This window comes from Chelatococcus sambhunathii (genome assembly GCF_001418005.1).
Taxonomy (GTDB): domain Bacteria; phylum Pseudomonadota; class Alphaproteobacteria; order Rhizobiales; family Beijerinckiaceae; genus Chelatococcus_A; species Chelatococcus_A sambhunathii.
In genome coordinates this window covers 1-52,708 of the sequence record NZ_LIOL01000001.1, presented here as the reverse complement: position 1 = coordinate 52,708, position 52,708 = coordinate 1, and the positions used below count along the sequence as shown (strand labels likewise).

The window sequence follows — 52,708 nt, the reverse complement described above, 5'->3', positions numbered from 1 at the left end:
CGCCGCGGGTGGCCGCCGTGGCGCCGAGCTGGCAGGGGCAGCCGGGCAATCCGGTGCTGCTCGCGCGCCGGCTCTTCGCCGACGTGATGCAGCTCGTGGGCGATGAGGGCGCGCGCCGGCTGTTCGCCGGCCGCAGCGATGTCATGAATGTGGCGATGGATGATCCCGCCGTCGCCATCGACATCGACACGCCCGAGGCGCTGGCCGGATTGGCGGCCAACGAGGGCAGATAGCCGGACCTGTCACGCGAGTGTCATCGAAAAGAAGTGCATTGCGGTGCCTTACACCCGAGCGCTTCAATCGAGGACAACATGCGCCGACAGATGTTTCTCACGGCTCTCGCCGCCGCCCTGATGGCCGGCACGAGCGCGGCTGCCCTGGCCGAGCAGAGCTTCAACCGCATCGCCACCTTCCCGGTCGTCGCCAACCTGCCGGCGGATCGGGATGCGCAGAAGAAGAAGACGGTGGCCGAGATCATCGCCGCTTCCGAGGACGGCAACCTGCTCGTCTATACCGACTCGCCGCAGAACGCCGTCGGCTTCGTCGACATCACCGATCCGCGCCAGCCCAAGGCGGCCGGCTTCCTGCCCGTGGGCGGCGAGCCCACCTCGGTGACGGTCATCGGCGGCAAGGCCTTCGTCGCCGTCAACACGTCGAAGTCCTACAAGGAGCCGGACGGTGTCCTCGCCGTCGTCGACCTCGCTGCGAAAAACATCGAGGCGACCTGCGCCCTTGGCGGCCAGCCGGATTCGATCGCGGCGAGCCCGGACAAGGCCTTCCTCGCCATCGCCATCGAGAACGAGCGCGACGAAGAGTTGAACAAGAGCAAGCTGCCCCAGCTGCCGGCAGGCAACCTCACCATCCTGCCGGTGAAGGGTGGAGCGGTCGACTGCGCGGGCAAGAAGACGGTCGACCTCACCGGCCTTGCCGGGGTGGCGCCGGAGGATCCGGAGCCCGAGTTCGTCGCCGTCAACGGCCGCAATGAGGTGGTCGTCACCCTGCAGGAGAACAACCACATCGCCGTCGTCGATCTCGCCACGGCGAAGGTCGTCGGGCATTTGCCGGCCGGCACCGTGACTCTGGAGGCGATCGACACCAGGCGCGACAAGATCATATCCGCCACCGGCCGCCTCGAGAACGTGAAGCGCGAGCCCGACGCGGTGAAGTGGCTCGACGACGAGCGCTTCGTCACCGCCAACGAGGGCGATTACGAAGGCGGCTCGCGCGGCTTCACCATCTTCCGCAAGGACGGCACGGTGGAATACGACAGCGGCAACGCGCTCGAGCATCTCGCCATGCGCATCGGCCACTTCCCCGAGAAGCGCGCCGACAAGAAGGGCATCGAGCCCGAGGGCATCGAGGTCGCGCGCTACGGCGACGAGACGCTGATCTTCGTCGGCACGGAGCGGTCGTCCTTCGTCGCGGTCTATCGCGACGCCGGGCCGGGGCAGGCGCCGCAGTTCCTGCAGGTGCTGCCGTCGGGCATCGGCCCCGAAGGGCTGCTCGCCATCCCGCAGCGCAACCTCTTCGTCACGGCGAACGAGACCGACCTCGTCGAGGACGGCGGTCCGCGGGCGACGGTCATGATCTACGAGCGTAGCGAGGGGGCGCCGGTCTATCCGATGATCGCCTCCGCCGACGACGCGAAAGGCCTGCCCATCGCCTGGGGCGCGCTGTCGGGCCTCGCGGCGGACGGCGCGCAGCCGGGCAGACTCTTCGCCGTGACAGACAGCGCCTATGCCGAGGCGCGCATCCTCGAGATCGATGCTGCGAAGAAGCCGGCGGTGATAACGCGCGCCATCACGGTGACGCGCGACGGGGCGCCGGCCAAGGGGCTAGACATCGAGGGGATCGCCTGGCGTCCGGCCGGCGGCTTCTGGCTCGCGTCCGAAGGCAACCCGGAGAAGAAGGACGTTCCCACGCACAGCAGCCTGGTGCGCGTCGATGCCGAGGGTGCGGTCGTCGAGGAGGTGGCGCTGCCCGAGACGCTCGCCGCGGCAGCGACGCGGTTCGGCTTCGAGGGCGTCGCGGTCGTCGGCGAAGGCGCCGACGAGACGGTCTATGTCGCCGTGCAGCGCGAGTGGAAGGACGATCCCAAGGGCTTCGTGAAGATCCTCACCTACAAGCCGGCGACGAAGGCGTGGGGCGTCCTGCGCTACCCGCTCGACGCCGCGCCGAAGGGCTGGATGGGCCTGTCGGAGCTCACCTATGTCGGCAACGACACCTTCGCCGTCATCGAGCGCGACAACCAGTTCGGCGACAAGGCCGTCAAGACGCTGCAGGCCTTCTCCGTCAAGGGGCTGACGCCGGTGGAGGTCGGCGAGAAGGACGCGCCCGTGGTCGAGAAGCGCGTGTTGCGCGATCTGATGCCGGACCTCGCTTCGCCCAAGGGCTACGTGCTGGACAAGGTCGAAAGCTTCGCGGTCGATGCGGCGGGTGATGCCTTCATCATCACCGACAACGACGGGGTGGACGACGCCTCGGGCGAGACGGTGTTCCTCAATCTCGGCCGCTTCACGGTCAACTGATCAGGCGTGCCGGAAACAGGAAAGGCGCGGGATATGTCCCGCGCCTTTTTGCATGCGCGTATTTGCGGTCAGGCGGCGCGGCCGTCGACCGAGATGCGGCCGGCGCCGGCCGAGGCGATGGCAAGCAGACCGCCGGTGATCGCGACGTTCTTCCAGAAGTTGATCATCTGCTCGGGATCGACCCAGAACTGGTGGAAGAGAAGGGCGGAGAGCGCCGTGAACCCGGCCAGCGCGAGCGCGACGAGGCGCGTGTGCCAGCCGACGAGCAGCAGAAGGCCGCCGCCCAGTTCGACGAGGATGACGAGTGGGAGAAGAATGCCCGGCACGCCGGCCGATTCCATGTATCCCGCGGTGCCGGCGTAACCGGTGATCTTGTTGAACCCCGCCGGTATGAAGAGGACGGCAATCAGCACGCGTGCCAAAAGCAGTCCGAGCGCGTTCAACGATCCCATGTGCGGTTCCTTTCCGTTCGTCCGATTCTGTCGGAAAACGCGACGCCGACGGGAGCGACAATAGCTCATCTTGCGGGCGCTGAGCAGAATGACCGGTGCAAGCCGCGGCTTGCGACGATGCAAGAGTGGACGGAGGCGTGCGGGCAAGGAAAAGGCGCGGGAGCCGAAGCCCCGCGCCTTCCCGAAGCACGTCTCGCAATCTGGGCGGATGGACTTCCTCAGAAGTCCATGCCGCCACTTCGGCCGATCCAGTCGGCCGAAGCACTTGCCTCAGCTTGGGCGGATGGACTTCCTCAGAAGTCCATGCCGCCCATGCCACCGCCCGGCATGGCGGGCGCGGCCGCTTCCTTCTTCGGCTTCTCGGCGACCATGGCTTCGGTCGTGATCAGCAGGGCGGCGACGGAGGCGGCATCCTGCAGGGCCGTGCGCACGACCTTGGCGGGGTCGATGATGCCCTTCTTGAACATGTCGCCGTATTCGCCAGCCTGGGCGTCGAAGCCGAAGGCGTAGTCGCCCTTCTCCAGCACCTTGCCGACAATGAGCGAGCCGTCCTCGCCGGCATTGATGGCGATCTGGCGGGCGGGGGCCTGGATGGCGCGGCGTACGATCTCGATGCCGGTGCGCTGGTCGTCGTTCGCCGGGGTCAGGCCGTCGAGCGCCTTGACGGAGCGCAGCAGCGCGACGCCGCCGCCGGGCAGGACGCCTTCCTCGACCGCGGCCTTCGTGGCGTGCATGGCGTCGTCGACGCGATCCTTCTTCTCCTTCACTTCGACCTCGGTGGCGCCGCCGACGCGGATGACGGCCACGCCGCCCGCGAGCTTGGCAAGACGCTCCTGCAGCTTCTCACGGTCGTAGTCCGAGGTGGTCTCCTCGATCTGCGCCTTGATCTGCTGCACGCGGGCCTCGATGTCGGCCTTGGAGCCGGCACCGTCGACGATGGTGGTGTTCTCCTTCTCGATCACCACCTTCTTGGCCCGGCCGAGCATGTTGAGGGTGACGTTCTCGAGCTTGATGCCGAGATCTTCGGATATGGCCGTGCCGCCGGTCAGGATGGCGATGTCCTGCAGCATGGCCTTGCGGCGATCACCGAAGCCCGGCGCCTTCACCGCCGCGACCTTGAGGCCGCCGCGCAGCTTGTTGACGACGAGCGTGGCGAGCGCCTCGCCCTCGACGTCCTCGGCGACGATCAGGAGCGGCTTGGTGGACTGGACGACGGCCTCGAGGACCGGGAGCAGTTCGTTGAGCGAGGAGAGCTTCTTCTCGTGAATGAGGATGTAGGGATCCTCCAGCTCCGCGCGCATCTTCTCGGCGTTGGTGACGAAGTAGGGCGAGAGATAGCCGCGGTCGAACTGCATGCCCTCGACGACGTCGAGCTCGGTGGCAAGGCTCTTGGCCTCCTCGACCGTGATGACGCCCTCGTTGCCGACCTTCTGCATCGCCTCGGCAAGGAAGCGGCCAATCTCGGTGTCGCCGTTGGCCGAAATGGTGCCGACCTGGGCGATCTCGTCGTTGCTGGAGATCTTGCGAGCGTTCTTCTTGAGGTCGGCGACAATGGCCTCGACGGCCATGTCGATGCCGCGCTTGAGGTCCATCGGATTCATGCCGGCGGCGACCGACTTGGCGCCTTCCTTCACGATCGCCTGGGCGAGGACCGTGGCCGTCGTGGTGCCGTCACCGGCCAGATCGTTCGTCTTCGAGGCCACCTCGCGCACCATCTGCGCGCCCATGTTCTCGAACTTGTCCTCAAGCTCGATTTCCTTGGCGACCGTCACGCCGTCCTTCGTGATGCGCGGCGCGCCGAAAGACTTCTCGATCACCACGTTGCGGCCCTTCGGGCCCAGCGTCACTTTCACCGCATTGGCGAGAACGTCCACGCCGCGCAGCATCTTCTCGCGCGCGTCAGCCGAAAATTTTACGTCCTTGGCAGCCATAATCGTCACTCCCTGATAGACATGACTTCAGGCATCAGATGGGTTCATGCCAGAAGGGCCCCCTCAGGCGGCCTTCCTGCTCTGCGCGGTGCTCTCGATCACGCCCATGATGTCGCTCTCCTTCATGATGAGCAGATCCTGGCCGTCGATCTTCACCTCGGTGCCCGACCATTTGCCGAACAGCACGCGATCGCCGACCTTGACATCCGGGGCGACGATCTTGCCGTTGTCGTCACGCGCGCCGGGACCGACGGCGACGACCTCACCCTCCTGCGGCTTTTCCTTGGCCGTGTCGGGGATGATGATGCCGCCCTTGGTCTTCTCCTCGCTGTCGAGGCGACGGACGACCACGCGGTCGTGCAGCGGACGGAACTTCATCGCGAACCTCCTGAAATGGCTGATTCATTTTTCGATGTCGCCCGACGGCCCCGGATGGCAGCCGCCCGGCGCACCGGCGAGATAGGTGACGGGCGCGAAGCCCGCAAGGCCCTCGAAGCAAAATTTTGGCAGTCGCGCGCCGAGAGTGCCAGGGCATTGACGCCGGGGTTTGTCAGCAATCTGGCGTGACTGCTGCTAAGGCATTGGAAATAAACATATAATTCATAAATTATGCTTGAAAATGGATACCGCCATCGTTCACCATAGGCCCATTGCGACGAAGGAGGAGCCATGGTTTCGAGCGACTTCGTGAAGCAGGTGGCCGGCTACGGCCTGACCACCGCCACCATCCTCTACCGCATGCCGGATCATCCGCGCCTGCTGCAGACCTACATCTGGCAGGACTACGACATGGCGCCGCGCTTTCCGGAACTACACCGTTTCCTGGAATTCTGGCAGAGGAAGCTGGAGGGGCCGCTTCATTCGGTGACCGTTGCTCACAGCCGGCTTATCAAGCCGGCGGAGCTCAGGCTCGTGGACGGCATGGTGAGCCTGCACTGAGCGGCAAGGCGACTGCGCGGGCCGCATACCCGCTGGCCGTGCCCCCGTCCGGCGCCCCCTTGGCCGGGGGGCAGCAGTGAGATAGGAATGCGACCTCACAAACTGAGGCCCGGTCCTACCTCGTGTCGACGCTGCCCCGTACCTCCGCCGTCCTCCATGCACTCACGGTCGGCGAGGGCGAATACCTGACCGTCGACGAGATCCTGCAGACCTTGCGCCAGCAGGCCTTTGCCCTGCTCGTCGTGGTGCTGGGCCTGCCGAACTGCCTGCCGATGCCGCCGCCGATCCCGCTCATCTGCGGTTTCGTGCTCGCCTTCGTGGCGCTGCAGATGGCGCTTGGCCGGCAGGCGCCGTGGCTGCCGCGACAGCTGTTGCGCAAGTCCGTCGCGCGGGCCGACGTCTCGCGGGCCGTCGAACGGGCCATGCCCGTCCTGCGCCGGCTGGAGCGCATGTCGCGGCCGCGCCTGCAGTTCTTCGCCACGCAGCCCGGCATGCGGGCAATGGGCCTCGTCCTGCTCGTCGTGGCGCTGGGGCTGCTCGTCTCCGCGCCGTTCATCGGTCAGATACCGCTCGGCCTCGCGGCTTGCCTCATCGGTCTCGGCCTCGTGGAGCGCGACGGCATCGTTATCATTCTCGGCATGACCGCAGGCGCCTTCGGCATCGGCCTCAGCCTCGGCTTCATCGTCGCGATCGTCAGCGGCATCGCCGCACTCGTCGGCTACGCCTGACGTTCGGCAGGCGGGGGCGGCCGCGCTCTCAGGCGACGGCGCCGGTGCGGCCCTTGTCGGGCTCGATGCCGAGCAGCCGGTCGATCGCATCGGCCGGGACGGGTTTCGAGAACAGGTAGCCCTGCAGTTCGTGACAGCCGAGCGCCTGCAGGAAGCGGTGCTGCTCGCTTGTCTCCACGCCCTCTGCCGTCACGGTGAGGCCAAGCGCCCGGCCGAGATGGACGACGGAATGCACGAGGATGGCCGATTCCCCTGTCGTCTCCATGCTCTCGAGGAACGAGCGGTCGATCTTGATCTTGTCGAAGGCGAAGCGGCGTAGGTAGATCAAGCTCGAATAGCCGGTGCCGAAATCGTCGAGCGCGAGGCGCACGCCGCGGGCCCGCAGTTCCATCATGGCATCTTCGGCCGCGTCCGCATCGTCCATGACGACGCCTTCGGTGACCTCCAGCTCGACGCGCGTCGGATCGATGTCCGCCGTTTCGATGATGGTCATGACGCTGGAGACAAAGTCGCGCTGGCGGAACTGGATGGGCGAGACATTGACGGCGATGCGCAGGCCCGGCCAGCGCTTGGCGTCCTCGCAGGCCTTGCGCAGCACCCATTCGCCGAGCGGGATGATGAGGCCGCGCTCCTCCGCGATGGCGATGAACTGCTGCGGCGGGATCATGCCGTGCTGGGGATGCGGCCAGCGCACCAGCGCCTCGACCCCGACGATCTCCTCGCCGTTCGCCTTGTACTGGGGCTGGTAGTGCAGTTCGAGCTCGTCGGCGAGGATGGCCGCGCGCAGATCATCCTCCACCACCTTGCGCAGGCGCAGCGCCTCGTCCATCTGGCGCTCGAAGAAGCTGTAGCGGTTGCGGCCGCCGTTCTTGGCCTGGTAAAGCGCCGTGTCGGCGAGCCGCATCAGCGTCTCGCGTTCGGTCCCGTTGCGCGGACTCAACGCCACACCGATCGAGACGCCGATGGTGACGGAGCCACCGGGCACCTCGCAAGGCATGGTCAGGGCGTCGAGAATGCGCCGCGCCAGCGCTTCCGCGTCGCGCGGGTCCTTGACGTCCGTCTGGATGATGGCGAATTCGTCGCCGCCGAAGCGGGCAAGCGTGTCCGCGCCGCGCAGGAGGTTGGACAGGCGCCGCGCGACGATGCGGATGAGCATGTCTCCCGCCTCGTGGCCGTAGGTGTCGTTGACATCCTTGAACCGGTCGAGGTCAAGGAACATCACGGCGAGGCCCTCGTCGGAGCGCTTGATGCGGGCGAGTTCCTGGTCGAGACGCATGCCGAAGAGCAGACGGTTGGGCAGGCCGGAAAGGGAATCGTGGCCCGCCAGTCGCTGCACCTGCTCCTGACGCCGGTTGAGTTCGATCAACTGGCCGCGCACATGCAGCAGGATGCCGGCGGCAAAGGCGAGTGTCAGCAGCGCGATGGCGCCGATGGCGGTGAGCGCCTGGCTGTTGATGAGGGCGCTCGGCAGCGACGATTGCCAGACGAGGAAGGCGGGGCCACGGTCCGTGGCGTCGTCGACGGCGATGGCGCCTCCCCGGTGCGGCCCGTTGCTGGCCGTGAGGCGCAGTTCCTGCAGGCCGAGCGGACCGGCGATCTCCGCCAGGGCCCGCGCATCGAGCTCGCTGGCACCGACAACGATATGCGGACTTTCGTTGCTGATCGTCGTCGCGGCCACCACATAGGCGCTCCAGCCGTCGTGCACGATGCGGGTCGCGCCGCTCGTCACTGCGGTGCCGGCATGGAGTGGTAGTTCGCTGATCTCCTTCTGCCGCACGTCACGGGCGACGGCATCGAAGATCACTTGTCGCGCATCGAAGTCATGCTGGCCCGCCACCCGTCCGCCAACGCTGCCGAAGAGCACGGAATTGTCCGTGTCGAGCAGGAAGATCGCCCATTGCCGGGTGAGGCTCTTGTTCTCGGACGTGAGGATGGCCGCCGTGCCGACGGGATCGACCGGGGGGCGGCTCACCTTGGCCTCGGCCAGAGTCGTCGCGAAGGCGCGCAGGCGTTCGAGCGTGTGCTGGCGCAGATCGTTCAGCGCAAGGGTCACGCGAGCGCGTTCGTCCTGCATGGCCGCCTGGTCGAGCGTGCGGCTCATCCACCAGAACACGCTGCCCGAGAGCAGCAGGATCAAGAGGATCAGCGCCGCCATCGGCCACACGAGGCGCGTGGCGACGGTCGTGGGGGAAGGGAAGCCTTTCACGGGCAAGCGTGCGGATCCTCGCGCTCGAAGCGGGTGCCCCACCGTGCCGCACGTTCCTTTAAATCAAGTTTCCTTTTCTGTCGCCTGCGCGGTTTTCTCACTCCAGCAGCCCCAGCCCGCGAAAGCTCGCGTGGCCGTCGCGACCGACGATGATGTGATCGTGCACCATGACGCCGAGCGGCTCGGCAATCTCGCCGATGGTCCGCGTCATCTTGATGTCGGCGGACGAGGGCGTCGGATCGCCTGACGGGTGATTGTGCACGAGGATGATTGCCGTTGCCGAAAGTTCGAGCGCCCGCTTGACGACCTCGCGCGGATAGACCGGCGTATGGTCGACGGTGCCGGTCTGCTGCAGTTCGTCGGCGATCAGGCCGTTGCGCTTGTCGAGGAAGAGGACGCGGAAATGCTCCTTGTCCGCGAAGGCCATGGCCGTGCGGCAATAATCGATGACGGCGTTCCAAGAGGAGAGCAGGGGGCGCTTGGCAACGGCGCCGCGCGTGATGCGCCGGGCCGCGGCCTCGACGATCTTGAGGTCGGTGACGACGCTGTCGCCGATGCCTTCGACCTCGGCGAGGCGCGAGGGCGGCGCCGCGAGCACCTCGGCGAAGGACCCGAAGCGCCGGATCAGCTCCTTCGCCAGCGCCTTCACGTCCCGCCGCGGGATCGAGCGGAACAGCACGAGCTCGAGCAGTTCGTAGTCGGCGAGCGCGGCTTCTCCAGCCTCCCGGAAACGGCTGCGCAGCCGCTCGCGGTGGCCATGGTAGTGGGGCGTGTCCTCGGCGTCGCCGACGGTGGTCATGCAGGCGTCTTGTAGGGGGGCTGATGATAGCCCTTGGGGGAGAGCGTGAAGATCTCGACGCCGGTTTCGGTGACGCCGACGGTATGTTCGAACTGCGCCGAGAGCGAACGGTCGCGCGTGACCGCGGTCCACCCGTCGGACAGGACCTTCACGTGCGGACGACCGAGATTGATCATCGGCTCGATGGTGAAGATCATGCCCGGCTTCAGCGGCACGCCTTCGCCGCGCCGGCCGAAGTGCAGGATGCTCGGCTGCTCGTGGAAGGAGCGGCCGACGCCATGGCCGCAGAAGTCGCGCACCACGGAGCAGCGCTCGCCCTCGGCATATTCCTGGATGACCGCGCCGATGTCGCCCGTCGTCGCGCCGGGGCGCACGACGGCGATGCCGCGCATCATGGCCTCGTAGGTCACCTCCATGAGGCGCTGGGCGCGGCGAGGAACCTCGCCGACGGGGTACATGCGGCTCGAATCGCCGTACCACCCATCGACGATGAAGGTCACGTCGATGTTGACAATGTCGCCTTCGCGCAACGGCTTCTCGTCCGGCTGGCCGTGGCACACCACGTGGTTGATCGATGTGCAGCACGAATGGCGGTAGCCGCGATACATCAGCGTCGCCGACAGGGCGCCGTGGTCCATGGCGAACTGGAACACCATCCGGTCGATTTCGGCGGTCGTGACGCCGGGGGCCACGTGGTCGGCCAGCATGTCGAGGCACTCGGCAACGAGGCGGCCGGCCTTGCGCATGCCCTCGAAACCCTCGGGGCCATAATAGACGATATTGTTGGCGCGGCGCGGCGCAAGTTCGCTGTCGAGATCTACCATGTCGCTTGTCCGGGGCGCCCCCGCGCCCGATCACTGCCCCAATCTATTGATCAAAGCCGCCGACGCAAGGGATGGCGCGAAAGGCGCGGGTGATGTCGGCGCTGGCGCCGGCGGGCGGTGACGTGTATGGCAAGAGCAAGACGAAACGGGCGGCGCCCTTCCCGAACACGCCGCGATCCCAGGACGATGACGATCAGCTCCTTCAACGATACCGAACCCTTCGGCCGCTTCGCGCCCAGGTCGCTGGCCCGGACGATGATCGAGATGACGCGCAGCCTGCCGGAAAGCTGGCTGGGCAAGCGCGCCGCCTATGGCCTCAGGCGGCTCGTGATCAACCGTCTCGACGGCGCGCCGGTCGATGTCGAGACGCTGGGGGCGCGCATGCGCCTCTACCCCTACGACAACGTCTGCGAAAAGAAGATCCTGTTCACGCCGCAGTTCTTCGACCGGCAAGAGCGGGCGCTCCTTGCCGAGCGCATCGGCGACGGCTTCGTCTTCATGGACGTGGGGGCGAATGTCGGCGCCTATGCGCTCTTCGTGGCGGCGCTCGCGGGCCCGCGTGCACGCATTCTCGCCGTCGAGCCGCAGCCCGACATCTTCGAGCGCCTGGTCTTCAACATCAGCCTCAATCCTTTCGGGACTATCAAGGCGGTGGCTTGCGCCGTCGCGGACCGGGCGGGCGAACTGACGCTCTTTCTCGACCACGAGAACCGCGGCGAGTCGAGCGTCAAGATCGTCGGCTCCGGCACCGCCAAGTCGGTGCGCGTACCGGCGACGACGCTGGCCGACCTCGCGCGCGAGGAGGGGTTCGAGCGCATCGATGCCATCAAGCTCGACGTCGAGGGAGCGGAGGATCTGATCCTCGAGCCATTCCTGCAGCATGCGTCGCCGTCGCTCTTTCCGCGGCTCGTCATCCTGGAGGATGGCAGCGGGCGCTGGCAGATCGACCTGCCTGCGCTGTTGCGCGAGAAGGGTTACAAGCTCCTCGTCAAGACGCGGATGAATTTCGTCTTCGAGCGGTCGTGAGCCGTCATTTCTTACCGCGCGTTTCCTGATCGAGCTTGAGGCACTCGTAGAGCTCGACATAGCTCGGCAGGTCGGCGCCACGTGTCTCCGAGAGGCATTCGTCGCGCTGGACCGCGGGGAAGCTCGCCCATTCCTTCTCCAGCGTGGCGTGGGTGCCGTTCTCCTGCGCCATACAGCCGTCGAAGGCCGCCTGGTCGAACTGCCGGCTCTGGCCGAGCGCGTCGGCGGTGGCGGCGTCGCGGCAGCTGCGCTCGACGTCGAGAGCCGGTGGCCCGTCCGCCGCGAGGCTCTGCTGCAGGCCGAGGACAAGAAGCGGAACGGCGAGAAAAGCAAGATGGGCGGGCAGCATCGTTGACCCCCAGCATGACGGCCGTCGAGGCGAGGGCGACGGTCCGCGTGCCGCAGCATAGCGCAACAGAGGAACGGCCGTTAGTCCGGCGGATCAGACGAGGATGGGCAGCGGCGTCTCGGCGACGATGCCGGCCGGCGTCACGCGGCAGGCGAGCGCATAGGCCTCGACGCCGCGTGCGCGGGCCCGCGCAAAGGCGCGGGCATAGGCAGGGTCGAGATCGGCGGCGAGCGTGAAGGCCTCCGCCTCCATCTGGACGATGAACAGCATCGCGGCGCGCGCGCCGGTTTCCACCATGTCGCCGAGCTCCTCGAGATGCTTGGCGCCGCGGGCGGTGACGCAATCCGGGAATTCGGCGAGGCCGGGCCGGCGCATCAGATGGACGTTCTTGACTTCGACGTAGCAGGGCGGGCGCCCATCCGCCTCGAGCAGGATGTCGACGCGGCTCGTCCGGCCGTACCTGACCTCGCGCCGCAGGCGCTCGTAACCCGCGAGTCGCGGAATGAGCGCGGCCGCGATCGCCTCTGCGGCAAGGAGGTTGGGATGACCCGTGTTGATGCCGACGAGTTGCGGCCCGCGCCAGCCGAAGTCCACCTCGACCAGCTCCCAGGAGAGCGGCAGCTTGCGTGCCGGATTGGCCGAACGCGAGAGGGAGACGCGGCTCCCGGGTGTCAGGAGGCCGAGCATGGCGCCGGGATTGGCGCAATGGACGGTGACGATGTCGTCTTCGCGAAGTGCGATATCGGCGAGAAAGCGCTTGTAGCGGCGCAGGAGGCGCCCTTCGGCGAGGGGGCTGTCAAACTGCATCGACTCCTCCGGCTGGACGGCCGGCAGGTAGCAGCGCCATGCCTCCGCGACAAGCCGGCGGGCAGCTTTGCTCTTGATCTTGCCCCGCCATGCCGCGAAAACCCCTTCCGACGGCGGCGGGTGATGCCATAAAGCCGGGCGAGGGAGACATGCATGGCGGCAGCAGCACAGGGCCCGGTGACGGCGGCGGTTCTCGTCATCGGTGACGAGATCCTGTCCGGACGCACCAAGGACAAGAACATCGGCTATATCGCCGACTATCTCACCGCCATCGGCATCGACCTGCGCGAGGTGCGCATCGTGCCGGACGCGGAAGCGGAGATCGTCGCCGCGGTCAACGCGCTCAGGGCCCGCTACGACTATCTCTTCACCACCGGCGGCATTGGGCCGACGCATGACGACATCACGGCGGACAGCGTCGCCAAGGCCTTCGGCGTCGGCATCGGCGAGGACCCGCGCGCCATCGCGATGCTCCTCGAACGCATCAGGCCGGAGGACCTCAACGAAGCGCGCCGGCGCATGGCGCGCATCCCGCACGGGGCCGAGCTCATCGCCAATCCCGTTTCCAAGGCGCCGGGCTTCCGCATCGGCAACGTCATCGTCATGGCGGGCGTGCCCGCCATCATGCAGGCGATGCTCGACGAGGTGGCGCCGACGTTGAGCACCGGGCGGCGCATGCTCTCGGCCACCATCCGTGCCGACGCGAAGGAGGGCGACATCGCCGCGCCGCTGAAGGCGATCGCCGACGCCCATCCCGACGTCTCCATCGGCAGCTATCCCTTCTCCGAAGATGGCCGCTTCAATACCAACATCGTCGTGCGCAGTCGCGATGCGGCGCGCCTCGAAGCCGTCCGCGCCGCCGTGGCCGAGATGGTCGCGCGGCTCCACGCGGCGTCCTGACGTTCGATACCAGAGGCAAGACCCATGTCGCCCACCTCCGAAAAGGCCTTTCCCGTCTCCTGGGACCAGTTCCACCGCGATGCGCGCGCGCTCGCCTGGCGCTTGCACGGCGCCGGGCCCTTCGAGGCTATCGTCTGCATCACGCGCGGCGGCCTCGTGCCTGCGGCGGTCGTGGCACGCGAACTCGAGATCCGCCTCATCGAGACGGTCTGCATCGCGAGCTACCACGACTACCAGAACCAGGGCGAGCTGATTGTCCTCAAGGAGATCGATCCGAAGATCCGTGCGCTCGGCGATGGCAGCGGTGCAGGAGTGCTCGTCGTGGACGACCTCGTCGACACGGGCAAGACGGCGCGCATGGTGCGGCAGATGCTGCCCAAGGCGCATTTCGCCACCGTCTATGCCAAGCCGCAGGGCCGGCCGGTGGTCGATACCTTCGTCACCGAGGTGTCGCAGGACACCTGGATCTACTTCCCCTGGGACATGGGCCTCACCTTCCAGCCGCCGATCCGCAACGGCGCGTCCGGCTGAGCCTCAGGCGAGCACCAGCGCCGCAAGGGCGGCGAGGACGAGCCACTGCAGCATCGAGGCGCGCCGGAAGAGCGCGAGCGCGCGGCGGATGTCGGCGGCCGTCGCCTCGGCGCGGCCGTTTCCCATGAAGGCGTCCTCGACGCGCGTCGTGCCGTAGATGCGCGGGCCGGCGAGCCTGAGGCCGAGCGCGCCCGCCATGGCGGCTTCCGGCCAGCCGGCATTGGGCGAGCGATGGCGGCGGGCGTCGCGGCGCACGGCGGCGATCGCCGCACGCGCATCGGCGCCGCGCGTCAGCGCCGCCGCGAGCACGAGAAAGAGAGCTGTCAGGCGCGAGGCCGGCAGGTTGACGAGATCATCGAGGCGGGCCGCGGCCCAGCCGAAGGCGGCATGCCTCTCGGTCTTGTGGCCGATCATGCTGTCGGCCGTGTTGACGGCCTTGTAGGCCGCAGCCCCGGGCAAACCCGCCACGGCCAGCCAGAAGACCGGCGCGACGACGCCATCCGAAAAGTTCTCGGCGAGGCTTTCGATGGCGGCGCGGGCGACGCCCGCCTCGTCGAGCGTTTCGGGGTTGCGGCCGACGATCATGGCCACTGCCCGGCGCCCGCCGTGGAGCCCCTCCGTTTCCAGTCCGACGGCGACGGCCGCGACATGCTCGTGAAGGCTGCGCTGTGCAACGAGGCTCGATGCGACAGCGGCGACCGCGACGAGTGCCAGCGGACCCAGGAGGCCCAGCAATGCCTCCTGCAGGAGGAGGGCGGGGATTGCCGCAGCAGCGACGATGACGAGAAGGGCGATAACGCCCCCGGCGCGCCGCGTGGTAAATGATTCGTTCTGCCTGTTGAGATGCCGGTCGAGCCATGCGATGAGCAGTCCCAGCCAGGTCACGGGATGGCCGGCGACACGGAAGAGGGCGCGCGGATAACCGGCAATCGCCTCAAGAGCGACGGTGAGCGCGGCGAGGGGAAGGGCAAACGTGAGATCCATGACGGAGCATGCCGATAGCATGGCTCAGCCCGGCAGCCGAGACGGCATTGTGCACGGTGGGGACCTCGGCGTGGCGCGCCGGCTGTTCCCGGCCGCGCCGCAGCCGTGGCTCGACCTGTCGACGGGCATCAATCCGCATCCGTTTCCATTGCCGTCGCTCGCGGCGGACTGCTGGACCCGCCTGCCGGAGGAAGGGGAGCGGCGGCAGCTGGAGGCGAAGGCGGTCGCGGCCTATGGTGTTGCGCCGCAGGCCCGTTGCGTTGCGGCGCCGGGCACACAGGCGCTCATCCAGCTGCTGCCGCGCCTGCGTCCGCGCGGCCGCGTCGCGGTTCTCGGCCCGACCTACGGCGAACACGTCACGGCGTGGCAGGCGGCGGGGCATGACGTGCGCGTCACCGCGAGCGTGGATGATCTTGCCGCCTCGGACGTGGCGGTGATCGTCAATCCCAACAACCCGGATGGGCACACGTTGCCGCCGGCCGCGATCGTCGCCCTTGCCGGGCGCATGCGCCACTGGGACGGTCTCGTCATCGTCGACGAGGCTTTCGCCGATGTGATGCCGCAGGTGAGCTGTGCCGGGCTGCTCGACGCCGCCGCGCCGATCCTGCTGCTGCGCTCCTTCGGCAAGGCCTACGGCCTCGCCGGGGTGCGCCTCGGCTTTGCCATCACGGTCGACGAGGCGCTGGCCGGGCAGATCCGGCAGGAACTCGGCCCGTGGGCCGTTCCCGGCCCGACGCTGGCCGTCGGGCTTGCGGCGCTTGGCGACCGCGTCTGGATCGAGGCCATGCGGCACCGGCTCGCGAGCGATGCGGCTCGGCTCGACACGCTGCTGGCCGGCCCGGAGCTTGCGGTCGTCGGCGGCACGCCGCTCTTCCGGCTGGTCGAGACGAGCCGCGCCGGGGCGCTGTTCGAGCATCTGGGCGCACGCGGTATCTACGTCCGCCGCTTCGACCAGGCGCCGAACCGCCTACGCTTCGGCCTGCCGGGGGATGAAGCGGCCTGGACCCGCCTTGCCACCGCCCTTGCACAATTTCCGCAGCGAAGGGCCTCGAAGCGCGCGTGAGCCGGGTTGCGCCCGCTCCCGGCGGGCGGTAACCCTCGCCGCATGCGGACGTGGCGAAACTGGTAGACGCAAGGGACTTAAAATCCCTCGGGCTTGCCCGTGCGGGTTCGATCCCCGCCGTCCGCACCAGACTGACCGCGCCCTCACACGGGCGTGACATCGCGCCTTCGTGACAGCCGGTCCGTCCCCGCCGGCCTATCCTTGCGCCGCACGATCCGACAGCGGCCGCGTCCCGCCTCGTGGGGCCGGCCGGAACCTGGGTGGGACGATGATGAGCCGCAGGAACATTCTGGGGGGAGGCGCACTGGCCGCGGGAGCGGCTGCGGTCGGACGCCTCTTCGGCGCCCGCGAGGAAGCGAAGGCCGCGGGGCGCTTTCCCGTCGAGAAGAGTGACGAGGAGTGGCGGGCGCAGCTCACGCCGGCGCAATATGACGTCCTGCGCAAGCATGGCACCGAGCGAGCCGGGACGAGCCCGCTCAACGGCGAGAAGCGCGCCGGCATCTATCATTGCGCCGGCTGCGGGCAGGCCGTGTTCTCCTCCTCGACGAAGTTCGAGAGCGGCACGGGCTGGCCGAGCTTCTATGCACCCATTGCAGGAGCGGTCGGCACGTCGGAGGACCGCAGCTTCTTCATGACCCGCACCGAGGTGCATTGCAGCCGTTGCGGTGGCCATCTCGGCCATGTCTTCGACGACGGGCCGCCGCCGACGGGCCTGCGCTATTGCATGAACGGTGTCGCCATGACCTTCACGCCGTCGTAGGCTCGATCATTTCCGACCGGTGGTGGCGACATGCGCTCCTTTGCTCTCGGTCCCCTCTTTCTTAGCCTGGCCCTCGTTTTCGGCGCCCCGGCAGCGGCTGTTGCGCAAGACGGGGAGGGCGGCGCGAGCGCCATCTTCGCCGGCGGCTGCTTCTGGTGCATGGAGCCGCCCTTCGACGCCGTGCCGGGCGTGACGGCGACGATCTCCGGCTATATCGGCGGGCGAACGCCGAACCCGACCTATAACGAAGTCTCCTCGGGCCGGACCGGCCACAAGGAGGCGGTGAGGGTGGTGTACGACCCTTCGCGCGTCACCTACGAGCAATTGCTCGCCATCTTCTGGCGCAACATCGATCCCCATGACGCGCGGGGCCAGTTCTGTGACAGGGGCGACCAGTATACCTCGGCGATCTTTGTCGCCTCGCCCGAGCAGCGCCAGGCGGCCGAGGCCTCGCTCAGGGCGGTGAGCGCGCGGCTCAACGGGCGCGTCGTCACCGAGATCCTGCCGGCCGCGACCTTCCATCCGGCCGAGGATTACCACCAGAACTATTACCGCAAGAACGCGGCAAAATATAAGTATTACCGCTTCGCCTGCGGCCGCGACCGGCGGCTCGAGGAGGTGTGGGGCCCGGCCTCCTGATCCCTTCAGGCCGCGCTCAACCGGGCGTCGCGCCGCTGCGGTGGCTCCCATCCGTAAAGCCAGGCGTAGCGCGCCAGCATCGCCTCGCCGCTCAGGCGCGACATGACGAGGTTGCGCATGAGCGAGAGCGGGGCCGGCATGTGGTAGACGCGCCCGTTCTCGCGTGCCGCCTGCTGCACGCGCACGGCCCGCGCCTGTCGGGCGGTCTCGTAGGCGCGCAAGGCGGCTGGTACATCGTCCGGCTTGCTGGCGAGGGCATCGGCGAGAACGGCCGCATCCTCGATGGCGAGCGCGCCGCCCTGGGCGAGGAAGGGCAGCACCGGGTGGGCTGCATCGCCGAGGAGTGTGACCGGTCCTCGGCCCCAGGGGCGCGGCGGCGGCAGGTCGAAGAGGGACCACACGCGCCAGTCGAGCGGCCGGGCTGCGATGGCGCTGAGCGTGGGCACGGCGCGGCCGAGGTGCTGCGCCACATCGGCCTCATGGGCCTTGCTGTTCCACTCGTTCACCGAGCCATTCGCCCGTGCGACGAGGACGATATTGACCAGGCGGCCGCGGCTGACCGGATAGTGAACGAGGTGCATGCCGCGGCCGAGCCACAGCCCCGTGACGTTGCCGGCCATCTCCTCCGGCACTTCGCCGGCCGGGATGGTGGCGCGCCAGGCGGCATAGCCGCGATAGACGGGCTTGCGTTTGTCCCCGAGCGCCGCGCGCACCGATGACCAGATGCCGTCGGCGCCGACGGCGAGGCCGGCCTCACGCTCCTCGCTCGCGCCGCCGGCGGTCTCGACGGCGAGGCGCGCCTTGTTCCCATCGACCGTGACCGCGGTGACCTTGCGGCCGACGGCCATGCGGATATTCGGCTCGCCGCGCGCGGCGTCGAGCAGCAGGGTGTGCAGGTCGGCTCGGTGGATCACCCAATAGGGCGCGCCGAAGCGCGCGCGCATCGCCTCGCCAAGGGGCATCGTCGCAAGCCGGCGGCCGGACGACAGCGAGCGGACGACCAACTCATCGGGCGTCACCGCATGGCGTGCGAGCGCCGGGGCGAGGCCAAGCGCGACGAGCACGCGGCTGGCATTGGGCGAGAGCTGGATGCCCGCACCAGCCTCCTCGAGCGTGGTGCGCCGCTCGAGCAGCGTGACGGCTCGGCCCTGGCGGGCGAGAAGGAGTGCCGCGGTCAGGCCGCCGATGCCGGCGCCGACGACGACGGCCGGTGGCGTGCTCTCAGGCATGATCGGGCTCCGCGGGCCTCAGGCGGCCGTTGCGGCTTCCGCGTGCCACAGGCAGTCGGCCGGCTCGCTTTCCTCGGCCTTGAGCGTTGCCTTGTAGCGGTAGAGCGTCGAGCAATAGGGGCAGACGATCTCGTTGTCGTCGCCCATGTCGAGGAAGACGTGGGGATGGTCGAAGGGCGGCTTGGCCCCGATGCACATGAACTCGTGCACGCCGACGTGGATGACGGCGACGCCCGTATCATTGTGGAAGTGGGGGACGGATTTCGCGGCCATTGCCCTTGACCTCATCTTGGCGGATCAGCGATTTGCGGCGCACCATAGAGCATGGCGCGAAAAAGTGGAGACCGGTTTTTCGCCTGCGACCTGCGACAAATGAATAACCTGTCGCTTGCCCAGCGCTGGCCGACCCCCGCCCGCGGCATGCGTTCACCCGATGGAAACCCGTGGCCGCTATGGGTGGGGGCTGCAGAGCGAGAGAGACATGCATTTCTTCAGTTCCGACGGCGTCCGCCTCGCCTATGTCGACGTCCCCGCGCACGAGGGCGAGGGGCGCCCCGTCATCCTGGTGCACGGCTTCGCCTCGAACCATTCGGTCAACTGGGTGAACACGCTGTGGACGACGACGCTGGCGCGCGCCGGGCGGCGCGTCATCGCGCTCGACAACCGCGGCCACGGGCAGAGCGAGAAGCTCTACGAGCCGTCCGCCTATCATTCCGACGTCATGGCCGAGGACGTGCGGCGGCTGATGGACCATCTCGACCTCGCCGAGGCGGATGTCGTCGGCTATTCCATGGGCGCGCGCATCACGGCGCATCTCGCGCTGCGCCATCCGGGCCGCGTGCGCTCGGCCGTGCTCGGCGGACTCGGCATTCATCTCATCCAGGGCGTCGGCCTGCCGCTCGGCATCGCCGATGCGATGGAGGCGCCTTCGCTCGATGGGCTGAGGGATCCGATGCAGCGCCTGTTCCGCGCCTTCGCGGAGCAGACGAAGAGCGACCTCAAGGCGCTCGCAGCCTGCATCCGCGGTTCGCGCCAGACATTGACACGCGAGGAGGTAGGTAGGATCGCGGTGCCGGTGCTCGTCGCCGTCGGCACCAACGATCCCATCGCCGGCTCGCCGCATGAGCTTGCAGCGCTCCTGCCACATGGCCGGGCGCTCGACATTCCCGGTCGGGATCACAACCTTGCGGTGGGCGACAAGGTGCACAAGCAGGGCGTCGTCGCGTTCCTCGCCGAGCAGGACGAGGCGTGAGGGCAAGAAGCGGAATCTTCTGAATCGCTTGCCGGGGGAAGCTCAGGTGGCGATTCCGGCGCTTGAGAAACGGATTCAGCGGCCTCGCGTATTGAATCCGGAACTTGAGAAATTGAATCAGCTGATGGCCGTGTGGCTCGCAAGCCGATTCAGCGGACGATGCCAAGGTCCTGAGCGGGAATGGTTTTTGCAAGCAGCGGCAGAACCTTGTGGCGGATCAGGCTGGCGAGAGGCCAGCGGTCGGCCTCGTGCAAGGGGAGCCATGACAGTTCCGCGATTTCGGCAGCGGCGCGCGGCGTGCCTGTGAGGTGCACGGCAAAGAGATGGGCGATGACATCGGTGTCCGGCTCGTTGGCGGCGGGCGCCGTGAAGACGCCGAGCGAGTGGAGGGTGCCGGGCTGCGGTGCGACGCTGAGTTCCTCGGCGAGCTCGCGCGCGAGGGCGGCCTCCGGCGCTTCGCCGGGTTCGATCTTGCCGCCGGGCTGGATGAAGATGTCGCTGCCGTGCTTGCGCACGAGGAGAAGGCGCCCCTTTTCGTCGCGCACGGCCGCCACGGCGATCCTGAGACACTTGCGGTTCGTCACCGTCCTCACCTCATCGTCCGGTGAACTGCGGGGATCGTTTGCCCAGGAAGGCGGCACAGCCTTCAGCATAATCGGCGCTGGCGAAGCAGGCATCCGCCAGGGCCTGGAGGTCGTTCGGCGTGCCAGCGCCAGGCAGGCCCGCAGCCGTGGCGACGGCCGCCTTCGCGGCGCGGATGGTCAGCGGCGCATTCACGGCGATGGTCTCGGCAAGACCTGCGGCCGCGCGCTCGATGTCGCCGGCGGGCACCACCTTCTGGACGAGGCCGAGGGTGAGCGCCTCCGCCGCCTCGATGCGGCGGGCGGTGAAGATGAGGTCCTTGGCGGCGGCCGCGCCGATGGCGGCGACAATCATGCCCATGCCGGCCGGCGGATAACCGACGCCGAGCCGTGCGGCGGGAATGGCGAAGACGGCATCGTCGGCGGCAATGCGCAGGTCGCAGGCCAGCGCGATGCCGAGCCCTCCGCCGAGGCAGAAGCCGCGGATCAGGGCCAGCACCGGCTTCGGACAGGCGGCGACGGCCTCGAAGGCGGCGAGATTCGCCGCCTCGTAGGCGCGCCCGCCCTCCGGGCTCGCGCGGAGAGAGCCGAACTCGCCGATGTCGGCGCCGGCTGTGAAGGCGACGTCGCCCGCGCCGCGGATGATGACGACGCGCACGTTGTCGTCGGCACCGAGGGTCGCCATGACCTGCGGGAAGGCGCGCCAGGTGGCGAAATCGATGGCGTTGCGGCGCGCCTCGTTATCGATGGTCATTGTGGCGATGCCGGAGGCGACCGACAGGCGCAGGCTGTGGGAGGCGACGGGGGATGGCATCGGCAGGTCCTCGCTCACTGATCCTGGCTTGCATATCGGGCCGACTCGGCGGTTCGAACGATCATATAGGCTGACGCTCCTGCGGCGCGATCCGCGCGATATCCTCCGCGCGCTCGAGGCGGCGAACCGGTGACCTGCCGCTCGCGTCCTGCGACGATACAATCTGCCGCGCGACCCTTCCGCATGCCCCTTGGCGTGCCGACCATGGCGCCCTAACTTAAGCGCACCTTGCGGTGGGGCCGAGCTGTCCGGCCGTGGGCGCGCAACGACGAGGAGACGAGCATGGCCCCCGGTCAGACGAAGGCGAGCGAGCACAGGCGCCATGGTCTCGAGGCGGTCGATCCGGTGTGGACGCGGCTGCGCGAGGAGGCCGAGGCGGTGGTGGCACGCGAGCCGGAGCTTGCCGGCTTCGTCATCGCCACCATCCTCAACCACGAGACACTGGAATCGGCGATCATCCACCGTGTCGCCTCGCGGCTCGACCATGACGTGGTTTCGAGCGAGCTCATCAGCCAGGTCTTTACTGCCGCAATCGCAGATTCGCCGGAGATCGGCGAGGCCTTCCGGGCCGATATCGTCGCTGTCGCCGACCGTGACCCGGCCTGCACGCGGCTGATCGAGCCTGTGCTCTATTTCAAGGGCTTCCATGCCATCCAGACCTACCGGCTGGCCCACTGGCTGTGGCAGCAGGGACGGCGCGACTTCGCGCTTTACCTGCAGAGCCGATCGTCCGAGGTGTTCCAGACGGACATCAACCCCGCTGCCCGCATCGGCAAGGGCATCTTCCTCGACCATGCCACGGGGCTCGTCGTCGGCCAGACAGCCGTCGTCGAGGACAATGTGTCGATCCTGCAGGGCGTCACCCTAGGGGGCACGGGCAAGGAGCGCGGCGACCGCCATCCCAAGATTCGTCAGGGCGTCCTGATCGGCGCCGGCGCCAAGATCCTCGGCAATATCGAGGTAGGGCAGTGCGCCCGTGTGGCCGCCGGCTCGGTCGTTTTGCACGCGGTGCCGCGCAACACGACGGTCGCGGGCGTGCCGGCGCGGGTCGTCGGCACCGCCGGCTGTGCCGAGCCGGCGCGCAGCATGGACCAGATCCTCGCCGAGAAGTTGGGGGATTGAGGGCCTTCGCTCTTGCCCGTGGGCCTTGTTCCATGGCAAGCGGGGCCCTTCCGAAGACCCGAACACGAGAGGCGGCGCCATGGACAAGAACGAACTTGCCAAAGTCGAGCGGTTTCTGCGCCGCACCTTCGCCAATGCCGGCATTCGCGTCGTTGCGCGCCCGCGCAAGACCGACTCGGCGGAGGTCTATATCGGGGAAGAGTTCGTCGGTGTGCTCTTCCTCGACGACGAGGACGGCGACAAGTCCTACAGCTTCCAGATGGCGATCCTCGACGCCGATCTCGAGGACTGAGCCGGCAAGGCCATCAAGAAGGGCGCGCCCGGCGACCGGCGCGCCCTTTTTCGTTGTCGGGTCGTCATTGCGACTCGGGCGGCGGCGACATGATCGCGATGAGCCGTTCGGCGCTGGCGCCGAGCCGGGGCCAGTCGGCGAGGCGTTCGGAGTCGAAGCGGAGCATGACGTCGATGCCGGCAAGTCGCATCACCGTGGTACAGAGCGGAGCGACGATGCCCGTCGCGCCTGCGCGCGTGCAACGGGCGAAGAAACGCCGTCCGTCGGGCGGGGCGAGGTAAAGCTCCTCGCCCGCGTAGGGCGTGCCAGGGCGGAAGCGGCGCAGCACGAGGCCGCCGGGGCCGGGCCAGGTCTCGGGCGCGAGAAAACGCAAGTAGAGCTTCGCCGGCCGCTCGGCAGGGTCGAGCGCCGCGTCCGCCGGGACGAGGGTGACAGTCACGATTTCTGCATCGCTGGCGGCAGCGGTGCCCGGCCAGGGGATGGCGAGATCGAGCCGGGGTACTGTGCCGCCCGACCGGTCCATCGTCTCGCGCAGCCAGGATGCGGGCACGCTCAGCGCGTGACCGGCGAGTTCGTAGCCGATGCGGGCTGGAGCAGGTTTCTCCGGGGCAGCAGGACGAAGGAAGAAGATGCCGGCCAGCACGGCGGCGCCCGCGGCCGCCGCGGCGAGCGACAAGCACAGCAGGATCGAAAGCCGGCGGGCAACAACGGAGAAAAGCCTTTCTGCTGCAAGGACCATGGTTGACGTGATCTCCAGACCACCGGACGGCGGCTGCGGCCAAATTGCGCCATCTTGCCTAAAGCCGCGTTAACCAAGCCCGGCACCGCTGTCCTTCCCAACCGGGGAGGACGGGCTTGACGGGCGGCTTCCGGCGGGCCCTCCTTGCGCCATCGACTGTGGAGACCGTGATGCCCGTCTATGCCCTTGGCGATCTCAGCCCCGAATTGCCCGCCGCCGATCGTTTCTGGATCGCGCCCGATGCGCATGTGATCGGCCGCGTCCGGCTCGGTGACGAAGTCGGGGTGTGGTTCGGCGCCGTGCTGCGCGGCGACAACGAGCTGATCGACATCGGCGACCGCAGCAACATTCAGGAAGGCGCCATGCTGCACACGGACATGGGCTTTCCGCTCACCGTGGGGCCGGATTGCACCATCGGCCACCACGCCATCCTGCACGGCTGCCGCATCGGCGCTTCAACCCTCATCGGCATGGGCGCCACGGTGCTCAACGGCGCGCGCATCGGCAACAATTGCCTCGTCGGCGCCAACGCGCTCGTCACTGAGGGCAGGGAGTTTCCCGACGGCTCGCTCATCGTCGGCGCACCGGCCCGGGCCGTGCGCGCCCTCGACGAGAAGGCCCTCGCCGGGCTCAGGCTGTCGGCCATGGGCTATGTCGGCAACTGGCGCCGGTTCGCGGCGGGGCTGAAGCGGCTCGACTGAGCGTGTTCAGCGTGCCTCGGCCGCATGCGCCGTGATGACCTCGAGAAAGGCCTCGGCATAGCGGGTGAGCTTCGACTCGCCGACGCCGGAGATGGCCGCGAGATCGGAGCGGGTGCGCGGCATGCGGGCCGCCATGTCCTGCAGCGTACGGTCGTGGAAGATGACGTAGGGCGGAACGTTCTGCTCCTTCGCCAATTCGAGGCGCCGCGCGCGCAGCTTCTCGAAGAGCTCGCGGTCCCCATCCGGCAGCGCCGTGACCGCCTGCCGACGCGCCGCCTTCCGGCCGCCAGGCTGCGGCTTCTTCAGCGCCCGCAGCATGATCGAGGATCGTTCGCGCAGGAAGCGCGCTCCCTTGGCGGAGATGGCGAGGCTGCCATGCCCGGCGACGTCGACGGTCACGAGGCCGTGGGCGACGAGCTGGCGGATGATGGAGCGCCACTGGTTGCGGTCGAACTCCCGGCCGATGCCGTAGGTGGAGAGCTTGTCGTGCCCGAGCCGCTCGATGCGCTCGTCCTCCTCGCCCAGGAGCACGGCGACGACATGGCCCTGGCCGAAGCGTTCGCCCGTGCGGTGGATGCATGAGAGCAGCTTCTGGGCGGCGATGGTGCCGTCGAAGGTCTCCGGCGGGTCGAGACAGACGTCGCAATTGCCGCAAGGCGGACAGTCGTCGCCAAAATAGCGCAACAAGACCTGGCGGCGGCACTGGCAAGATTCGGCGAAGCCGAGCAATGCGTCGAGCTTGCGGTGCTCCATGCGCTTGCGCTCCGCGGGGGCGTCGGATTCGTCGATGAAGCGGCGGCGCAGCGCCATGTCCTCGGCGCCGTAGAGCATGAGCGTCTCGGCGGGCAGCCCGTCGCGGCCGGCGCGGCCGGTCTCCTGGTAATAGGCCTCGATGCTGGCCGGCAGGTCGACATGCAGCACGAAACGCACGTCCGGCTTGTCGATACCCATGCCGAAGGCGATCGTGGCCACCATGACGAGGCCCTCGCCGTGCTGGAAGCGGCGCTGGTTGGCCTCGCGCGCTGCCATGTCCATACCGGCGTGATAGGCGAGGGCGGTGAAGCCGTGGGCGTTGAGCGTCGCCGCCACTTCCTCGGTCTTGCGCTTTGACAGGCAGTAGACGATGCCGCTCTCGCCCTTGCGTGCGGCGAGGAAGCGCAGCAGCTGCTGGGTCGTGCCCTGTTTCTCGGCGACGCCGTAGCGGATGTTGGGCCTGTCGAAGCCAGCGACGAAGCTGTTCCCGGCACCGATGGCGAGATGGGCAACGATCTCCTCGCGTGTCGGGGCGTCGGCCGTGGCCGTAAGAGCCATGCGCGGCACCTCCGGGAAGAGGTCGATCAGCACGTCGAGCGCGCGGTACTCGGGCCGGAAGTCGTGCCCCCATTGCGAGAGGCAATGGGCCTCGTCGATGGCGATGAGGGACAGGGGAACGGCCTTCAGCCGCTCGAGCGTCTCGGGCCTGAGCAGGGTCTCCGGCGCCATGTACAGGAGGTCGATCTTTCCGCGCCCCACCTCGTGCCAGAGCTCGTCCTTCTCCGCGCCCCAGATGCGCGAGTTGAGCGCAGCCGCCCGCACGCCCGCCTGGCGCAGCGTCGCGACCTGGTCTTCCATCAGCGCGATGAGGGGCGAGACGACGAGCCCGGTGCCGCGGCGTACCAGCGCCGGAATCTGGTAGCACAGCGACTTGCCGCCGCCGGTGGGCATCAGCACGAAGGCGTTCCGTCCGGCGATCACGTGGTCGATGATCGCCGCCTGGCGTCCGCGGAAGGCGCCATAGCCATAGACGGTCTTGAGGATATCGAGGGGCTGGGCTGACAAGGCGCGAGTCGCTGGAGGCGAGAGGGAGGTGCCTTGCTAGCCGATTTTCGCCGGCGGCGCACGTGGCCGCCGGCCGTCAGGCCGTGTCAGCGCGCCGCAGCGGTGGCCGTGCCGGCATCGGGCTGGCCAAGGGCGACCCAATGCATCGTGTCCTGCTGCGACTGGCGCTTGATGAAGCGGTAGCCGGTCGCCGTCCACGAGAGGATCGAATCGCGCTTGTTGTCGAGGATGAAGTCGCCGCGGGTGGTGCGCACGGTCAGCACCGCATGGCCGTCGCCGACCTCGTCCCGCACCACGGTGATCAGCAGGGCGCGGGCAGGGAAGCCCCGCTCGATGAGGAGCTTGCGCTTCATGAGCACATAATCCTCACAGTCGCCCTTGCCGTCGACCGGCAGGTCCCACGATTCCTCGACGCCCCAGTGTTCCATGTCTGTTACGGGTGTGATCGAACGGTTCACGTCGAGGTTGATGCGGACGATGTCGTGCCAGTCCGATCGGTCGAGGTCGATGATGCTGGGGCCGCCCGCGTCATCGGTGCATTCGCTCCAGTTCGTGCGGCAGAAGGCAAGCCAGCCGACCGGCGGGCGGGCCATCGTGCGCTCGATGGCAGAGGAAGCGTCGGGGAGATTGACTTCAAGCTGGCGGGCCTGGGAAACGGAAGCCGTCTTGCGCGTATCGGCCTCGGCCGTGGCAGCCAGCGAAACGAGACACAAGGCTGCAAGCGCCAGAATGACGGAGGTACGCGAACCCATCGACCGCCCCAACCCCTTTAAGACTTCGTTTACCTTTTCACAGGCGGGGGTGATGCCGCAAGGCAGCGCAGGCGTCAACGTCTCATCAAGGTTAACATTTGTTCATGGCTGTGGTTTTCGAGGCACGCAGCGCCGGCCTCGCAAGGCCGGCAGGGTCGTCAGCGCGGACTCGCCGTCATCTCGGAGCCCTGGTGGCCGAGGGAGGTCCAGCCGGCGAAATCCTGGCTCTCGCGCTTCACGAAGACATAGCCGGTGGCGAGCCAGGGCAGGACGGCGTCGCGCTTGTTGTCGAGGATCAGGTCGCCCCGGTCGGTGCGCACCATCAGCACGGCATGGCCCTCGCCGTTCTCGTCGATGACGACGGCAAGGCGCAGCGCCCGCCGGGGCAGGCCAGCCTCGGCGAGCAACCGGCGCTTCAGCAGCGCGTAGTCCTCGCAATCGCCCCTGCCGCTGTCGGGATAGTTCCAGCTTTCGACGACGCCCCACTGCTCCTCGTCGGTCTGCGGCACGATGGCGCCGTTGACCTTGCGATTGATGGCGGTCAGCAGCCGCCACCGGCGGGCATCGAGGTCGATCTGCGCCTCTTCCTGCCGGTCGACGGCGCAATCGGCCGGGTGCATGCTGCAGAATTGCAGCCAGCCGACCGGCGGGCGGGCGAGGCCGTGCTCGGCGGCTGCTGGCGTCGGCTCCGGCCGCTGCCCGTACGCCAGGGCACCGTCCGCCGCGACGGCGCCGGCGAGGATGAGGACCAATGCGACGATAGGATTTTTCATTGTCGCCTCCCAGTTCGTCGGGAGACATCTTAGGGCAGCAAAATCCATCGACATTCAATAAAACAAACGTAATTTTACAGATATACGGGCCATTAACGCATGTTTTGTTAAGTAAATCGAGGATTAATTCAATTTCAGCGCATTTTATCGAGGCCGTCCACCCGACGGTGACAATAGGAGAGCGCCCTCTTCCAGCGTCCGGGCCGGGCTTATCCCGGCCATCCACGCCTCCCGGCTTGTGCGCGATTTCATGGCGTGGATGCCCGCGACGAGCGCGGGAATGACGGCGGAGGGCGGCTGGACGATTGCCTTCGCGGCACCCCGGCGGCGTACCATCAGAGCTCGATCGTCTCGTCGAAGTCTTGCTCGGGGAGCGGCACGAGGAATTCCACGGCGAAGCCGCCTTCGAAGTGGCGCATGACGCGGCCTTCGGTGCGGCCGAGCGTGACCATCGTCCCGACCGCCGGGGCGGCGGCAGATGAAACGGCGGCGCCGGACAGCGAAATGTCGATGATGCGCACCGTCTGGCGGTCGCCACCGGCGATTGCCATCGTCGTCAACTGCCGGTTGGGCACGATGCGCTCGTGGCGGCGATCCTCGGGCAGCCCAAGCGTGTCGCGGTGCACCAGCCACATCAGCTGGGTCGCGATCTTCTCGCGCTTGCGTGGTGTCGCGGTGAAGCGCACGGCAAAGCCGTTGTCGATATGGCGGGTCACCTCGCCTTCGAGGCGGCCGATCTGCTCGAGATAGATGATGACCCGGTCACCGATGGCGCCAGGTGTCGGAGCTACGAGGCTGACGCCGCCGGGCGACATGTCCAGCGTCTGGCACGGATACTCCTGCTTGTCCGGCAGCATGTAGCGGCCGACGAGAGTGACCGGCACCCGCTGATGGCGCCGTCGATCCTGCTTGTTGGCACGCAAGGCAATAGTTGTCGGTGAAATCGGCCGTGCCATCGTGTCGAAATACCAAGCTGCGGAGAATCAGCCAGCGGACGAGTACAATAGATACTTGATCCCCGACGATCCATGAAGCGCCGAAAGCGCGTGAACAGTCATGCGCTCTTGTCTTGCGCGAAGCTGTTGCCCTTCGGGACGACAGCGCTGCGGTCCGCCCTTCGGCCGGGGGGTCAGCCCCGCCCGCCGCGAAAGACCATCAGATGACCGCGGCGGTCCTGAACGGCGCCCGCCACGGCCGGGCGGTCGGTTCCTTCCGGCCAGAGGACCCGCGCCGAGGTGAAGGCGAGGGGAGGAAGAGGAGCGAGACCGAGCCAGTCGGGTGGGGCTGCAGGCGAGAGCGCGCCGAGCATGCGGGCATGGGTCTTGCCGCGATAGCGCAGCGGCAGGAGCATGAGTTCCAGGTCGAGCGGTTGCCCCGACGAGGCAGGCGCTGCCGGGTGCGGACGCGCCTCGGCACCGGCGACGACGCCTGCCTGGTTGTCGAGGACGAGGGCGATGGCGCGCCGGCTCTCATGGCGGCTGTCCTCGTGCCAGAGGGAGGTGAAGGCACGCCCCTTGAGATCCTCCCCGACGAGGCTGCACAGCCGCGCGCCGGCCAAGCGGAATAGGGGCTCGCCGCCGTCAATGTCCAGGATGAAGGTGTCGCCCAGGATGTGGCGGATCTCGCCAGGCGCGATCTCTCCCCGCTCGGGCGCTGCTCGCTCCCCGCGCAGGCGGTTCCAGTAGTCGTAGAGTGCGCGGCTCGTCACATGTTTCATTTTGACCCGCTGTCGTCCCGGCTCCGTGCGCGACCGTGCGGCGCACCGGCGGGAGGGGAGTGGCGAGCGGCGCGTGGTTGTGCCGTTTCCTCCCAGCCCGGCACGGTTGCCGACATCATGTTCTCGAGAATGCAGCACCCGTGCCAGGGATGGGGAGAGGTGCCCGACGTTTACCTTTCGTTAGGGTTAATCGTTCCTTGCCGTTGCCCCTTGTGGGCCAGCGCGTCATGCTCCGGACCATGCGGCAAGCGGTCTTCCGGCCCTGCCAGCAGGAGCGTCGAACGAGATGCCGGGTGATTGCCACGGCACGGGACAAGGATGGCACCGGGGGAGAGGCGAAAAGCCTCTCCCCCCTTGGCGCTCGCGTGGGCCCTCTGAGCGCCATGGCGGATTGACGCGGCGGGCAAACTGTTGCCTGTTGCCGCGGCGGCGGCCGCGGCGGGCGTCGTGGCCACCTTCGACGCTTGCCTTTCGGAGCCCATGTCGCACCAGCCTTCCTCCGGCCCCTCGCGCGAGCCGATGTTCAACGCCCCGGCGGTCGTCGTCGGGTCGATCGCCGTCATCGTCGCCATCCATATCCTGCGTTCCGTCATCGGCGAGGAGACGGATTTCCGCATTCTCGTGGACTTCGGCTTCATCCCGGCACGGCTCGTCGTCGGCCTCGGCTTCGAGAGCCTCGATGCCATCGTGGCCCGGGCGGCGGCGATGCCCGAGGGCGGCTACTGGCAGATGTTCGCACGCCTCGTCCTCGGCGACGGTGCCGCGCCGTGGGCCCTCGTCACCTATGCACTGCTCCATGGCTCGTGGGCGCATCTCGGGGCCAATTCCCTATGGCTGCTCGCCTTCGGCAGCGCCGTTGCGCGGCGCTTCGGCGCGGTGCGCTTCCTCGTCCTGTGCCTTGTCTGCGCCATTGCAGGGGCGCTGGCCCATCTCGCGAGCCGGCCGTTCGACGTCGTGCCGATGATCGGCGCCTCGGGTGCCATCTCGGGCGTGATGGCGGCGGCCGCGCGTTTCGTTTTCCGGCCGGACTGGGGCCACATGTTCGGCATCGACCTCAGCGCCCACCGCATGCCGGCCGAGAGCCTCGGCCAGCTCATGCGCAACCGCCGGGCCCTTGCTTTCATCGGCATCTGGTTCGTCGTCAATCTCGCCTTCGGCGTCGCCGCCCTGCCGCTCGGTCTGGCCGAGGGCGGCATCGCCTGGGAGGCGCATATCGGCGGCTTCGTCGCGGGCCTGCTGCTCTTTCCGCTCTTCGACCACGCTCATTCGCGCGAGCGCGCGGACTGAGCCGCGGTATCCCCCGGCCGCCTTGCGCTCGCCGAGGAGTGCCACCACTATGGCTCAAGTGGGTGAATCGCAGGCGTTTGGTGCCGTTGCGATCGCACGGGACCAGCGCCTCGATCTGGCATGGAGGAGCTGATGACCGTTGCCCAGATCCTGGCGGCCAAGGGCCGCAGCGTCGTGACCATTTCTCCGAACAAGACGCTCATGGAGGCAGCCCAGCTTCTCGCCGAGCGGCGCATCGGCGCCGTCGTCGTGGTGGACGAGGGCGGCAAGGTTCTCGGCATCCTCTCCGAGCGTGACATCGTCCGCGAGATCGCCAAGGCGGGAATTGACGCGCTGAAGGAAGCGGTGAGCCGGCACATGACCGAGAAGGTCGTGACCTGTACGAGCGCCTCGGCGATCACGGACATCATGGGGATCATGACCGAGGGCAAGTTCCGCCACCTGCCGGTGGTGGAGGACGGCAAGCTGACGGGCCTCGTTTCCATCGGCGACGTGGTCAAGTATCGGGTGGCGGAGATCGAGGCCGAGCACAAGGCCATGCGCGAGTATATCGCCATGGCCTAGCAGGGCACGGGCCGTCAGCCCCGCTCGGCCAGCGGGACCTCCAGCATCTCGCGCAACTCGGCGAGGGCGCGCTCGGTGGCTTCCATGCCGAGCGCGATGGCTTCGTCGGCTCGATGGAAGTCGAACAGCCCCATGCGGCCGAGGCGTGGCGACACCATGACGTCCGGCGGGTCTCCGGCGAGGCGCGAGCGGGCGATGCGGTCCTGCGTGATGTTGAAGGCATCGACCATCACGGCACCGATGCCGGGTGCGCCGTCGGAGCGCCGGCCGAACTGGCGCATGCGCATGGCGGCTCCACGGACGGGTGCGAAGAGGCCGCGGCTAGTCTGTGCCTCCTCCTCGTTGAGGTCTTCATCCGTGCCGTGCGCAGGAATGACGGCGCCGCGGCCGCGCGTGTCGCTGCCGTTGAGATTGACGCAGAGCACGATCTCCGCCCCGAGCGCCCGGGCCGCCGTCACCGGGATCGGATTGACAAGGGCGCCGTCCATCAGCCAGCGGCCGCCGAGGCGCACGGCATCGAAGATGCCGGGCAGAGCATAGGAGGCGCGCAGGGCCTCGGTGATGGAGCCGCGCGTCAGCCAGATCTCGTGGCCGCTGCCGAGCTCGGTGGCGATGGCGACGAAGCGGGGCGCAAGGGCCTCGATGCGAATGTCGCCGAGGTGGTGCGACAGCATGCGCCTGAGGCGCTGACCGGCAATGAGGCCGGAGCCGTTGAGGTGAAAATCCATCAGTCCCATCACGCGCCGCTTGGTCAGCGAGCGTGCGAAATCCTCGAGCTCGTCCAGCTTGCCGCAGGCAAAGCAGCCGCCGACCACGGCGCCGATGGACGTGCCGGCGATGACGTGCGGGACGAGGCCCTCACGCGCCAGGACGCGCATCACGCCGATGTGCGCCCAGCCGCGTGCCGCGCCGCCTCCGAGAGCGATGCCGAAAGGGCGCTGCGTCCGCGGCACGGCCAGGTTGGGCTCAACGGCCACGGCCGCCGTCAGCGATGCGAGGTCTTCGAACATCCGGTCGCCCTCCGCAGGAGCACAATGCAGCCTGGCAGGATGAAGTTGCCGTGGAATGAATGAAAGAGGCTTATGTCGTCCTTGTGTCGCCCTGGGCGCCTTCGGCTTTGGTCGCCCGGGCGCCTCGTTCCGTGTCACGCCGCGTCGTCGAAGACGAGGCGTCCGCGGCCGTCCGGCTCGGTGATGACGCGCCGGTAGAAGCAGGAGCGGCGCCCGGTGTGGCAGCAACCGCCGTCGCCGCCGACCTCGACCTTGAGGACGATGGCGTCCTGGTCGCAATCGACGCGCATTTCGACAACTGTCTGTATCTGGCCCGAGGTGTCGCCCTTGTGCCAGAGGCTGGCACGCGAGCGGGACCAGTACCAGGCTTCTCCGGTCTCGACGGTACGGGCGAGGGCCTCGGCATTCATGTGGGCGACCATGAGCACCTCGCCGGTTGCCGCGTCGGTCGTGACGCAGGTCAGGAGCCCGTTCGCGTCGAAGGCCGGCATCAGCCGGTCGCCCTCCTCGACGTCCGCCTTGCTGCCGCGCGCGGCGATGAAGTCACAGCGTTCGCACATGTCCTGTCTCTTGGTTCGAAGTCCCGCCCCGAGGCATCATCCTGCCGTCCGGTCGCGGCCGCAGCGCAGCAGCGTGAAGAAGCGCACCTGCTCGGCCGGATCGTCGCGGAAGACGCCGCCGAAGCGGGTGGTCACGGTCAGCGAGCCCTGTTTCTGCACGCCGCGCATGGACATGCACATGTGCTCGGCCTCGATCATCACCGCCGTGCCGCGCGGGGAAAGGTGCGTCTCGATGGTATCGGCGATCTGGGTCGTCAGCGTCTCCTGCGTCTGTAGGCGCCTGGCATAGGCATCGACCAAGCGGGCGAATTTCGACAGGCCGACGACACCGCCCGCGGGGTAATAGGCGATGTGCGCGCGGCCGACGAAGGGAACCATGTGGTGCTCGCAGTGGGAATGGAAGGGAATGTCCCGTACGAGGACCATCTCCTCGTAGCCGCCCACATCCGTGAAGGTGCTGCCGAGCAGATCGGCCGGGTTCTCGCGATAGCCGGCGTAGACCTCCTCGAAGGTGCGAACGACGCGCTCGGGCGTCCCGACGAGGCCCTCCCGATCCGGATCGTCGCCGGCCCAGCGGATGAGCGTGCGCACGGCGGCCTCCGCCTCGGCGCGGCTCGGGGGCGGTGCCGCCATCTTGTTGCAGCCGCTCCCGGCGGCGCCCGTGTTCGACGATTTCGCGGCAGTCTTCATCCGGCCTCTCCCGATCGGCAACGGGCCCCCGGACCCGAAATGCATCCCTTGCCGCGCATCGGCTGCACGTCGTCGCCGGCACCTGCCGCACTCCGCGCCGGCTTATGGTCGGCGGCGCGCTTTTGCATCCATGCTGCGGGCCTTATATAGGGGACCGGCACGGATGGAACCAAATCCGTCAGGTTGGAGCGGGTATGCTCTCGGATATCTACAACAGGCGCATTCTGGAACTGGCGGCGGACATTCCACGGCTCGGGCGGCTTGCCGCGCCGCACGGCAGCGCCACTGCCCATTCCAAGCTCTGCGGGTCGACGGTGACCGTCGACGTGATGCTGGACGGCGGGCGCGTCAGCGACTTCGCCCACGACGTGAAGGCCTGCGCCCTCGGCCAGGCGTCGTCATCCATCATGGCGCGCAACGTCATCGGGGCGGATGCGGCGGAATTGCGTGAATTGCGCGAGACGATGCGGCGCATGCTCAAGGACAACGGCCCGCCGCCGGGCGGGCGCTGGGCGGAACTTGCCGTGCTCGAGCCGGTGCGCGATTACAAGGCCCGGCACGCCTCGACGCTGCTGACCTTCGACGCGGTTGTCGAGGCGGTCGACAAGGCTCTTGCGGCAAAGACCGAAGCGCCAGCGGCCGAGGCCTGAGCTGCCGGCGTGGCTAACTTACCAAGTGGTCTTGAAGGAATAGGCTGCCGTGACGCCGACGCTGAACTGGTTGCGCGAGCCGAAGGAACGCACCACCGGGCTCTTGCCCGCGTCGCCTGTCAGGTAGTCATAGCGACCGAAGACGGTGGTGTTCCACTCGTCGCTCCAGTCGTAGGACACCGCCGCGGCGGCACCGATGGAGCGCATGCCGCCGTCGGCCTTGAAAGGCCAGACCCGGCCGTTGAGCGCGGCCTCGTAGGGTGTCACGCTATAATACTTGTCCATGTAGTCGCCGTCGGCGAGGACGACGCGCGGGCCGCCGGAGATGGTGAGGCGATCGATCCGCTGTACCCAGTCGAGACCGACGCCGCCGACGAAGCCACTGCCGTTGAGGCCGTGGCGGATCTCGAAGCGGGCGCGCAGCTGCTCGGTCGGCCACAGTTCGATGAAGACGCCAGGCTCGATGGTCCAGTTGATCTTCGACAGGCCGAAGAGGCGCCGGTCGTCCTCGTAGTAGCGGCCGCCCCGATAGGCGGCGACGACGCCAAAGCTGACGAGCGGGTTGCCGTAGAAGGTGAGGCTCACCCCATCGTCCGGGGCCGCGAAGCGCTTGGGCTCCGTGGCGCGGCGGATGGTGAAGGACGGGAAGGCGACGAAGCTCGACTTGTCCGATCCCTCGTATTTGGGCGTTATCTGGGCATTACCCTTGATCGTGAGGATCCAGTCGTTGGGACCGACCGGTTCGCCGGCGAAGGTCGTCTCATAGGGACGGGACGACTGCGCGAGGGCGGTGGACGACAATGCGAATGCGCCGAGGGCCGAAGCGGCCAGAGTGGCGGCAAGAGCGACGCGGCTGCCAGACAATGTGCTACTCCTGAATGAATGCCGGCACTCTGGCGCAGCGCAGTTAACGTTTCGTGGCAAAAACGACGCGAAACGTAGCGCCTGCTCCAGGCGTAGCCATATGGAAGGCGATTCCCCAGCGGCAAGAAACATGAATCCCGGTCAGTGGATAGCGCATCTTCTCATTCGTGGCTACCAGCTCACGCTGTCGGCCTTCGTCGGGCGCCAGTGCCGGCACTGGCCGAGCTGCTCGGCCTATACGGACGAGGCGATCCAAGCGCATGGCCTGTGGGCCGGCGGGTGGATGGGGTTTGCCCGGATCTGCCGTTGCACGCCGCTCGGCACGAGCGGCATCGATCTCGTGCCGGAGGCGTTGCCGCCAGCAAGCGCCTGGTATAAGCCGTGGACCTATGGGCGCTGGCGCGGCGTCAACGCGCCGCCGGCCTTCGCCTGCGAGGCCGTCGAACCGGGCGGCGACGGTGCCTCGCCCGCGCAAGGAGCGCCGTCCGGACAACCCTGAGATGAAAACGCTTACCTGCCGTCGTTTGCAGGAGTGAGCGGGAGACTGTTGATGATCACGCTGACTTTTCCCGATGGCGCCGCGCGCCAGTTCCCCGAAGGCATTTCCGGGCGCGAGGTCGCCGAAGGCATCGCGAAGTCGCTTGCCAAGCGCACCGTGGCCATGGCGCTTGACGGCAACCTCGCCGACCTTGCGGACCCGATCACGCGCGATGCCAGGATCGAGTTCGTCTCGCGCGACGATCCGCGCGCGCTGGAACTCATCCGGCACGACTGCGCCCATGTGCTGGCCGAGGCGGTGCAGACGCTCTTTCCCGGTACCCAGGTCACCATCGGCCCGGTCATCGAGAATGGTTTCTACTACGACTTCTATCGCGAGAAGCCCTTCACGCCCGAGGATTTCCCGGTGATCGAGGCCAAGATGCGCGAGATCATCGCCCGCGACGCCGCCTTCACCAAGGAGGAGTGGTCCCGCGAGCAGGCGCGCTCGCATTTCGAGATGAAGGGCGAAGCCTTCAAGGTCGAACTGGTCGATGCCATCCCTCCGGGCGAGACGCTGAAGATCTACCGGCAGGGCGAGTGGCTGGATCTCTGCCGCGGGCCGCACATGACGAGCGTCGGCAAGGTCGGCACTGCCTTCAAGCTGATGAAGGTGGCCGGTGCCTACTGGCGCGGCGATTCCAACAATCCGATGTTGACCCGCATCTACGGTACCGCCTGGGCCACCCAAGAGGACCTCGACGCCTATCTCAGGCAGCTCGAGGAAGCCGAAAAGCGCGACCATCGCCGCCTCGGGCGGGAGATGGACCTGTTCCACTTCCAGGAGGAGGGGCCGGGCACCGTCTTCTGGCATCCCAAGGGCTGGACGCTGTTCCAGAACCTCATCAGCTACATGCGTCGGCGCCTCGCCGCCGACTATGAGGAGGTGAATGCGCCTCAACTCCTCGACAAGTCGCTGTGGGAGATCTCCGGCCACTGGGGCTGGTATCGCGAGAACATGTTCGCGGCGACCTCGGCCGGCGACGAGACCGAGGACGAGCGCGTCTTCGCCATCAAGCCCATGAACTGCCCGGGCCACGTGCAGATTTTCAAGCACGGGCTGAAGTCCTACCGCGATCTGCCGCTGCGGCTTGCCGAATTCGGCGCCGTGCACCGCTACGAACCTTCGGGCGCCCTGCACGGGCTGATGCGTGTGCGCGCCTTCACGCAGGACGACGCGCATGTCTTCTGCACGGAGAATCAGCTTGCGGAGGAATGCCTGAAGATCAACGATCTCATTCTGTCGACCTATGCCGACTTCGGCTTCGACGAGATCGTCGTCAAGCTCTCCACCCGGCCGGAGAAGCGCGTCGGCTCAGACGCCCTGTGGGACCACGCCGAAGCGGTGATGGGCAAGGTGCTCGAACAGATTGCCGCGCGGTCGGGCAATCGCATCAGGACGAGCATCAACCCGGGCGAGGGGGCCTTCTACGGGCCGAAGTTCGAGTATGTGCTGCGGGACGCCATCGGCCGCGACTGGCAATGCGGCACGACGCAGGTGGATTTCAACCTGCCGGAGCGCTTTGGCGCCTTCTATGTCGATCAGGACGGTCAGAAGAAGACGCCTGTGATGGTGCACCGCGCCATCTGCGGCTCGATGGAGCGTTTCGCCGGCATCCTCATCGAGCATTTCGCCGGGCATTTCCCGCTATGGCTCGCGCCCCAGCAACTGATGGTCTGCACCATCACCTCGGAGGCGGACGATTATGCCGTCGAGGTGCTGAAGGCGGCGAAGAAGGCCGGCCTGCGCGGCGATGTCGACCTGCGCAACGAGAAGATCACCTACAAGGTGCGCGAGCACTCGCTCGCCAAGGTGCCGGTGCTCCTCGTCGTCGGCAAGAAGGAGGCGGCGGAGCGCACGGTCTCCATTCGCCGGCTCGGCTCGCAGCAGCAGGTATCGATGACGCTCGATGAGGCGCTCGCCTCGCTGGTGGACGAGGCGGTGCCGCCGGACCTCCGCCGCGAGCGCGCCGAGACGCCGGCGCTCAAGCAGGCCGTGGCCTGAGAAGCCATTCCCTCTCCCCCGCGCGGGGAGAGGGAATCCATGCTCTCCCCTACCGCGCCACCACCTCGATGTCGCGGTCCTGCCCGCTTTCGACGGTGAATTCGCGCGTGTAGACCTGGCCCTCGTGGCGGGCGATGACGACGTATTCGCCTTCCGCCAGGACGAAGGAGGGGAAGGCGCCGATCTCTTCGCGGATGACGTCCCCGCCCGGGGTCAGCACGCTGAAGGCGGTGCCGGCGAAGGCTTCGCCGCCCGCAGCGCGGACCAGCTTCAGCGTCACCGTGGCGGCGCGATGATTGAGCGTGGCGTCGGTGAGCTTGCCGTTCTCGACCTTGAGGTCAGCCCGCATGAGGGCATTGGAATCGCCATAGCTGGAGACAACGTGGTAGGTCCCCTCCGGCAGGCGCACGACCGAGCCCGAGCGCGCCTTCTCGACGACGAGGCGGCCTTCGTCGTTGTTGCCGACGGGCACGAAGACGGAAAAGGTCATCTTCTCGGGCGGGATGGGGTTCGTGCCGATGGCGCCGCGGATGCGCAGGCCGCCGGCCGCGATGGTCAGCCGCTCGACGGTGTCGCGCGTGAGGGAGACGCGGCGCGTGGCGCTGGCGAAGCCATAGGCCGCGTGGATGCGGTAGTCGCCCTTGGGCAGGGTGACGGAGGGCGACGCGTCCTGCGACTTGACCATGATCTTGAAGTCCTCGCCGTCCGGCGCATCGGCATAGACGCGCCAGACGAGCCCTTCTCCGATGGGCTTGGTCTCGCCGGAGAAGACGGCGCTCAGATAGAGGGTCGCGGTGCCTTGCGTGTCCTGGAGCTGCGGCGGCGGCGCGTTCTGCAGCCGCGGGGGCATCTGCGCAAGAGCGCCGGCTGCCAGCAAAGGCAGGCAGAACGCCGTCAGGGCAAGTGCGCTCCAGCGATTGAAGACCTTGATCACGTTGCTGGTTTTCCGTTCGTGCCGGGAGCCGGAGAGATCTTTCCATAAGCGCCCCGGCGAGCAGTTGCCACCCAATTGTGAATGGAAGGTGGCATCGTGCGGCGGCACGGCCTCGCGCGGGGGGCATTGCCGCGCGGGCGGCCATGCGCGCGACGGCGTTGACGCAGGGCGGCGGAGTCGCGATGACAACGGCGGGCACGAGGCGCCGAAACGACGCTTTTTTTCAAGCAGTTCCAGTCTGGAGCGAAGAGCCGATGTCGAATGAAACGATCGCACTCCTCAGCGCGCGCCGCTCCGTGGCCGCACGCCAGATGCAGGCCCCGGCGCCAAGCGATGAGGAGCTCAATACGCTCCTGACCCTCGCCGCGCGGGTGCCCGACCACGGCAAGCTTGTCCCCTGGCGTTTCATTGTCTTCTCGGGCGAAGCCCGCGTGAAGGCCGGGGAGATCATCGCGGCCGCCTTCGCCGCCGACAATCCGGAGGCGGACGAGAAGCGCCTCGCCGCCGAGCGCGAGCGCCTGACGGGTGCTCCGCTCGTCGTCGCGGTCGTCTCGCGGGCGACGCCGCATCCGAAGATCCCGGAGTGGGAACAGGTGCTGTCAGCCGGCGCGGTGTGCATGAACCTCGTCGTCGCCGCGAACGCGATGGGCTTCGCCACGAGTTGGATCACCGAGTGGTACGCCTATGACCGGCGCGTGCTCGAGGCGCTCGGCCTTGCCGCCAACGAGCGTATCGCCGGCTTCGTCCACATCGGCACGGCCAGCGAGACGCCGCCGGACCGGCCGCGGCCGGAGCTGTCCGCCATCGTCACCCGTTTCGATGAGCAGGGCCGATGATCTACGACGCCGTCGCCCGTGACCACGGGCTGCCGCACGATCCCTTCAAGGCCCTCGTCGCGCCGCGGCCGATCGGCTGGATCTCGTCCCTCAACGACCGGGGCGAGGTCAATCTCGCGCCCTACAGCTTCTTCAACGCCTTCTCGACCTACCCGGCCATCGTCGGCTTTTCGAGCGAGGGACAGAAGGATTCCGTCGCCTTCATCGCCGAGACGGGCGAGTTCGTCTGCAACATTGCGACCTATCCGTTGCGCGACGCGATGAATGCGACCTCGGCGCCGCTGCCGCGCGGCGTCAGCGAGTTCGAGGCGGCTGGGCTCGTGCCGGAGCCTTCGCGCTTCGTCAAGCCGCCGCGGGTGCGCGGCATCGCGGCGGCGCTCGAATGCAGGCGCCTGCAGATCATCCGGCTCGAGGACATGGACGGACGCGCGCTCGACCGGTGGCTCGTCCTTGGCCAGGTGGTCGGTATCTATATCGACGACCGCTACCTCAGGGACGGGCTCGTCGACACCGCCGCCATGCAGCCCATTGCCCGGCTCGGCTATCATGACTACAGCGTCGTGGACGAGGTGTTCTCCCTGGTGCGGCCGAAGGGTGGGGAGTAAGAGGGGCGGGTCCGTCGTGCAAATGCTCCCTCTCCCTGCGTGCGGGGAGAGGGATACGTCGCGCCCGGCCGATCCGGCGACCTATGAGGTGCGACCTTCAATCCTCGTCGGCGCACGCGCGAGCACGCGCTCGGCGCGCTTCAGGTGCGGACGGTCGACCATCTCGCCACCGACGGCGAGCACACCGGCCTGCGGATTGGCGGCGAAGGCCTCCACGATGGCGCGGGCTTCGGCCATTGCCTCGGGCGTCGGCGTGAAGGCGGCATTGATGACTGGCACCTGCGCCGGGTGGATCGCCATCTTGGCGACGAAGCCGTCGCGCCGGGCCGCCTCGCATTCGGCGGAGAGCCCGTCGAGATCGCGGAAATTGGTGAAGACGGCGTCGACCGCATCGACGCCCGCTGCCGCGGCGCCCATGAGGGTCAGCGAACGGGCGAGGCGATAGGGCTCGGCATACCGGCCGTCCGGCAGGCGGTTCGTCTCGGCTCCGATGTCGGCTGAGAGATCCTCGCCGCCCCAGGCGAGGCCCGTGAGGCGATGGCTCGCGCCGGCATAGGTGCCGAGCGCGAAGACGCCGCGGGCCGTCTCAGTGCCAATGGCGAGGATGCGGGTCCTGCCGTCGCCGAGGCCGAATTCGGCCTCGCGCACCGCGATCTTGGCGCCGAGATGCGACACGTCGGGGCCGCCGGCGGCCTTCGGCAGCACGATGCCATCGGGTCCCGCCGCCATGACGGCGTCGAGATCATCTTCGCTCAGGCCGCTGTCGAGCGCGTTGATGCGCACGTAGAGCAGGGGCCGCGCCGGCTGGTTGCCGACATCGCGCAGGAAGTCGGCGGTGACGCGCCGAGCGGTTTCCTTCTCCGACAGCGCGACGGAATCCTCGAGGTCGAGAATCAGGGCGTCCGCCCCGGCCGTCAGTCCCTTGTCCAGCTTCCTGCGGCTGTCGCCGGGGACGAAGAGCAGCGAGCGCATGGTCGTCACACCACGGGGCGCTTGCGCATGAAGGCCTGCCGCCGACATTCGGCGACGAGCGTGCCATCCTGCTTGTAGGCGCGGTGCAGGAAGTCGACGATGCCGGCGTCGGGGCGCGAACGCGAAATGCGCACGGCAACCACCTCCGTCGTCACATTGATGGTGTCGCCCTCGAAGAGCGGCGCGGGAAAGCGCACATCCGTCATGCCGAGATTGGCGATGGTGGTGCCGACGGTGGTGTCGTTCACCGAAATGCCGATCATCAGGCCGAGGGTGAACAGCGAGTTCATCAGCGGCCGGCCCCATTCGGTCTCGGTGGCGCAGAAATGCGCGTCGATGTGCAGAGGCTGGGGATTGAGCGTCATGTTCGAGAACAGCATGTTGTCCATCTGCGTCACGGTTCGCGTGAGGCGATGGCGGATGAGCTGGCCGACGCTGAAGTCTTCGAAGTAGAGCCCGCCGCGCGGATGCGGACTACCGTTTGCCTGGGCCGTCATGGAGCAGAGGTCCCCTCCGATTACCGTGTTCAGACTTCGTTTACCATAACCGCCTCATGCTGCGAGGCGAGCCATATCGCACTCTCCCCCGTTCCTGTGACCCGGGGAAACCGCGATATGCACATATGGCTTTGGTGGGCGTGCGGACCGGCGGGGCTCCGGCCGCATCCGCCGGTTGGGATCGGGGCAATGATCATCCGCCGCTTTCTGCACTGGGTTCGCTCCGCCGCGGCAAGCGAGCGGGCGCGAGGGGCGGGGGCGCTCGCTCGTGCCTATGTTGCGGCCCGGCTTTCGCCCGAGGAGCGGCGGGAGGCGGAGGCGGCGCTGCTCAGCCTCCTTGATGACACGTCCGCAGCCGTCCGGCGCGCCGTGGCGCGTGAACTCGGCTCCGAACTCGACATCCCGCGCCATCTCGTGCTGGCGCTCGCGCGTGATCAGAGCGACGTCGCGGCGCTCGTCCTCGCCCGCTCGCCGCTGCTGATGGCCTCCGACCTCGTCGATTGTGTCGAGGCGGGAGATGCCCTCGCGCAGACCGCCGTCGCGGTTCGCCCGGGGTTGCCGCTTGCGGTCGCCTCGGCGCTCGTCGCGGTCGGCGCGCCGGATGCGCTCGTGGCACTTGCGGAGAATCACGGCGCGCCCCTGCCCGAGTTCCTGATGCACCGCATGCTCGATCGACATGCGAAGTTGCCGGCCCTGCGCGAGGCTTTGCTGGCGCGGCCCGGCCTGCCGGCCGCCGTGCGCCAGCGGATCGCCGTGGCCGTTGCCGAGCAGTTGACGGCCTTCGTCGCCCGCCGGCGCTGGCTCGGCATGGAGCGCGCGGAAGGCGCCGCGCGCGAATCGGGCGAACGGACGGTGCTGACCATCGCCGCGACGGCGCCGGACGATCCCTCCGTCGCGGCGCTCGTGCGGCAACTGCGGCAGGAGGGTCGGCTGACGCCGCGACTGCTGCTGCGCGGACTCCTCAGCGGCGAGGAACGGCTGTTCGCCGGTGCGTTGGCGGAACTCGCCGAGGTGCCGCCGGGACGGGTCGCGGCGCTCGCCGGAGACGAGCGCGGACGGGGGCGCGAGGCCCTGCTGGAACGGGCCGGTATTCCCGTTGCCCTGCGGCCGGCCTTTCTCGTCGCCTGGTCCGCCTGCCGGGCGTACTCCGGCCACCGGTGGGAAGAAGGTGGTCCCGTCGGCCTGTTCCGTCCGATTCTGGAGCGTGTGATCGCCGCCTGCGCCTCGCGCGGCGATGCCGACGGGGATGCCTTGACGGCGCTGCTGCGGCGCTTCGAGGCCGAGATTGCGCGGGAGGAGGCGCGGGGCACGGCGGCGCGCCTTGCGGAGAGCGCAGCGCTCGGCGCGCTGATCGAGGCGGACCGCGCCGTCATCGAGGGACAGCGCTCCGTTTCGCGGCCCATTGCTGCCTGAGGCGGTCAATAGCCGAATTGCTCACGCAGGATGCGCTCGTCCAGGCTGTGGCCGGGATCGTGCAGCATGACGAGGTCCACGCTGCGGTCCATGGCGATATCGACCCGCGTCACAGAGCGAAACTCCGTATGGTCGGCCACGGCGCTGACCGGGCGCTTGTCGGCTTCGAGCACGTCGACGCGCACGCGCGCGTGGTCTGGCAGCAGGGCGCCGCGCCAGCGCCGCGGGCGGAAAGCGGAAATCGGCGTCAGCGCCAGGAGCGGTGCGTTGAGCGGCAGGATCGGCCCGTTGGCGGAGAGGTTATAGGCCGTCGAGCCGGCGGGGGTTGCGACAAGCAGGCCATCGGCGGTCAGTTCCTCGAGCCGCACGAGGCCGTCGACGGAGACGCGCAGCTTCGCCGCCTGATAGGTCTGGCGCAGCATGGAGACCTCGTTGATGGCCCGTGCCTGGTGCGGCATGCCGGCTGCGTCGTGCGCGATCATCAGCAGGGGATGCACCACGCTGCGCTCGGCCTCCTCCAACCGGTCCACGAGGTCGTTCTCATGGAACTCGTTCATCAGGAAGCCGACGGAGCCGCGGTTCATACCGTAGATCGGCTTGCCGGTGCCCATGAAGCGGTGCAGCGTCTGCAGCATCAGGCCGTCACCGCCGAGGGCGACGATCACGTCGGCTTCGTCCGGCGGGTGGGTGCCGTAGCGGGCGACGAGACTGGCTGCGGCCTTCTGCGCCTCGGGCGCGTCACTTGCGACGATGGCTATCTTACCGAAACGGCGGGCCATGGGCGTCTCTGTCCTCGCAGGCCGAAACAGCGCAGGCGGGCGCCCGGCGCATCCATCGGCGGGGAGGAGACCCATAGCCGCAATGGGGGCATCCCGTCCAGCAAGGATGCCGGACGGGCCGCGGCGCGAGGAATGCCGCGCCGGTCCGCATGTTCAGATGATGGGGCTCCAGGCCACGGGCACGAAGGCGAAGCCGTCGCCATCGCGGGCGATATGGCCGGTCGCCGGGAAAGGAGCGTGGTAGAAAGCCACCTGCATCTTCTCGCTTGCCACCATGTCGAGCAGGCGCTTGCGCGTCTCGCGCGCCATGTCGCCGTCCATGTCGAAGATGGCTTGCCACTCGGGATTGCGAACGAAGAGGGCTGGGTGGTTGGTGGTGTCGCTCATCACCATGAGGCGTCCGTCGCCGGCGGTGACGGCAAAGGCCGTATGGCCCGGCGTATGGCCATAGGCGGCGACGGCCGTCACGTTGGGCACCACTTCGCTGTCGGCCTTGAAACGCTTCACGTCGCCCGCGATGGGGCCGAAGACGCGGCGCACGTTCTGGAAGGCGCCCTTCATACCATCGGGTGCCGCGGCCATCCTGGCATCGTCCATCCAGAAGGCCCATTCGGCCTCTGGCACCAGCACCTCCGCGCCCGGGAAGACGGCCGTGCCGTCCTTGAGTCTCAGCCCGTTGATGTGATCACCGTGGAAATGGCTGATGACCACGGTTTCGACGGCGGCGGGATCAAAGCCGGCGGCGCGGAAGTTCGTCATCCACAGGCCGCTTGTCGGCGCACCCGAATCGCCGTTGCCCGTGTCGATCAGCGTCAGCTTGCCGCCACGGTCGATGACGAGGGTGGTGAACGGGATGGTGAGGCTGTCGCGCGGCAGGAAGGCGGCATCGAGCGCGCCGTGGACATCATCGATCTGCGCGTTGCGGATGAATCCGTCGAGCGGCCGGCGGGCAACCCCGTCGTTGACCGCCGTGATCATCAGGTCGCCCACCCTGTAGCGATAGAAGCCTGGCGCCTGTCGGTCAGGCTCGACCGGCGCGGCGGCGGGAAGCGTCTGGGCGGAGGCAGGAACGGCCATGGCGCTGCCGGCCGCGGCGGCCGAAACGAGTAGACTGCGACGATCCAGCATGGCTGCCTGCTCCTCCCAGTGTCGATGAAATTCCTGCCGGCGGCCTCCCGGCCGGGAGGATGCTTCACGAGCCCGTCCGGCCCAGCCGTTCCGGCACCCTCGATATGGTCCACAGCCTGCGCCGAGGGTCGATCCGCCTTCCCGTCACAAGTGTGTGACCCCGGGTTGTGCGGCGGGGGAATGCCGCGTCACTGGCGCGAGCGGCTTGGCGACATCATATTCTCGCCCGGTGGGCGTGATGTGTTCGCGGCCAGACGTCAAGAAGGATCAGATCATGCAGGGGTACGACCCCCGTTTTGGCCCGCAGATGCGCATTGTGCGCCTGTCCCGCTGGCAGCTTTGGCTTGCAGCCGCCGTGGGGCTGGCGCTCGTCGTCACGCTCGCCATCGTCGCGGCCGGCGTCTTCCTCGTCGTGCTGCCGGTCGTCGTCGTTGCGGGGCTCGGCTATCACCTGTGGATGAAGTGGCGCGGGCAACGCCCCGGGGGGCGCGCCGGCGACATGATCATCGATGCCGACTATTCGATTGTACGCCGCGAGGATGAGCGGCACATCGACGCGCGCGGTGCGCCCGAGGACCGTCGATAGCGGGAGCCGTGCCGGCCGCGCCATGTCAGGCCGTCAGGCCAGTCGGGATATCAGGCCCTCAGGCTGGTAGGAGCCGACCGCCCTCGGCTTCTCAGCGGCGCCGCGGCGGAGGGCCACGCCGGGCGGCACCGGGACCGGGAGCGCCGCCGTCGGTTTTGTGACGGAAGGTGATGCGGCCCTTGTCCATGTCATAGGGCGTCATTTCCACGGTCACACGGTCACCAGCGAGGGTGCGGATGCGGTGACGCTTCATGCGGCCTGCGATGTAGGCCAGGATTTCGTGGTCATTCTCGAGGACGACGCGAAACTTGCCGTCGGGCAGCACGTCGACAACGGTGCCTTCAAACTCGATGGTATCTTCTTTCGACAACAGCTCTTCCTTTCAGAACGCGGACGATCCGCTTCCCTGCCGCAGCAGCCAAGGCGCCCCGACGAGGCCGGAGATGCGATCCGGCGCCGGCCGCAAGGCTCGTGACGAGGCTCATGGCGAGGCTCATGGCACGCCTCGCCCGATGAACCGATCACCCGCCGTTCGGCGCGCCTTTGAACAGGCCTCTGGACTGTGCGGCATGCCAATAGCGGCGCCACCGTTGCGGTCAGGGAAACACGACCGAGGCATGCGGGTGCCTTCCGCAGGCACGAGGCTGGCCGGAACGGCGCCACCGGCGCGCTCATAGCACACTTTATGCCATCAGCGCCAACAAAAGCGATGTGATCGGCGCCAGCCCGTCATCAGGCCGCGCTACAGGAAGAGCCAAGCAAGGACAGCGAGTGTCAGGCTGGCGAGCAGGATGACAAGAACCGGCCGTCCGAGCCGCCCCTGCCTTGCTTCGCGCGGGGTGAGTTGCGGTTCATTGGCCATCGCTCGCCTCCGTCGCTCCGATAAAATGGCTCCCGTCAGACGCCATCGCCCGCCAAGGCGCGATGGCCTGCGATGTTCTCCCCCGGCGCCGCCCGGCCCTAGCGCCGCGGCAGCGACCGTTTTGAAACGACTGTCGCCCGCAATGCCTCATGCCTGCGGGCGACGGTCATGGGCCCACGATCGGGCCGGATGGCTCAATAGCACTCGCGATAACGGCGGCCACGATAGTAGTAATATTCACACTGCTGGCCGGTGGCGGCACCGACCATGGCACCGCCGGCCGCGCCGATGGCGCCACCCACGACGGCGCCGCCGGCCGTTCCGGTCGCGGCTCCGCCAACGGCGGCGCCGGCCGCACCGCCGATCAGCGCGCCGCCAACGGCCCGCTCCTCAGGAGTGTTGCACGCAGCAAGGGTGAGGGCCACAGCGGCGCAGACAAGATATTTCGTCATGTGGTCATCCTTTCGGATTCGTCTTCCTGGTGCTTTATGGAAAAGCATCTCGTCGCGCAGTCGCCATGAGTGCTTCCGCCATGAGTGCTTCCGCAAGGCAAAACGCATCATCTGCGTGTTGGTTCCCGGCCACCGTCGTTTCGGTCGCAGGCTCGTCTGCGGCGCACGCTGCCAGAACGCGCCAGGGTGCCGGTTGTTCATCGTCGGCCGTCACGATAGAGGCGAATGAGCTTCTTGCCGCGGTCGCTGATAACGATGCGCGACGGCCGCTCGACGGCCAGGCCGAGCTCGAGGAGCAGATGCCGCATGAGTGGCGGGATGAGATCCGCCTCCGGCGCGCCGCGGTTGAGGCGCTGCAGGGCTTCCCACTCCTCCTCCGACAGGTCCGACCGATCGACAGCCATAGCTTTTCCGGGCTTCCGTCCTCGTTGGCGCGGCCTGCTGCCCTCCGGCAGTCCCGGCAGCATTGCCTCTTGCGGCCGCGGGCGAAGCCTGTTAGCCGAAATGCATGGGCCGGCGCCGGTTTAGCTCAGTTGGTAGAGCAACCGCCTTGTAAGCGGTAGGTCGTCAGTTCGAGTCTGACAACCGGCACCATCTTGCTGCCCCGGTCGGGGCGCCGCTTTTCCACCTCAACCGTGCCCTGGAGCCCCTGACCTGACGCGGCAGCGCCTCGTGTGACGGCGCACGGCGCCGCGGCGGGTGCGGGCGCATCGTTTCATCACATCCGATATCCGCAATCCCCTCTGGGATGCGGCGGGTGCTACCGGAGGATGGAACGATGAATCGCATGAGCCCGAAGATCCTTGCTATCCCGCTCGCCTGCGCCACTCTCGGCGCGAGCTTCATCGCCACGACCGGCGAGGCCGAGGCCCGGTGGCGCGGCCGGCACTACGGCGGTGCCGTGGCCGCGGGCGTCATCGGCGGGCTTGCCATCGGTGCGCTCGCCGCTTCGGCGGCGCGGCCGGCCTATGGCTATCCGGGCCCCGTCTATGTGGCTGACCCCTACTGCTACAAGGTCCGGGAACGCGTGTTCGTGCCCGGGTACGGCTGGACTACACGGCGTATGACCGTTTGCGACTGATTGCGACTGAGGCCGCGTCTCGCTGCGATCCGCCAGTGCGAAGGCCGGCGAATATCCCGCGCCGGCCTTTGCGCTTGTCCGCAAATTGCCGCAGTGCGGGTGACGAATAGGGAACAGGGATGGTTCATCGGGCGTTCAGCCACAGGAGACTAGCATCCCCACGATGACGCTGCAGGGGGAGTGCGGAGCGCTCCCCGGTTTGGGAGAAGAACCATGATGTTCCCGCTCAAGGCTCGAAAGGTCGCCGCAATCGGCCTTGCCGGCTTGACCCTCGCCGGGGCCTTCGCCGCGACCACCGGAGAGGCCGAGGCACGCTGGCGCCGCGGCGGCAATGCCGGGGCGGCTGTGGCCGCCGGTATCATCGGCGGCCTCGCCGTCGGTGCGCTGGCCGCTTCGGCGGCGCGGCCGGCCTACGGTTATCCCGCGCCGGTCTACGATTACGGCCCGCCGCCCTATGCCTACGGACCCGGGCCGGCCTACTACGATTACGAGCCGGAATGCTTCGTGAAGACCCGCCGCGTGTGGGTGGACGGCTGGGGCTGGCGCGTTCGTCGCGTCACGGTCTGCGATTGATCCGCCGTCCGCTTCGCCAGCGAAAAGGCCCCGCCGGGAGACCGGCGGGGCCTTTCGTTTCGGAGCCATCAGGCTCTGGCTGTGTCAGCCTTCGTACTTGAAGATGTCGCGGTCCTTCGTCTCGGGCACAAAGAGCAGGCCGACGACGAAGGTCATGAGGGCGACCACGATCGGGTACCAGAGGCCGTAGTAGATGTCGCCCGTCGCGGCCACCATGGCGAAGGCGGTGGTGGGCAGGAAGCCGCCGAACCAGCCGTTGCCGATGTGATAGGGCAGCGACATGCCCGAGTAGCGGATGCGCGTCGGGAAGAGCTCGACGAGCTGGGCGGCGATGGGGCCATACACCATCGTCACGAAGAGGACGAGCAGCGTCAGGATGGCGACGATGGCGACCGTGTTCATCTTCGCCGGATCGGCCTTGGCCGGATAGCCCGCTGCGCGGATGACCTCCGTCATCTTGGTGTTGAAGGCCGCGCTCTGCTCCTTGAAGGCAGCGGCATCGAGCGTCAGGCCGTCGAAGGAGGCGATGACCTGGTCGCCGACCTTGACCTGCGCCACCGTACCCGCCGGGGCCGCCTCGTTCGCATAGTTCACCGAGTTGCGGGCAAGGAAGCTCTTGGCGATGTCACACGAGGAGCGGAACTGTGCCGTGCCGACCGGGTTGAACTGGAACGAACATTCCGACGGGTCCGCGATGACCGTTACCGGGGCATTGGCCTGCGCCGCCGCGAGATCGGGATTGGCGAACTTCGTCAGGCCGTTGAACAGCGGGAAATAGGCGATGGCCGCGATGAGGCAGCCGCCGAGGATGATCGGCTTGCGGCCGACCTTGTCCGACAGCCAGCCGAAGAAGATGAAGAATGGCGTGCCGATGGCGAGCGAGATGGCGATGAGAATGTTCGCCGTGGCGGCATCGACCTTCAGCGTCTGCGTGAGGAAGAACAGGGCATAGAACTGGCCCGTGTACCAGACGACCGCCTGGCCCGACGTGCTGCCGAAAAGGGCGAGCAGGCCGACCTTGGCGTTCTTCCAGGTACCGAAGGCTTCCGTCAGCGGTGCCTTGGACTGGGTGCCTTCCTCCTTCATCTGCTTGAAGGCGGGCGACTCCTGCAGCTGCAGCCGGATCCAGATCGAGATGCCGAGCAGCACGATGGAGATCAGGAACGGAATGCGCCAGCCCCAGGCCGCGAAGGCTTCCTCACCGAGATAGGTGCGGGTGCCGAGGATGACGATGAGCGACAGGAAGAGGCCGAGCGTCGCCGTCGTCTGAATGAAGCTGGTATAGTAGCCGCGCCGGCCTTGGGGTGCGTGTTCTGCGACGTATGTCGCCGCGCCGCCGTATTCGCCGCCGAGCGCCAGCCCCTGCACGAGGCGCAGGATGATGAGGATGACGGGCGCGAGGATGCCCCACGTTGCATAGGTGGGCAGGATGCCGACGATGAAGGTCGACAGGCCCATCAGCACGATAGTGACAAGGAAGGTATACTTGCGGCCGACGAGGTCGCCGAGGCGGCCGAAGACGAGCGCGCCGAAGGGCCGGACAGCAAAGCCGGCTGCGAAGGCCATCAACGCGAAGATGAAGCCGGCGGTCGGATTGACGCCCGAGAAGAACTGGGCGGCGATGATCGCCGACAGCGAGCCGTAAAGATAGAAATCGTACCACTCGAATACGGTGCCGAGCGAGGAAGCGAAGATGACCTTCTTCTCCTCCCGGGACATCGGCCGGGCCTTGACACCCGTCGCCGTTGCGTTTGCCATGCTCATGGCCGAGGCTCCTTGGAATGTTCCATGACCTGCAGCCGGCCGAGGCGACGAGCGAACGCCGCGCGGCAGCCGGACCTCCGGCCCTCTGCCGCGCGGTCTTGCGATCGACGAGACGATCGGTGGATCTGACGCCCACGGCCGCCCGACAACGGGCTGTTTCCCTCATTCGGCGGGGGCGGGGCCCCGCGCCGCTTCCGCAACTGCTCGCAGCCCGGAAGGTGAGGGAAAGCTTAAGAGCCGCGCTCTACGCTGTCGCTCGACAATTGGTCGTCATTCCAAAGTCTTAAGTGCGCCGCAATAGTGCGTCGCAGCATGTTCAGCCGGCGGTGCGGCTCGCCGCATAGAGGGCGATAGCAGCGGCGTTCGAGACGTTCAGACTCTTGATGGCGCCCGGCATGTCGAGGCGGGCAAGATCGCTGCAGCGCTCGCGCGTCAGCTGGCGCAGCCCCTTGCCCTCAGCGCCGAGGACAAGGCCGAGCGGGCGGGTGAGGGGGATGTCGCCGAGCGGCGTCGGCCCGGCCGAATCGAGGCCGACGAGCTGGAAGCCACGCTCGCGCAGAGCGAGCATGGCCTCGGCGAGATTGCGCACCACGATGAAGGGGACGTGCTCGAGTCCGCCCGAGGCGGACTTGGCGAGCACGCCCGTCGCAGCCGGGCTGTGGCGGGCGGTGGTGACGATGGCCGCAACGGAGAAGGCGGCCGCCGTGCGGACGATGGCGCCGACGTTGTGCGGATCCGTGATCTGGTCGAGCACGAGGACGAGCGCATCCGCCGGCAGCGAATCGATGGCCGGGGACGGGAGCGGGTCGGCCTCGAGCAGCAGGCCCTGGTGGACGGCATCGGGCTCGAGCAGCCGGTCGATCTCGCCGGGCCGGACGATCTCGGGCGCGATCGGCAGGTGCCCGAATCGCTCGAGCAGGCGCTTGTAGGCATTCTCGGTGGCCATCAACCGGCGCGGCCGGCGCCGTGGATTGGCGAGGGCCTCGACCACGGGATGCCAGCCGTAGAGAACCGCGACGTCGATGGCGCCCGGGGGGGTGGGGCGGCGCGGGCCGCCCTTGCCGTTTGCCGGCTTTCCGGCCTTGCCGAAACGCGGGCCGCGCCCATGCCGGGCCAACGCCTGCGCGTTGCGGGGCAGCTTTCTGGTCGTCTGTCCGGCCGGCGGGGCCTTGTCGCTCGTCATGGGTCCAGTGTCCGGAATTGGCTGAGCCTCCTGTGGCACGAGTGAGCCGTGGATGCCAGTTGGTTTTGTGTTGACACCGGGGATCGGCCTCACCATAAGAGGCCCCGCGCTGTCGGCGTCGTCGCGTTCCGAAGGTTTTCGTGAAGCATGCGGCGGCTCGGCGCGTCGCCCGGCGGTGCTTCCGAGGATTGAGTCGGAGGGGTGCCCGAGTGGTTAAAGGGGACGGACTGTAAATCCGTTGGCTACGCCTACGTTGGTTCGAATCCAACCCCCTCCACCATTCCCGAAGCAGCCAGTGCGCGGGTGTAGCTCAATGGTAGAGCAGCAGCCTTCCAAGCTGATGACGAGGGTTCGATTCCCTTCACCCGCTCCACCGCCTTCCGCATCGTTTCGCTCAGATTTCTTCTGCGGTCGAAGCCGGCGGCCGGCGCGCTGGCGGGGACTCGACAATCCCGTCCGGCTCGGGCTAAAGGCTCGCCTCCATGATCCTCGGCGCCCGGTGGGGAAAATTCTCGGGCCCGAGGTAAATTCGCTCTTGAAGTATGGGGCGAAGGGTCTTAATCGACCGCAACCCAAAAGCCACACGTGCAGAGGCGTCTAGGATCCTACGATGGCGAAGGAAAAGTTTGAGCGCACGAAGCCGCACTGCAACATCGGGACGATTGGTCACGTTGACCATGGCAAGACGTCTCTGACGGCGGCGATCACGAAGGTTCTTGCGGAGAAGGGCGGAGCGTCGTTCACGGCGTACGACCAGATCGACAAGGCGCCTGAGGAGAAGGCGCGCGGGATCACGATCTCGACGTCGCATGTCGAGTACGAGACGGACAAGCGGCACTATGCGCACGTGGACTGCCCGGGCCACGCGGACTACGTGAAGAACATGATCACGGGCGCGGCGCAGATGGACGGCGCGATTCTTGTGGTTTCGTCGGCTGACGGGCCGATGCCGCAGACGCGCGAGCACATCCTGCTGGCGCGTCAGGTTGGCGTGCCGGCGCTTGTGGTGTTCATGAACAAGGTCGACATGGTGGACGACCCCGAGCTTCTTGATCTTGTGGAGCTTGAGGTGCGCGAGCTTCTGTCGAAGTACGACTTCCCCGGGGATGACATCCCGATCATCAAGGGCTCGGCGCTGTGCGCGCTGGAGGACCGCAATCCGGAGATCGGGCGGGACGCTGTTCTGAAGCTGATGGATGCGGTTGACGCGTACATCCCGCAGCCGGAGCGTCCGAAGGACCAGCCGTTCCTGATGCCGGTTGAGGACGTGTTCTCGATTTCGGGCCGCGGGACGGTGGTGACGGGGCGTGTGGAGCGCGGCGTGATCAAGGTCGGCGAGGAAGTCGAGATTGTTGGGTTGCGTCCGACGCAGAAGACGACGGTGACGGGCGTTGAGATGTTCCGCAAGCTGCTCGATCAGGGCGAGGCGGGGGACAACATCGGGGCGCTGCTGCGCGGGACGAAGCGCGAGGACGTGGAGCGCGGCCAGGTTCTGTGCAAGCCGGGCTCGGTGAAGCCGCACACGAAGTTCAAGGCCGAGGCGTACATCCTGACGAAGGAAGAGGGTGGCCGTCACACGCCGTTCTTCAACAACTACCGCCCGCAGTTTTACTTCCGCAC

At 67.7% G+C, this 52,708-nt stretch carries 59 protein-coding genes and 4 tRNA genes (1 of these 63 cut by a window edge); 30 read left to right on the top strand and 33 right to left on the bottom strand.

Translation table 11 applies throughout. The annotated features are described in order from the left end of the window. A protein-coding gene (locus ASC46_RS21645; RefSeq protein WP_055457319.1) for a nucleotidyltransferase family protein crosses the window boundary here: on the top strand, window positions 1-233 show its end. The gene continues 364 nt to the left of window position 1, outside the view; the window shows 233 of its 597 coding nt (coding positions 365-597); the start codon falls outside the window, past its left edge; it ends in the stop codon at window positions 231-233. A gap of 78 nt (window positions 234-311) precedes the next feature. Continuing rightward, complete coding sequence (locus tag ASC46_RS00310; protein ID WP_055457318.1) at window positions 312-2,528, top strand: esterase-like activity of phytase family protein; 2,217 nt, start codon at window positions 312-314, stop codon at window positions 2,526-2,528. 68 nt (window positions 2,529-2,596) lie between these two features. Here the strand turns inward: ASC46_RS00310 and ASC46_RS00305 are convergent, their stop codons facing one another. The 3 genes from ASC46_RS00305 to groES all read right to left on the bottom strand — a co-directional run bounded on the left by ASC46_RS00305 (window position 2,597) and on the right by groES (window position 5,289). Beyond that, window positions 2,597-2,980 (bottom strand): DoxX family protein, encoded by a 384-nt coding sequence (locus tag ASC46_RS00305; protein ID WP_055457317.1) that lies wholly within the window; start codon window positions 2,978-2,980, stop codon window positions 2,597-2,599. Between the two features lie 293 nt (window positions 2,981-3,273). Beyond that, complete coding sequence (gene groL / locus ASC46_RS00300) at window positions 3,274-4,911, bottom strand: chaperonin GroEL (protein WP_055457316.1); 1,638 nt, start codon at window positions 4,909-4,911, stop codon at window positions 3,274-3,276. A gap of 63 nt (window positions 4,912-4,974) precedes the next feature. Then, window positions 4,975-5,289 (bottom strand): co-chaperone GroES, encoded by a 315-nt coding sequence (groES, locus tag ASC46_RS00295; protein WP_019401251.1) that lies wholly within the window; start codon window positions 5,287-5,289, stop codon window positions 4,975-4,977. A 291-nt stretch (window positions 5,290-5,580) separates the two neighbouring features. Between groES and ASC46_RS00290 the strand changes: the two genes are divergently transcribed. After that, entirely contained in the window at window positions 5,581-5,850 is a 270-nt protein-coding gene (locus tag ASC46_RS00290) for an usg protein (RefSeq protein WP_055457315.1), read from the top strand. A gap of 122 nt (window positions 5,851-5,972) precedes the next feature. Further along, window positions 5,973-6,578, top strand: coding sequence for an exopolysaccharide biosynthesis protein (locus ASC46_RS00285; protein WP_055457314.1), 606 nt, complete (start codon window positions 5,973-5,975; stop codon window positions 6,576-6,578). 28 nt (window positions 6,579-6,606) lie between these two features. Here the strand turns inward: ASC46_RS00285 and ASC46_RS00280 are convergent, their stop codons facing one another. The 3 genes from ASC46_RS00280 to map all read right to left on the bottom strand — a co-directional run bounded on the left by ASC46_RS00280 (window position 6,607) and on the right by map (window position 10,407). Beyond that, on the bottom strand, window positions 6,607-8,784 hold the full coding sequence (locus ASC46_RS00280; RefSeq protein WP_245280448.1) for a putative bifunctional diguanylate cyclase/phosphodiesterase: 2,178 nt from the start codon (window positions 8,782-8,784) through the stop codon (window positions 6,607-6,609). A 97-nt stretch (window positions 8,785-8,881) separates the two neighbouring features. Continuing rightward, entirely contained in the window at window positions 8,882-9,583 is a 702-nt protein-coding gene (gene radC, locus ASC46_RS00275) for a RadC family protein (protein WP_055457312.1), read from the bottom strand. Further along, window positions 9,580-10,407: a type I methionyl aminopeptidase gene (gene map / locus ASC46_RS00270; protein WP_055457311.1), complete on the bottom strand. Its 828-nt coding sequence runs from the start codon at window positions 10,405-10,407 to the stop codon at window positions 9,580-9,582. Before map ends, radC begins: the two co-directional genes overlap by 4 nt. Before the next feature lie 186 nt (window positions 10,408-10,593). Here map and ASC46_RS00265 point away from each other — a divergent pair, with 186 nt between their 5' ends. Beyond that, on the top strand, window positions 10,594-11,433 hold the full coding sequence (locus ASC46_RS00265; protein WP_055457310.1) for an FkbM family methyltransferase: 840 nt from the start codon (window positions 10,594-10,596) through the stop codon (window positions 11,431-11,433). Window positions 11,434-11,437: 4 nt separating this feature from the next. Here the strand turns inward: ASC46_RS00265 and ASC46_RS00260 are convergent, their stop codons facing one another. Together ASC46_RS00260 and sfsA are read right to left on the bottom strand one after the other, a co-directional pair. Then, the gene (locus tag ASC46_RS00260) at window positions 11,438-11,782 is read right to left on the bottom strand and encodes a hypothetical protein (RefSeq protein ID WP_055457309.1); all 345 of its coding nucleotides are present in this window, start codon (window positions 11,780-11,782) and stop codon (window positions 11,438-11,440) included. A gap of 93 nt (window positions 11,783-11,875) precedes the next feature. Beyond that, window positions 11,876-12,589 carry a DNA/RNA nuclease SfsA gene (sfsA, locus tag ASC46_RS00255; RefSeq protein ID WP_055457308.1) on the bottom strand — a complete coding sequence of 238 codons (714 nt, stop codon included), beginning with the start codon at window positions 12,587-12,589 and terminating at the stop codon, window positions 11,876-11,878. Window positions 12,590-12,742: 153 nt separating this feature from the next. Here sfsA and ASC46_RS00250 point away from each other — a divergent pair, with 153 nt between their 5' ends. Continuing rightward, the gene (locus tag ASC46_RS00250; protein WP_055457307.1) at window positions 12,743-13,489 is read left to right on the top strand and encodes a competence/damage-inducible protein A; all 747 of its coding nucleotides are present in this window, start codon (window positions 12,743-12,745) and stop codon (window positions 13,487-13,489) included. 24 nt (window positions 13,490-13,513) lie between these two features. Then, window positions 13,514-14,020, top strand: a complete 507-nt coding sequence (gene gpt / locus ASC46_RS00245; protein WP_055457306.1) for a xanthine phosphoribosyltransferase — start codon at window positions 13,514-13,516, stop codon at window positions 14,018-14,020. Between the two features lie 3 nt (window positions 14,021-14,023). On the opposite strand, the gene cbiB is transcribed toward gpt, so the two are convergent. Beyond that, window positions 14,024-15,004 (bottom strand): adenosylcobinamide-phosphate synthase CbiB, encoded by a 981-nt coding sequence (gene cbiB, locus ASC46_RS00240; RefSeq protein WP_055457305.1) that lies wholly within the window; start codon window positions 15,002-15,004, stop codon window positions 14,024-14,026. A gap of 19 nt (window positions 15,005-15,023) precedes the next feature. Between cbiB and cobD the strand changes: the two genes are divergently transcribed. The 4 genes from cobD to msrA all read left to right on the top strand — a co-directional run bounded on the left by cobD (window position 15,024) and on the right by msrA (window position 17,466). Beyond that, window positions 15,024-16,067 carry a threonine-phosphate decarboxylase CobD gene (gene cobD / locus ASC46_RS00235; protein WP_425349077.1) on the top strand — a complete coding sequence of 348 codons (1,044 nt, stop codon included), beginning with the start codon at window positions 15,024-15,026 and terminating at the stop codon, window positions 16,065-16,067. Between the two features lie 44 nt (window positions 16,068-16,111). Beyond that, window positions 16,112-16,196: transfer RNA gene (locus tag ASC46_RS00230), tRNA-Leu, on the top strand. A 139-nt stretch (window positions 16,197-16,335) separates the two neighbouring features. Beyond that, entirely contained in the window at window positions 16,336-16,827 is a 492-nt protein-coding gene (gene msrB, locus ASC46_RS00225) for a peptide-methionine (R)-S-oxide reductase MsrB (RefSeq protein ID WP_082464643.1), read from the top strand. Between the two features lie 30 nt (window positions 16,828-16,857). After that, window positions 16,858-17,466 carry a peptide-methionine (S)-S-oxide reductase MsrA gene (gene msrA, locus ASC46_RS00220; protein ID WP_055457303.1) on the top strand — a complete coding sequence of 203 codons (609 nt, stop codon included), beginning with the start codon at window positions 16,858-16,860 and terminating at the stop codon, window positions 17,464-17,466. 5 nt (window positions 17,467-17,471) lie between these two features. Here msrA and ASC46_RS00215 read toward each other — a convergent pair whose 3' ends face one another. Together ASC46_RS00215 and ASC46_RS00210 are read right to left on the bottom strand one after the other, a co-directional pair. Further along, window positions 17,472-18,695, bottom strand: coding sequence for an FAD-dependent monooxygenase (locus ASC46_RS00215; protein ID WP_055457302.1), 1,224 nt, complete (start codon window positions 18,693-18,695; stop codon window positions 17,472-17,474). A gap of 18 nt (window positions 18,696-18,713) precedes the next feature. Next, window positions 18,714-18,968: a zinc-finger domain-containing protein gene (locus ASC46_RS00210; protein WP_055457301.1), complete on the bottom strand. Its 255-nt coding sequence runs from the start codon at window positions 18,966-18,968 to the stop codon at window positions 18,714-18,716. Window positions 18,969-19,176: 208 nt separating this feature from the next. Between ASC46_RS00210 and ASC46_RS00205 the strand changes: the two genes are divergently transcribed. Continuing rightward, window positions 19,177-19,947: an alpha/beta fold hydrolase gene (locus ASC46_RS00205; protein ID WP_055457300.1), complete on the top strand. Its 771-nt coding sequence runs from the start codon at window positions 19,177-19,179 to the stop codon at window positions 19,945-19,947. A 149-nt stretch (window positions 19,948-20,096) separates the two neighbouring features. On the opposite strand, the gene ASC46_RS00200 is transcribed toward ASC46_RS00205, so the two are convergent. Next, window positions 20,097-20,531, bottom strand: a complete 435-nt coding sequence (locus tag ASC46_RS00200) for an NUDIX hydrolase (RefSeq protein WP_072249416.1) — start codon at window positions 20,529-20,531, stop codon at window positions 20,097-20,099. A 10-nt stretch (window positions 20,532-20,541) separates the two neighbouring features. Next, window positions 20,542-21,342, bottom strand: coding sequence for an enoyl-CoA hydratase (locus tag ASC46_RS00195; RefSeq protein WP_055457298.1), 801 nt, complete (start codon window positions 21,340-21,342; stop codon window positions 20,542-20,544). Between the two features lie 282 nt (window positions 21,343-21,624). Between ASC46_RS00195 and cysE the strand changes: the two genes are divergently transcribed. Both cysE and ASC46_RS00185 read left to right on the top strand, forming a co-directional pair. Further along, window positions 21,625-22,464 (top strand): serine O-acetyltransferase, encoded by an 840-nt coding sequence (cysE, locus tag ASC46_RS00190; RefSeq protein ID WP_055457297.1) that lies wholly within the window; start codon window positions 21,625-21,627, stop codon window positions 22,462-22,464. A gap of 79 nt (window positions 22,465-22,543) precedes the next feature. After that, window positions 22,544-22,756 carry a DUF3126 family protein gene (locus tag ASC46_RS00185; RefSeq protein ID WP_055457296.1) on the top strand — a complete coding sequence of 71 codons (213 nt, stop codon included), beginning with the start codon at window positions 22,544-22,546 and terminating at the stop codon, window positions 22,754-22,756. 64 nt (window positions 22,757-22,820) lie between these two features. On the opposite strand, the gene ASC46_RS00180 is transcribed toward ASC46_RS00185, so the two are convergent. Then, window positions 22,821-23,495: a hypothetical protein gene (locus tag ASC46_RS00180; RefSeq protein ID WP_055457295.1), complete on the bottom strand. Its 675-nt coding sequence runs from the start codon at window positions 23,493-23,495 to the stop codon at window positions 22,821-22,823. Between the two features lie 170 nt (window positions 23,496-23,665). Between ASC46_RS00180 and ASC46_RS00175 the strand changes: the two genes are divergently transcribed. Continuing rightward, window positions 23,666-24,196, top strand: coding sequence for a gamma carbonic anhydrase family protein (locus ASC46_RS00175; RefSeq protein ID WP_055457869.1), 531 nt, complete (start codon window positions 23,666-23,668; stop codon window positions 24,194-24,196). 6 nt (window positions 24,197-24,202) lie between these two features. On the opposite strand, the gene recQ is transcribed toward ASC46_RS00175, so the two are convergent. From recQ to ASC46_RS00150, 5 genes are all read right to left on the bottom strand, one after another. Continuing rightward, on the bottom strand, window positions 24,203-26,014 hold the full coding sequence (recQ, locus tag ASC46_RS00170; RefSeq protein WP_055457294.1) for a DNA helicase RecQ: 1,812 nt from the start codon (window positions 26,012-26,014) through the stop codon (window positions 24,203-24,205). Window positions 26,015-26,100: 86 nt separating this feature from the next. After that, a complete protein-coding gene (locus ASC46_RS00165; RefSeq protein ID WP_055457293.1) occupies window positions 26,101-26,766 on the bottom strand; it encodes a transglutaminase-like cysteine peptidase in 666 nt (221 codons plus the stop codon). 158 nt (window positions 26,767-26,924) lie between these two features. Further along, complete coding sequence (locus ASC46_RS00160) at window positions 26,925-27,539, bottom strand: transglutaminase-like cysteine peptidase (RefSeq protein ID WP_055457292.1); 615 nt, start codon at window positions 27,537-27,539, stop codon at window positions 26,925-26,927. Window positions 27,540-27,874: 335 nt separating this feature from the next. After that, window positions 27,875-28,495 carry a PilZ domain-containing protein gene (locus ASC46_RS00155; RefSeq protein WP_055457291.1) on the bottom strand — a complete coding sequence of 207 codons (621 nt, stop codon included), beginning with the start codon at window positions 28,493-28,495 and terminating at the stop codon, window positions 27,875-27,877. Between the two features lie 173 nt (window positions 28,496-28,668). Then, complete coding sequence (locus ASC46_RS00150) at window positions 28,669-29,256, bottom strand: PAS domain-containing protein (RefSeq protein WP_055457290.1); 588 nt, start codon at window positions 29,254-29,256, stop codon at window positions 28,669-28,671. A gap of 480 nt (window positions 29,257-29,736) precedes the next feature. Here ASC46_RS00150 and ASC46_RS00145 point away from each other — a divergent pair, with 480 nt between their 5' ends. Both ASC46_RS00145 and ASC46_RS00140 read left to right on the top strand, forming a co-directional pair. Continuing rightward, the gene (locus ASC46_RS00145; RefSeq protein WP_071924486.1) at window positions 29,737-30,543 is read left to right on the top strand and encodes a rhomboid family intramembrane serine protease; all 807 of its coding nucleotides are present in this window, start codon (window positions 29,737-29,739) and stop codon (window positions 30,541-30,543) included. 132 nt (window positions 30,544-30,675) lie between these two features. After that, on the top strand, window positions 30,676-31,107 hold the full coding sequence (locus tag ASC46_RS00140) for a CBS domain-containing protein (protein ID WP_055457868.1): 432 nt from the start codon (window positions 30,676-30,678) through the stop codon (window positions 31,105-31,107). A gap of 14 nt (window positions 31,108-31,121) precedes the next feature. On the opposite strand, the gene ASC46_RS00135 is transcribed toward ASC46_RS00140, so the two are convergent. From ASC46_RS00135 to folE, 3 genes are all read right to left on the bottom strand, one after another. Continuing rightward, the gene (locus tag ASC46_RS00135; protein WP_055457288.1) at window positions 31,122-32,117 is read right to left on the bottom strand and encodes a patatin-like phospholipase family protein; all 996 of its coding nucleotides are present in this window, start codon (window positions 32,115-32,117) and stop codon (window positions 31,122-31,124) included. Window positions 32,118-32,251: 134 nt separating this feature from the next. After that, complete coding sequence (hisI, locus tag ASC46_RS00130; RefSeq protein ID WP_055457287.1) at window positions 32,252-32,677, bottom strand: phosphoribosyl-AMP cyclohydrolase; 426 nt, start codon at window positions 32,675-32,677, stop codon at window positions 32,252-32,254. Window positions 32,678-32,713: 36 nt separating this feature from the next. Next, window positions 32,714-33,310: a GTP cyclohydrolase I FolE gene (gene folE / locus ASC46_RS00125; protein WP_055457867.1), complete on the bottom strand. Its 597-nt coding sequence runs from the start codon at window positions 33,308-33,310 to the stop codon at window positions 32,714-32,716. A gap of 251 nt (window positions 33,311-33,561) precedes the next feature. Between folE and ASC46_RS00120 the strand changes: the two genes are divergently transcribed. Then, entirely contained in the window at window positions 33,562-34,017 is a 456-nt protein-coding gene (locus ASC46_RS00120) for an iron-sulfur cluster assembly scaffold protein (protein WP_055457286.1), read from the top strand. An 18-nt stretch (window positions 34,018-34,035) separates the two neighbouring features. On the opposite strand, the gene ASC46_RS00115 is transcribed toward ASC46_RS00120, so the two are convergent. Then, window positions 34,036-34,881: a MipA/OmpV family protein gene (locus ASC46_RS00115; protein WP_055457285.1), complete on the bottom strand. Its 846-nt coding sequence runs from the start codon at window positions 34,879-34,881 to the stop codon at window positions 34,036-34,038. A gap of 130 nt (window positions 34,882-35,011) precedes the next feature. Between ASC46_RS00115 and yidD the strand changes: the two genes are divergently transcribed. Further along, entirely contained in the window at window positions 35,012-35,380 is a 369-nt protein-coding gene (gene yidD, locus ASC46_RS00110) for a membrane protein insertion efficiency factor YidD (protein ID WP_055457284.1), read from the top strand. 51 nt (window positions 35,381-35,431) lie between these two features. Next, complete coding sequence (gene thrS, locus ASC46_RS00105; RefSeq protein ID WP_055457283.1) at window positions 35,432-37,423, top strand: threonine--tRNA ligase; 1,992 nt, start codon at window positions 35,432-35,434, stop codon at window positions 37,421-37,423. Between the two features lie 49 nt (window positions 37,424-37,472). On the opposite strand, the gene ASC46_RS00100 is transcribed toward thrS, so the two are convergent. Further along, the gene (locus ASC46_RS00100; RefSeq protein ID WP_055457282.1) at window positions 37,473-38,357 is read right to left on the bottom strand and encodes a hypothetical protein; all 885 of its coding nucleotides are present in this window, start codon (window positions 38,355-38,357) and stop codon (window positions 37,473-37,475) included. A 254-nt stretch (window positions 38,358-38,611) separates the two neighbouring features. On the opposite strand from ASC46_RS00100, the gene ASC46_RS00095 reads away from it, so the two are divergent. Beyond that, window positions 38,612-39,193 carry a nitroreductase family protein gene (locus tag ASC46_RS00095; RefSeq protein WP_055457281.1) on the top strand — a complete coding sequence of 194 codons (582 nt, stop codon included), beginning with the start codon at window positions 38,612-38,614 and terminating at the stop codon, window positions 39,191-39,193. Continuing rightward, complete coding sequence (locus tag ASC46_RS00090; protein ID WP_055457280.1) at window positions 39,190-39,798, top strand: flavin reductase family protein; 609 nt, start codon at window positions 39,190-39,192, stop codon at window positions 39,796-39,798. Before ASC46_RS00095 ends, ASC46_RS00090 begins: the two co-directional genes overlap by 4 nt. 81 nt (window positions 39,799-39,879) lie before the next feature. Here ASC46_RS00090 and ASC46_RS00085 read toward each other — a convergent pair whose 3' ends face one another. After that, complete coding sequence (locus ASC46_RS00085) at window positions 39,880-40,770, bottom strand: HpcH/HpaI aldolase/citrate lyase family protein (protein ID WP_055457866.1); 891 nt, start codon at window positions 40,768-40,770, stop codon at window positions 39,880-39,882. Window positions 40,771-40,775: 5 nt separating this feature from the next. Then, window positions 40,776-41,267, bottom strand: coding sequence for a MaoC family dehydratase (locus tag ASC46_RS00080; protein WP_055457279.1), 492 nt, complete (start codon window positions 41,265-41,267; stop codon window positions 40,776-40,778). Between the two features lie 189 nt (window positions 41,268-41,456). Between ASC46_RS00080 and ASC46_RS00075 the strand changes: the two genes are divergently transcribed. Beyond that, window positions 41,457-42,680: a DUF2336 domain-containing protein gene (locus ASC46_RS00075; RefSeq protein ID WP_055457278.1), complete on the top strand. Its 1,224-nt coding sequence runs from the start codon at window positions 41,457-41,459 to the stop codon at window positions 42,678-42,680. A 5-nt stretch (window positions 42,681-42,685) separates the two neighbouring features. Here the strand turns inward: ASC46_RS00075 and ASC46_RS00070 are convergent, their stop codons facing one another. Further along, window positions 42,686-43,459 (bottom strand): NAD kinase, encoded by a 774-nt coding sequence (locus tag ASC46_RS00070; protein ID WP_055457277.1) that lies wholly within the window; start codon window positions 43,457-43,459, stop codon window positions 42,686-42,688. 153 nt (window positions 43,460-43,612) lie between these two features. Next, window positions 43,613-44,587: an MBL fold metallo-hydrolase gene (locus ASC46_RS00065; RefSeq protein ID WP_055457276.1), complete on the bottom strand. Its 975-nt coding sequence runs from the start codon at window positions 44,585-44,587 to the stop codon at window positions 43,613-43,615. Between the two features lie 274 nt (window positions 44,588-44,861). Between ASC46_RS00065 and ASC46_RS00060 the strand changes: the two genes are divergently transcribed. Beyond that, window positions 44,862-45,173: a hypothetical protein gene (locus ASC46_RS00060; protein WP_072249415.1), complete on the top strand. Its 312-nt coding sequence runs from the start codon at window positions 44,862-44,864 to the stop codon at window positions 45,171-45,173. A gap of 91 nt (window positions 45,174-45,264) precedes the next feature. On the opposite strand, the gene infA is transcribed toward ASC46_RS00060, so the two are convergent. The 3 genes from infA to ASC46_RS00045 form a co-directional block, all read right to left on the bottom strand. Then, window positions 45,265-45,543 (bottom strand): translation initiation factor IF-1, encoded by a 279-nt coding sequence (gene infA / locus ASC46_RS00055; protein WP_055457274.1) that lies wholly within the window; start codon window positions 45,541-45,543, stop codon window positions 45,265-45,267. A 686-nt stretch (window positions 45,544-46,229) separates the two neighbouring features. Continuing rightward, window positions 46,230-46,487: a glycine zipper domain-containing protein gene (locus ASC46_RS00050; RefSeq protein ID WP_055457273.1), complete on the bottom strand. Its 258-nt coding sequence runs from the start codon at window positions 46,485-46,487 to the stop codon at window positions 46,230-46,232. Window positions 46,488-46,684: 197 nt separating this feature from the next. Beyond that, entirely contained in the window at window positions 46,685-46,891 is a 207-nt protein-coding gene (locus ASC46_RS00045; protein WP_055457272.1) for a hypothetical protein, read from the bottom strand. A 114-nt stretch (window positions 46,892-47,005) separates the two neighbouring features. On the opposite strand from ASC46_RS00045, the gene ASC46_RS00040 reads away from it, so the two are divergent. The 3 genes from ASC46_RS00040 (at window position 47,006) to ASC46_RS00030 (ending at window position 48,141) form a co-directional block, all read left to right on the top strand. Beyond that, window positions 47,006-47,081 (top strand) — tRNA-Thr (locus ASC46_RS00040). Between the two features lie 184 nt (window positions 47,082-47,265). Continuing rightward, the gene (locus ASC46_RS00035) at window positions 47,266-47,568 is read left to right on the top strand and encodes a hypothetical protein (protein WP_082464640.1); all 303 of its coding nucleotides are present in this window, start codon (window positions 47,266-47,268) and stop codon (window positions 47,566-47,568) included. A 213-nt stretch (window positions 47,569-47,781) separates the two neighbouring features. Further along, window positions 47,782-48,141 carry a hypothetical protein gene (locus tag ASC46_RS00030; RefSeq protein WP_055457271.1) on the top strand — a complete coding sequence of 120 codons (360 nt, stop codon included), beginning with the start codon at window positions 47,782-47,784 and terminating at the stop codon, window positions 48,139-48,141. Window positions 48,142-48,225: 84 nt separating this feature from the next. Here the strand turns inward: ASC46_RS00030 and ASC46_RS00025 are convergent, their stop codons facing one another. Beyond that, window positions 48,226-49,899: an MFS transporter gene (locus ASC46_RS00025; RefSeq protein ID WP_186438059.1), complete on the bottom strand. Its 1,674-nt coding sequence runs from the start codon at window positions 49,897-49,899 to the stop codon at window positions 48,226-48,228. A gap of 322 nt (window positions 49,900-50,221) precedes the next feature. Beyond that, window positions 50,222-51,088: a TrmH family RNA methyltransferase gene (locus ASC46_RS00020; RefSeq protein WP_082464639.1), complete on the bottom strand. Its 867-nt coding sequence runs from the start codon at window positions 51,086-51,088 to the stop codon at window positions 50,222-50,224. Window positions 51,089-51,283: 195 nt separating this feature from the next. Between ASC46_RS00020 and ASC46_RS00015 the strand changes: the two genes are divergently transcribed. From ASC46_RS00015 to tuf, 3 genes are all read left to right on the top strand, one after another. Continuing rightward, window positions 51,284-51,368 (top strand) — tRNA-Tyr (locus ASC46_RS00015). A 19-nt stretch (window positions 51,369-51,387) separates the two neighbouring features. Further along, window positions 51,388-51,461, top strand: a tRNA-Gly gene (locus tag ASC46_RS00010). 237 nt (window positions 51,462-51,698) lie between these two features. Continuing rightward, the coding region (gene tuf, locus ASC46_RS00005; RefSeq protein WP_055457270.1) for an elongation factor Tu at window positions 51,699-52,708 on the top strand (1,010 nt) is incomplete at its 3' end.

Excerpts from the sequence above, each read along its gene's own strand:
- ASC46_RS00080 (WP_055457279.1), bottom strand. The coding sequence starts at position 41,267 with ATGACGGCCCAGGCAAACGGTAGTCCGCATCCGCGCGGCGGGCTCTAC.
- ASC46_RS00290 (WP_055457315.1), top strand. The coding sequence starts at position 5,581 with ATGGTTTCGAGCGACTTCGTGAAGCAGGTGGCCGGCTACGGCCTGACC.
- sfsA (WP_055457308.1), bottom strand. The coding sequence starts at position 12,589 with ATGCAGTTTGACAGCCCCCTCGCCGAAGGGCGCCTCCTGCGCCGCTAC.
- yidD (WP_055457284.1), top strand. The coding sequence starts at position 35,012 with ATGAATCCCGGTCAGTGGATAGCGCATCTTCTCATTCGTGGCTACCAG.
- ASC46_RS00085 (WP_055457866.1), bottom strand. The coding sequence starts at position 40,770 with ATGCGCTCGCTGCTCTTCGTCCCCGGCGACAGCCGCAGGAAGCTGGAC.
- ASC46_RS00070 (WP_055457277.1), bottom strand. The coding sequence starts at position 43,459 with ATGGCCCGCCGTTTCGGTAAGATAGCCATCGTCGCAAGTGACGCGCCC.
- ASC46_RS00165 (WP_055457293.1), bottom strand. The coding sequence starts at position 26,766 with ATGGGTTCGCGTACCTCCGTCATTCTGGCGCTTGCAGCCTTGTGTCTC.
- ASC46_RS00180 (WP_055457295.1), bottom strand. The coding sequence starts at position 23,495 with ATGGTCCTTGCAGCAGAAAGGCTTTTCTCCGTTGTTGCCCGCCGGCTT.
- ASC46_RS00145 (WP_071924486.1), top strand. The coding sequence starts at position 29,737 with ATGTCGCACCAGCCTTCCTCCGGCCCCTCGCGCGAGCCGATGTTCAAC.
- radC (WP_055457312.1), bottom strand. The coding sequence starts at position 9,583 with ATGACCACCGTCGGCGACGCCGAGGACACGCCCCACTACCATGGCCAC.
- ASC46_RS00250 (WP_055457307.1), top strand. The coding sequence starts at position 12,743 with ATGGCGGCAGCAGCACAGGGCCCGGTGACGGCGGCGGTTCTCGTCATC.
- ASC46_RS00075 (WP_055457278.1), top strand. The coding sequence starts at position 41,457 with ATGATCATCCGCCGCTTTCTGCACTGGGTTCGCTCCGCCGCGGCAAGC.
- ASC46_RS00030 (WP_055457271.1), top strand. The coding sequence starts at position 47,782 with ATGATGTTCCCGCTCAAGGCTCGAAAGGTCGCCGCAATCGGCCTTGCC.
- ASC46_RS00090 (WP_055457280.1), top strand. The coding sequence starts at position 39,190 with ATGATCTACGACGCCGTCGCCCGTGACCACGGGCTGCCGCACGATCCC.
- gpt (WP_055457306.1), top strand. The coding sequence starts at position 13,514 with ATGTCGCCCACCTCCGAAAAGGCCTTTCCCGTCTCCTGGGACCAGTTC.
- msrA (WP_055457303.1), top strand. The coding sequence starts at position 16,858 with ATGCGCTCCTTTGCTCTCGGTCCCCTCTTTCTTAGCCTGGCCCTCGTT.
- folE (WP_055457867.1), bottom strand. The coding sequence starts at position 33,310 with ATGGCGGCACCGCCCCCGAGCCGCGCCGAGGCGGAGGCCGCCGTGCGC.
- cysE (WP_055457297.1), top strand. The coding sequence starts at position 21,625 with ATGGCCCCCGGTCAGACGAAGGCGAGCGAGCACAGGCGCCATGGTCTC.
- ASC46_RS00045 (WP_055457272.1), bottom strand. The coding sequence starts at position 46,891 with ATGGCTGTCGATCGGTCGGACCTGTCGGAGGAGGAGTGGGAAGCCCTG.
- cobD (WP_425349077.1), top strand. The coding sequence starts at position 15,024 with ATGGCTCAGCCCGGCAGCCGAGACGGCATTGTGCACGGTGGGGACCTC.
- ASC46_RS00210 (WP_055457301.1), bottom strand. The coding sequence starts at position 18,968 with ATGGCCGCGAAATCCGTCCCCCACTTCCACAATGATACGGGCGTCGCC.
- ASC46_RS00310 (WP_055457318.1), top strand. The coding sequence starts at position 312 with ATGCGCCGACAGATGTTTCTCACGGCTCTCGCCGCCGCCCTGATGGCC.
- hisI (WP_055457287.1), bottom strand. The coding sequence starts at position 32,677 with ATGTGCGAACGCTGTGACTTCATCGCCGCGCGCGGCAGCAAGGCGGAC.
- ASC46_RS00260 (WP_055457309.1), bottom strand. The coding sequence starts at position 11,782 with ATGCTGCCCGCCCATCTTGCTTTTCTCGCCGTTCCGCTTCTTGTCCTC.
- ASC46_RS00140 (WP_055457868.1), top strand. The coding sequence starts at position 30,676 with ATGACCGTTGCCCAGATCCTGGCGGCCAAGGGCCGCAGCGTCGTGACC.
- ASC46_RS00265 (WP_055457310.1), top strand. The coding sequence starts at position 10,594 with ATGACGATCAGCTCCTTCAACGATACCGAACCCTTCGGCCGCTTCGCG.
- ASC46_RS00160 (WP_055457292.1), bottom strand. The coding sequence starts at position 27,539 with ATGAAAAATCCTATCGTCGCATTGGTCCTCATCCTCGCCGGCGCCGTC.
- ASC46_RS00155 (WP_055457291.1), bottom strand. The coding sequence starts at position 28,495 with ATGGCACGGCCGATTTCACCGACAACTATTGCCTTGCGTGCCAACAAG.
- groES (WP_019401251.1), bottom strand. The coding sequence starts at position 5,289 with ATGAAGTTCCGTCCGCTGCACGACCGCGTGGTCGTCCGTCGCCTCGAC.
- ASC46_RS00050 (WP_055457273.1), bottom strand. The coding sequence starts at position 46,487 with ATGACGAAATATCTTGTCTGCGCCGCTGTGGCCCTCACCCTTGCTGCG.
- ASC46_RS00175 (WP_055457869.1), top strand. The coding sequence starts at position 23,666 with ATGCCCGTCTATGCCCTTGGCGATCTCAGCCCCGAATTGCCCGCCGCC.
- thrS (WP_055457283.1), top strand. The coding sequence starts at position 35,432 with ATGATCACGCTGACTTTTCCCGATGGCGCCGCGCGCCAGTTCCCCGAA.
- ASC46_RS00060 (WP_072249415.1), top strand. The coding sequence starts at position 44,862 with ATGCAGGGGTACGACCCCCGTTTTGGCCCGCAGATGCGCATTGTGCGC.
- groL (WP_055457316.1), bottom strand. The coding sequence starts at position 4,911 with ATGGCTGCCAAGGACGTAAAATTTTCGGCTGACGCGCGCGAGAAGATG.
- ASC46_RS00035 (WP_082464640.1), top strand. The coding sequence starts at position 47,266 with ATGAATCGCATGAGCCCGAAGATCCTTGCTATCCCGCTCGCCTGCGCC.
- ASC46_RS00215 (WP_055457302.1), bottom strand. The coding sequence starts at position 18,695 with ATGCCTGAGAGCACGCCACCGGCCGTCGTCGTCGGCGCCGGCATCGGC.
- msrB (WP_082464643.1), top strand. The coding sequence starts at position 16,336 with ATGATGAGCCGCAGGAACATTCTGGGGGGAGGCGCACTGGCCGCGGGA.
- ASC46_RS00150 (WP_055457290.1), bottom strand. The coding sequence starts at position 29,256 with ATGAAACATGTGACGAGCCGCGCACTCTACGACTACTGGAACCGCCTG.
- ASC46_RS00305 (WP_055457317.1), bottom strand. The coding sequence starts at position 2,980 with ATGGGATCGTTGAACGCGCTCGGACTGCTTTTGGCACGCGTGCTGATT.
- map (WP_055457311.1), bottom strand. The coding sequence starts at position 10,407 with ATGGTAGATCTCGACAGCGAACTTGCGCCGCGCCGCGCCAACAATATC.
- ASC46_RS00020 (WP_082464639.1), bottom strand. The coding sequence starts at position 51,088 with ATGACGAGCGACAAGGCCCCGCCGGCCGGACAGACGACCAGAAAGCTG.
- ASC46_RS00185 (WP_055457296.1), top strand. The coding sequence starts at position 22,544 with ATGGACAAGAACGAACTTGCCAAAGTCGAGCGGTTTCTGCGCCGCACC.
- ASC46_RS00065 (WP_055457276.1), bottom strand. The coding sequence starts at position 44,587 with ATGCTGGATCGTCGCAGTCTACTCGTTTCGGCCGCCGCGGCCGGCAGC.
- ASC46_RS00205 (WP_055457300.1), top strand. The coding sequence starts at position 19,177 with ATGCATTTCTTCAGTTCCGACGGCGTCCGCCTCGCCTATGTCGACGTC.
- ASC46_RS00135 (WP_055457288.1), bottom strand. The coding sequence starts at position 32,117 with ATGTTCGAAGACCTCGCATCGCTGACGGCGGCCGTGGCCGTTGAGCCC.
- cbiB (WP_055457305.1), bottom strand. The coding sequence starts at position 15,004 with ATGGATCTCACGTTTGCCCTTCCCCTCGCCGCGCTCACCGTCGCTCTT.
- ASC46_RS00025 (WP_186438059.1), bottom strand. The coding sequence starts at position 49,899 with ATGGCAAACGCAACGGCGACGGGTGTCAAGGCCCGGCCGATGTCCCGG.
- ASC46_RS00120 (WP_055457286.1), top strand. The coding sequence starts at position 33,562 with ATGCTCTCGGATATCTACAACAGGCGCATTCTGGAACTGGCGGCGGAC.
- ASC46_RS00195 (WP_055457298.1), bottom strand. The coding sequence starts at position 21,342 with ATGCCATCCCCCGTCGCCTCCCACAGCCTGCGCCTGTCGGTCGCCTCC.
- ASC46_RS00095 (WP_055457281.1), top strand. The coding sequence starts at position 38,612 with ATGTCGAATGAAACGATCGCACTCCTCAGCGCGCGCCGCTCCGTGGCC.